Annotated in this window: 46 protein-coding genes (1 of these 46 only partly in view); 17 read left to right on the top strand and 29 right to left on the bottom strand. The window is 69.8% G+C overall.

Annotation, left to right across the window (positions count from 1 at the left end; translation table 11 throughout):
* Together FJ694_RS19500 and FJ694_RS19495 are read right to left on the bottom strand one after the other, a co-directional pair.
* Positions 1-1,830, bottom strand: partial view of a putative bifunctional diguanylate cyclase/phosphodiesterase gene (locus tag FJ694_RS19500; protein WP_157268993.1) — the 5' portion only. It extends 288 nt beyond the left edge of the window; only the first 1,830 of its 2,118 coding nucleotides appear in the window; its start codon is at positions 1,828-1,830; its stop codon lies off the left edge, out of view.
* Positions 1,827-2,648, bottom strand: coding sequence for an alpha/beta fold hydrolase (locus FJ694_RS19495; protein ID WP_157268992.1), 822 nt, complete (start codon positions 2,646-2,648; stop codon positions 1,827-1,829). The genes FJ694_RS19500 and FJ694_RS19495 overlap by 4 nt, the downstream gene beginning before the upstream one ends.
* Positions 2,649-2,831: 183 nt before the next feature.
* Between FJ694_RS19495 and FJ694_RS19490 the strand changes: the two genes are divergently transcribed.
* The gene (locus tag FJ694_RS19490; RefSeq protein WP_157268991.1) at positions 2,832-3,005 is read left to right on the top strand and encodes a hypothetical protein; all 174 of its coding nucleotides are present in this window, start codon (positions 2,832-2,834) and stop codon (positions 3,003-3,005) included.
* Positions 3,006-3,372: 367 nt separating this feature from the next.
* On the opposite strand, the gene FJ694_RS19485 is transcribed toward FJ694_RS19490, so the two are convergent.
* The 3 genes from FJ694_RS19485 to FJ694_RS19475 all read right to left on the bottom strand — a co-directional run bounded on the left by FJ694_RS19485 (position 3,373) and on the right by FJ694_RS19475 (position 6,548).
* Positions 3,373-4,629 (bottom strand): metal-dependent hydrolase family protein, encoded by a 1,257-nt coding sequence (locus FJ694_RS19485; RefSeq protein WP_157268990.1) that lies wholly within the window; start codon positions 4,627-4,629, stop codon positions 3,373-3,375.
* A gap of 123 nt (positions 4,630-4,752) precedes the next feature.
* Positions 4,753-5,547 (bottom strand): alpha/beta fold hydrolase, encoded by a 795-nt coding sequence (locus FJ694_RS19480; protein WP_157268989.1) that lies wholly within the window; start codon positions 5,545-5,547, stop codon positions 4,753-4,755.
* 131 nt (positions 5,548-5,678) lie between these two features.
* A complete protein-coding gene (locus FJ694_RS19475) occupies positions 5,679-6,548 on the bottom strand; it encodes a fumarylacetoacetate hydrolase family protein (RefSeq protein ID WP_157268988.1) in 870 nt (289 codons plus the stop codon).
* A gap of 217 nt (positions 6,549-6,765) precedes the next feature.
* On the opposite strand from FJ694_RS19475, the gene FJ694_RS19470 reads away from it, so the two are divergent.
* Positions 6,766-7,626, top strand: a complete 861-nt coding sequence (locus FJ694_RS19470; RefSeq protein WP_157268987.1) for an AraC family transcriptional regulator — start codon at positions 6,766-6,768, stop codon at positions 7,624-7,626.
* Between the two features lie 94 nt (positions 7,627-7,720).
* On the opposite strand, the gene FJ694_RS36745 is transcribed toward FJ694_RS19470, so the two are convergent.
* The 4 genes from FJ694_RS36745 to FJ694_RS37965 all read right to left on the bottom strand — a co-directional run bounded on the left by FJ694_RS36745 (position 7,721) and on the right by FJ694_RS37965 (position 11,548).
* Positions 7,721-8,050 carry a hypothetical protein gene (locus FJ694_RS36745; protein ID WP_198320907.1) on the bottom strand — a complete coding sequence of 110 codons (330 nt, stop codon included), beginning with the start codon at positions 8,048-8,050 and terminating at the stop codon, positions 7,721-7,723.
* Between the two features lie 96 nt (positions 8,051-8,146).
* Positions 8,147-10,576 (bottom strand): phosphoenolpyruvate synthase, encoded by a 2,430-nt coding sequence (ppsA, locus tag FJ694_RS19460; RefSeq protein WP_157268986.1) that lies wholly within the window; start codon positions 10,574-10,576, stop codon positions 8,147-8,149.
* Between the two features lie 163 nt (positions 10,577-10,739).
* Positions 10,740-11,219 carry a YybH family protein gene (locus FJ694_RS19455; RefSeq protein ID WP_157268985.1) on the bottom strand — a complete coding sequence of 160 codons (480 nt, stop codon included), beginning with the start codon at positions 11,217-11,219 and terminating at the stop codon, positions 10,740-10,742.
* Positions 11,216-11,548, bottom strand: a complete 333-nt coding sequence (locus tag FJ694_RS37965) for a protease inhibitor I42 family protein (RefSeq protein WP_375140236.1) — start codon at positions 11,546-11,548, stop codon at positions 11,216-11,218. The genes FJ694_RS19455 and FJ694_RS37965 overlap by 4 nt, the downstream gene beginning before the upstream one ends.
* A 632-nt stretch (positions 11,549-12,180) precedes the next feature.
* On the opposite strand from FJ694_RS37965, the gene FJ694_RS19445 reads away from it, so the two are divergent.
* Complete coding sequence (locus tag FJ694_RS19445) at positions 12,181-13,563, top strand: PxKF domain-containing protein (protein ID WP_198320906.1); 1,383 nt, start codon at positions 12,181-12,183, stop codon at positions 13,561-13,563.
* Positions 13,564-13,787: 224 nt separating this feature from the next.
* Here the strand turns inward: FJ694_RS19445 and FJ694_RS19440 are convergent, their stop codons facing one another.
* The 4 genes from FJ694_RS19440 to FJ694_RS19425 form a co-directional block, all read right to left on the bottom strand.
* Positions 13,788-14,168 (bottom strand): GtrA family protein, encoded by a 381-nt coding sequence (locus FJ694_RS19440; protein ID WP_157268982.1) that lies wholly within the window; start codon positions 14,166-14,168, stop codon positions 13,788-13,790.
* A gap of 56 nt (positions 14,169-14,224) precedes the next feature.
* The gene (locus FJ694_RS19435; protein WP_157268981.1) at positions 14,225-15,808 is read right to left on the bottom strand and encodes an ArnT family glycosyltransferase; all 1,584 of its coding nucleotides are present in this window, start codon (positions 15,806-15,808) and stop codon (positions 14,225-14,227) included.
* A 22-nt stretch (positions 15,809-15,830) separates the two neighbouring features.
* Complete coding sequence (locus FJ694_RS19430) at positions 15,831-16,832, bottom strand: glycosyltransferase family 2 protein (protein WP_157268980.1); 1,002 nt, start codon at positions 16,830-16,832, stop codon at positions 15,831-15,833.
* Positions 16,833-17,632: 800 nt separating this feature from the next.
* Positions 17,633-18,583: a LysR family transcriptional regulator gene (locus FJ694_RS19425; RefSeq protein ID WP_157268979.1), complete on the bottom strand. Its 951-nt coding sequence runs from the start codon at positions 18,581-18,583 to the stop codon at positions 17,633-17,635.
* 101 nt (positions 18,584-18,684) lie between these two features.
* Here FJ694_RS19425 and FJ694_RS19420 point away from each other — a divergent pair, with 101 nt between their 5' ends.
* Both FJ694_RS19420 and FJ694_RS19415 read left to right on the top strand, forming a co-directional pair.
* A complete protein-coding gene (locus tag FJ694_RS19420; protein WP_157268978.1) occupies positions 18,685-19,683 on the top strand; it encodes a tripartite tricarboxylate transporter substrate binding protein in 999 nt (332 codons plus the stop codon).
* A 13-nt stretch (positions 19,684-19,696) separates the two neighbouring features.
* Positions 19,697-20,785 (top strand): maleylacetate reductase, encoded by a 1,089-nt coding sequence (locus FJ694_RS19415; RefSeq protein ID WP_157268977.1) that lies wholly within the window; start codon positions 19,697-19,699, stop codon positions 20,783-20,785.
* A 167-nt stretch (positions 20,786-20,952) separates the two neighbouring features.
* Here the strand turns inward: FJ694_RS19415 and FJ694_RS19410 are convergent, their stop codons facing one another.
* Positions 20,953-21,768: an IclR family transcriptional regulator domain-containing protein gene (locus tag FJ694_RS19410; RefSeq protein ID WP_232540124.1), complete on the bottom strand. Its 816-nt coding sequence runs from the start codon at positions 21,766-21,768 to the stop codon at positions 20,953-20,955.
* Between the two features lie 176 nt (positions 21,769-21,944).
* Here FJ694_RS19410 and FJ694_RS19405 point away from each other — a divergent pair, with 176 nt between their 5' ends.
* Genes FJ694_RS19405 through FJ694_RS19390 form a run of 4 tightly spaced genes read left to right on the top strand, consistent with a single transcriptional unit; the run spans position 21,945 to position 25,324 of the window.
* The gene (locus tag FJ694_RS19405) at positions 21,945-22,646 is read left to right on the top strand and encodes a 3-oxoacid CoA-transferase subunit A (RefSeq protein WP_157268975.1); all 702 of its coding nucleotides are present in this window, start codon (positions 21,945-21,947) and stop codon (positions 22,644-22,646) included.
* Between the two features lie 16 nt (positions 22,647-22,662).
* Entirely contained in the window at positions 22,663-23,337 is a 675-nt protein-coding gene (locus tag FJ694_RS19400; RefSeq protein WP_157268974.1) for a 3-oxoacid CoA-transferase subunit B, read from the top strand.
* A 23-nt stretch (positions 23,338-23,360) separates the two neighbouring features.
* A complete protein-coding gene (gene pcaF / locus FJ694_RS19395; RefSeq protein WP_157268973.1) occupies positions 23,361-24,566 on the top strand; it encodes a 3-oxoadipyl-CoA thiolase in 1,206 nt (401 codons plus the stop codon).
* 14 nt (positions 24,567-24,580) lie between these two features.
* Complete coding sequence (locus FJ694_RS19390) at positions 24,581-25,324, top strand: pirin family protein (RefSeq protein ID WP_157268972.1); 744 nt, start codon at positions 24,581-24,583, stop codon at positions 25,322-25,324.
* Between the two features lie 102 nt (positions 25,325-25,426).
* Here FJ694_RS19390 and FJ694_RS19385 read toward each other — a convergent pair whose 3' ends face one another.
* The 4 genes from FJ694_RS19385 to FJ694_RS19370 form a co-directional block, all read right to left on the bottom strand.
* Positions 25,427-26,851: an efflux transporter outer membrane subunit gene (locus tag FJ694_RS19385; RefSeq protein ID WP_157268971.1), complete on the bottom strand. Its 1,425-nt coding sequence runs from the start codon at positions 26,849-26,851 to the stop codon at positions 25,427-25,429.
* A gap of 22 nt (positions 26,852-26,873) precedes the next feature.
* Positions 26,874-30,116 (bottom strand): efflux RND transporter permease subunit, encoded by a 3,243-nt coding sequence (locus tag FJ694_RS19380; RefSeq protein WP_157268970.1) that lies wholly within the window; start codon positions 30,114-30,116, stop codon positions 26,874-26,876.
* Positions 30,117-30,149: 33 nt separating this feature from the next.
* Positions 30,150-31,376, bottom strand: a complete 1,227-nt coding sequence (locus FJ694_RS19375; protein WP_157268969.1) for an efflux RND transporter periplasmic adaptor subunit — start codon at positions 31,374-31,376, stop codon at positions 30,150-30,152.
* Between the two features lie 87 nt (positions 31,377-31,463).
* Positions 31,464-32,336, bottom strand: coding sequence for an alpha/beta hydrolase (locus FJ694_RS19370; RefSeq protein ID WP_157268968.1), 873 nt, complete (start codon positions 32,334-32,336; stop codon positions 31,464-31,466).
* A 165-nt stretch (positions 32,337-32,501) separates the two neighbouring features.
* Here FJ694_RS19370 and FJ694_RS19365 point away from each other — a divergent pair, with 165 nt between their 5' ends.
* Positions 32,502-33,566 carry a LysR family transcriptional regulator gene (locus FJ694_RS19365; RefSeq protein WP_157268967.1) on the top strand — a complete coding sequence of 355 codons (1,065 nt, stop codon included), beginning with the start codon at positions 32,502-32,504 and terminating at the stop codon, positions 33,564-33,566.
* A gap of 27 nt (positions 33,567-33,593) precedes the next feature.
* Here FJ694_RS19365 and FJ694_RS19360 read toward each other — a convergent pair whose 3' ends face one another.
* The 5 genes from FJ694_RS19360 to FJ694_RS19340 all read right to left on the bottom strand — a co-directional run bounded on the left by FJ694_RS19360 (position 33,594) and on the right by FJ694_RS19340 (position 40,133).
* Positions 33,594-34,586 carry a Bug family tripartite tricarboxylate transporter substrate binding protein gene (locus FJ694_RS19360; RefSeq protein WP_157268966.1) on the bottom strand — a complete coding sequence of 331 codons (993 nt, stop codon included), beginning with the start codon at positions 34,584-34,586 and terminating at the stop codon, positions 33,594-33,596.
* 32 nt (positions 34,587-34,618) lie between these two features.
* Complete coding sequence (locus tag FJ694_RS19355; RefSeq protein WP_157268965.1) at positions 34,619-35,734, bottom strand: porin; 1,116 nt, start codon at positions 35,732-35,734, stop codon at positions 34,619-34,621.
* Positions 35,735-35,815: 81 nt separating this feature from the next.
* Positions 35,816-37,555 (bottom strand): SulP family inorganic anion transporter, encoded by a 1,740-nt coding sequence (locus FJ694_RS19350; protein ID WP_157269007.1) that lies wholly within the window; start codon positions 37,553-37,555, stop codon positions 35,816-35,818.
* Positions 37,556-37,580: 25 nt separating this feature from the next.
* The gene (locus FJ694_RS19345) at positions 37,581-38,549 is read right to left on the bottom strand and encodes a Bug family tripartite tricarboxylate transporter substrate binding protein (protein ID WP_232540122.1); all 969 of its coding nucleotides are present in this window, start codon (positions 38,547-38,549) and stop codon (positions 37,581-37,583) included.
* An 18-nt stretch (positions 38,550-38,567) separates the two neighbouring features.
* Positions 38,568-40,133 (bottom strand): sulfatase-like hydrolase/transferase, encoded by a 1,566-nt coding sequence (locus FJ694_RS19340; RefSeq protein WP_157268963.1) that lies wholly within the window; start codon positions 40,131-40,133, stop codon positions 38,568-38,570.
* Positions 40,134-40,177: 44 nt separating this feature from the next.
* Between FJ694_RS19340 and FJ694_RS19335 the strand changes: the two genes are divergently transcribed.
* The 5 genes from FJ694_RS19335 to FJ694_RS19315 all read left to right on the top strand — a co-directional run bounded on the left by FJ694_RS19335 (position 40,178) and on the right by FJ694_RS19315 (position 44,921).
* The gene (locus FJ694_RS19335) at positions 40,178-40,711 is read left to right on the top strand and encodes a MarR family winged helix-turn-helix transcriptional regulator (RefSeq protein ID WP_310735054.1); all 534 of its coding nucleotides are present in this window, start codon (positions 40,178-40,180) and stop codon (positions 40,709-40,711) included.
* Positions 40,712-40,902: 191 nt separating this feature from the next.
* Positions 40,903-42,237, top strand: coding sequence for an MFS transporter (locus FJ694_RS19330; RefSeq protein ID WP_157268962.1), 1,335 nt, complete (start codon positions 40,903-40,905; stop codon positions 42,235-42,237).
* 55 nt (positions 42,238-42,292) lie between these two features.
* On the top strand, positions 42,293-43,369 hold the full coding sequence (locus FJ694_RS19325) for an aromatic ring-hydroxylating dioxygenase subunit alpha (protein WP_157268961.1): 1,077 nt from the start codon (positions 42,293-42,295) through the stop codon (positions 43,367-43,369).
* Positions 43,366-44,340 carry a PDR/VanB family oxidoreductase gene (locus FJ694_RS19320; RefSeq protein ID WP_157268960.1) on the top strand — a complete coding sequence of 325 codons (975 nt, stop codon included), beginning with the start codon at positions 43,366-43,368 and terminating at the stop codon, positions 44,338-44,340. Before FJ694_RS19325 ends, FJ694_RS19320 begins: the two co-directional genes overlap by 4 nt.
* 77 nt (positions 44,341-44,417) lie before the next feature.
* Positions 44,418-44,921, top strand: coding sequence for a MarR family winged helix-turn-helix transcriptional regulator (locus FJ694_RS19315; protein ID WP_157268959.1), 504 nt, complete (start codon positions 44,418-44,420; stop codon positions 44,919-44,921).
* A gap of 255 nt (positions 44,922-45,176) precedes the next feature.
* Here FJ694_RS19315 and FJ694_RS19310 read toward each other — a convergent pair whose 3' ends face one another.
* From FJ694_RS19310 to FJ694_RS19285, 6 genes are all read right to left on the bottom strand, one after another.
* The gene (locus tag FJ694_RS19310; protein ID WP_157268958.1) at positions 45,177-48,707 is read right to left on the bottom strand and encodes an SNF2-related protein; all 3,531 of its coding nucleotides are present in this window, start codon (positions 48,705-48,707) and stop codon (positions 45,177-45,179) included.
* 130 nt (positions 48,708-48,837) lie between these two features.
* Positions 48,838-49,251, bottom strand: coding sequence for a type II toxin-antitoxin system HicB family antitoxin (locus tag FJ694_RS19305; protein ID WP_157268957.1), 414 nt, complete (start codon positions 49,249-49,251; stop codon positions 48,838-48,840).
* Complete coding sequence (locus FJ694_RS19300) at positions 49,248-49,493, bottom strand: type II toxin-antitoxin system HicA family toxin (RefSeq protein ID WP_157268956.1); 246 nt, start codon at positions 49,491-49,493, stop codon at positions 49,248-49,250. Before FJ694_RS19300 ends, FJ694_RS19305 begins: the two co-directional genes overlap by 4 nt.
* 471 nt (positions 49,494-49,964) lie before the next feature.
* On the bottom strand, positions 49,965-50,918 hold the full coding sequence (locus FJ694_RS19295; protein WP_157268955.1) for a hypothetical protein: 954 nt from the start codon (positions 50,916-50,918) through the stop codon (positions 49,965-49,967).
* 219 nt (positions 50,919-51,137) lie between these two features.
* Complete coding sequence (locus FJ694_RS19290; RefSeq protein WP_157268954.1) at positions 51,138-52,112, bottom strand: ParB/RepB/Spo0J family partition protein; 975 nt, start codon at positions 52,110-52,112, stop codon at positions 51,138-51,140.
* Positions 52,109-53,293, bottom strand: a complete 1,185-nt coding sequence (locus FJ694_RS19285; RefSeq protein WP_157268953.1) for an AAA family ATPase — start codon at positions 53,291-53,293, stop codon at positions 52,109-52,111. Before FJ694_RS19285 ends, FJ694_RS19290 begins: the two co-directional genes overlap by 4 nt.
* Positions 53,294-53,842: 549 nt before the next feature.
* Here FJ694_RS19285 and trfA point away from each other — a divergent pair.
* Entirely contained in the window at positions 53,843-54,718 is an 876-nt protein-coding gene (trfA, locus tag FJ694_RS19280; protein WP_157268952.1) for a plasmid replication initiator TrfA, read from the top strand.
* Between the two features lie 247 nt (positions 54,719-54,965).
* A complete protein-coding gene (gene tssF, locus FJ694_RS19275; RefSeq protein WP_157268951.1) occupies positions 54,966-56,783 on the top strand; it encodes a type VI secretion system baseplate subunit TssF in 1,818 nt (605 codons plus the stop codon).
* Positions 56,784-56,952 lie beyond the last annotated feature (169 nt).

Here is a 56,952-nt window from a genome sequence, read left to right as displayed (position 1 = left end):
CCCCGCGCCGAAGTCGTCCAGCGCGAAGCGCGCGCCCAGCGATCGCAGCCGCGAGATGAAGGCCTGGGCCGCTTCCAGGTTGCCGACGGCAGCGGTCTCGGTGAGCTCGAAGCACAGCCGCCTCGGGTCCACGCCGCTGCGCTGGATCTCGGCCACCACGTCGTCGAGGAATGCACCATCGCCCAGGGATTGGCCCGAGACGTTGATGGCGCAGCGCACGAGGGGTGTGCGCTGCATCCAGGCGATGGTCTTGCGCAGCACGAGGCGATCCAGCGCGCCCATGAGCTGGTAGCGCTCGGCCGCGGGAATGAACAGCGCCGGCGACACGAGCTGGCCATCGTCGCCGCGCAGGCGCAGCAGGATCTCCCCATAGGGCAGGCTGACGGGGTCCGCCGTGGTGCCGATGATGGGTTGGAAGAAGAGCTCGAAGCGGTCCTGCGCCAGTGCCCGCTGCAGCTTCGAGACCCAGTGCATCTCGCCGCGGCGTGCCTGCACCAGCGTGTCGGCCGGTGCGAAGAACTGCACCCGGTTGCGCCCGGCCTCCTTGGCGGCATGGCAGGCGATGTCGGCGTGAATCAGCGCCAGGTACGGTTGCTCGCCGGGATCGGGCAGCTGCGCCAGGCCCACGCTCGCGCTCACGGCATGGGGACTGTCCTCCCAATGAAAGCAGTGGGACTCGATGCGCTGGCGCAGCGCCTGCGCACGCCGCAGTGCCTCGTCCACCGTGCAGTCGCCGAAGAGCACGCCGAACTCGTCGCCGCCCAGCCGCGCGAGCAGGTCGTCGCGGCGCACGCCGCCGCGCAGAAGCTGCGCGATCTCGCGCAGCAGCACGTCGCCCGCGGCGTGCCCCAGGGTGTCGTTGATGACTTTGAACTGGTCGAGGTCGATGTAGCACAGCATCTGGCCGGACGGCTGTGCCGCCGCGGCGCGGCGAGCCAGCGCTTGCTCGAACTCCTGGCGGTTGACCAGCCCGGTGAGCATGTCGTGCTTGAGCGCATAGGCGGCGCGCTCGGCCAGGCGCTGCTGCTCGCGCAGGTCGCGGCCCACCCACACAGCGCCGGTGCACTTGCCCTGCGCGTTGCGGATGGGCGTCACGCTGTCGCTGATCGGGCAGAACGACCCGTCGTCCATGCGCAGCATGCGCTTGCGCGGCTCCTGCTGCGGTGCTTGCTGCGCCAGGCACATCGCGACCGGACAGGGGCAGGGCTGCCGGTCATCGGCCCACAGCAGCTTGACGACCTCGGCAAAGGGTCGGCCCACGGCCTGCGCCACGTCGAGCCCGAGCAGTGCCGCGGCAGCCGGGTTGAGCAGGTCGATGTGCCCGCTGGCGTCCACGGAGACCATGGCGTCGGCCATGGCGTCCAGCGTGATGCGCAGCCGCTCCTGTTGCGCCTGCAGCTCGGCGTTGCGGTCAGCCAGTTCGTCGGAGAAGGCCTCTGCCTCGCGCCGCGCAGTCAGCAGCGCGCGCTCGTGGCGTCGCGTGGCACTGGCATTGAAGACCGTGATGCTGGTGACGGGCTCCATGCCGTCCTGGGCCGGCTGCACCTGGGCGTTGAGCAGCACGGGCAGCGGCGGTGCCTCCGGCACGGCCAGGTCGAGCGAGATCTCGTGGGCAAAGCCCTGCAGCGCCAGCAGCGGCACGTAGGAGGTGTCGTGGTAGATGCGGCTGGCCGCCGTCAGCACCTCGCGCAGCCGCAGCGTGCCCTCGATGTCGCCAACGCTGCGGCCGCACCAGTTCGAGAAGAGCCGGTTGGCGCGCAGGATCAGGCCATCGTGCCGCACGAGCAGATGGCCGCAGGGCACGTGCTCGTGCAATTCGTCCTGGTTCAAAGGGCTGGCTCCAGCTGGTGCACGGGCGAGGCGAGGTAGTGGCGGATCAGCTCGATGGTTTCCTGCGGGGAGCTCAGGTGCGGGCAATGGCCGGTGGCCTGCATGACCGCCAGCTCGGCACGCGGCAGTCGCCCGCGCAGGTACTCGCCCACGTGCAGCGGCGCCAGGGCGTCGTCCGAGCACTGCAGCACCAGGCAGGGCGGGCGCACGTGCGGCAGCTCGTGGCGGCAGTCCGACTGGAAGGTGACGCGGGCGAAGTGGCGGGCCACGCGCGGGTCCATGGCGCAGAACCGGTTGGCCAGTTCCTCGGCCAGCTCCGGGCGCTCGGGCGCATTCATGATCACCGGCGCCATCATCCGCGCCCACGAGAAGAAGTTGCTGTCGAGCGTGTCGAGCAGCTGCTCGATGTCCTCGCGGGTGAACCCGCCATCGTAGTCGCCGTCCTTGAGATAGCAGGGATTGGGGGCCAGCAGTACCAGGCGGCTGAACAGGTCCGGTTCCATGCGCGCGGCGACAATGGCGATCATGGCGCTGATGGAGTGGCCCACCAGCACGGGTCGCTCCAGGCCGGCTGCGCGGCACACGTCGATGAGATCGCGCGCGTAGCCCTCCAGGCTGGCGTACTTGTGCCGGTCGAAGGCGCCGCCGTCGGATGCGGCCGAGCCCAGGAGGTCGAACAGCACGATGCGATGGTCCCGTGCGAAGGCAGGCGCCACGTGACGCCAGACCTGCTGGTCGCAGCCGTAGCCGTGCATGAAGACGATGGAAGCGGCCTGGTTGCCGATGACTTTGACGTTGTGCTGGCTAAGGATGGACATGGGCAACCCGGCGTGGGGCGTTGTACCGGGCGATTGGAACGGTGCGGTACCCATCCGTTGTGTCATGAGCGTCAATTCTGCCGGGTGCGACCCAGGCAGGCCTTGACCGGCAGCCCGGCCCGCCCATAGGGACCGGCCAGATGGAAGGCTCAGGGACAGCGGCTTCAGCCGTCGATGGTCTTCATGCAGAAGGTTGATGACGGCCAATCCAAGCAGCACGAGGCCAACAACGCGGCGCCATTGCGCCAGCTGGCGCGGCCTGACGAGGAAGCCATCTTCAGGTCTTCAAGGCCGAACGCGGTGGCGGTAGATGCGGCAATGCCTGCATCCGCGGCCACAGCACTTCTGCACGGCTGATGCCGGCACCCCATACACCGTCTCGGACGTGGATGGGCTCGCTTTGGTGTCGGCTTCGCCATGGCTTTGAGGCAGCCACTGGCCAGGCACGGACAACGAACAATGTGCCTGCGTGCCTACAGGGGCGCGCACTACCGTGACGACTCTTCTGGACTCAACCGGTTGGGTCTGCATTTGTCTTCCCTTGCTGCGTGAAGAAACACCACCGCGATCCGACCGCCTCGGCGACCGGCTCGTTCACCAGCGGCTGCCCTGCCTGTGCAGGAAAGGCCGCCCGAAGTCAGCCACGCCGCGGTCGTGCTGGGGAGTCGGGTGCCGCTTCGCTGACGCCAGCTGCGGGCGTCGGCGCGTCCGGCGGCGTGCAGTCTCAGACCACGTGCGGCGCCTTGTGGAACACACCGTCCTTCATGATGGCCAGCAGCCGCTGGGCATCCAGCAGCACGCTCAGGTCCTGCAGCGGGTCACCGTCCACCAGCAGCAGGTCGGCCAGGTAGCCCTCGCGAATCTGGCCCAGCTCGTTGGGGCGCATCATGATCTCGCCGCCACGCGCCGTGGCCGCCAGCAGCGACTCCATCGGCGTCATGCCCGCGTACTTCACCAGGTACTGCAGGTCGTTGGCATTGGTGCCGTGGGGCACCCAGGCAAAGCCATAGTCGCCGCCGGGCAGGATGCGGATGCCGCGCTTGTGCATCTCGTGCATCGTCTCGGTGGCGGCTTCGAGCTCGCGCATGTAGCCCATCTGCGCCGCCGCCTCGGTGGTGATGCCGTAGTCCTTGGCGTGGAAGCAGGTGTTGACCAGCCAGGCCAGGCCGGGGGCGACGAAGTGCTTGTCCTTGTTGGCTTCGAGCATGTCCAGCGCCTCCTCGTCGGCGAAGCTGGCGTGGTAGATCACCTCGATGCCATGGCGCACGCACTGCTTGACGGACTCGGCCGAGCGCGCATGCGCGGCCACCCGTTTGCCCAGGCGCCGCGCCTCGGCGGTGGCCATGGCGACCTCTTCATCGGAGAAGGGCGTGAGCTCGGCCGGCAGCCCGGTGATGAACTCGCCCGAGAGGTTGAGCTTGATCTGGTCCACGCCGTACTTGGCGAACATGCGCACGGCCTTGCGCATCTCCTCCGGCCCGCTGACCACGTGCGCGAAGCTCAGCTCCTCGAACGGCAGGTGCGGCAGCGACATGTCACCCAGGCCGCCCAGGTGCGCGATCTCCTGGCTGCCCGCGATGTAGCGCGGTCCCGGGAACTCGCCGTTGCCGATGGCGTTGCGGGTCACCACGTCCAGGCGGGGCTTGGCCGTGGCGGCGCCGACGCAGGAGGTCCAGCCCATGTCGAGGTAGCGCTTGGCCACGCGGATGCACCACAGCGCATGCTCCTCCGGCGGCATCATCTGGATGGAGGCCAGCGTCGGCTGGTCGTTCCAGGCGAAGTGCGTGTGCGCCTCCGTCATGCCCGGCATCAGGAACGCACCCGCGGCGTCGATGACCTGGGTGCCGGCGCTGCACACGGCCTCGCCCCTGCCGCGACGAACCTGCGTGATGCGGTTGCCCTGGACCAGCACCTCGCCGTCGAAGGGCTGCGCGCCGCTGGCGTCGAAGACGCGGGCGTTGGTGAAGAGGATGTCGCTCATGATGTTGTCTCCGTCAGTCGATGGGGATGGCGTCCTGTTCGCGTACGGGCGTGCAGGGGCCATCCGGGCCCTGCATGGGCCGGTTCTCTGGGGTGTGCAATGAAGGAAGGAGAGCCTGCCGGCTCAGGCGTGGCTCAGGAACGCCTGCAGCAGTTGCGAGCAGTCAGTTGCGCGCTCCATGGTCGTCCAGTGGCCGCAGCCCGGCAGCACGACGACCTTGGCCTTGGGCAGCCGCTGGCCCATGACCTCCACCGCCGCCGGCGGGGCTACGCCGTCCTCGTCGCCCGTGACCAGCAGCACCGGCACGGCGATGTCTTCCAGCGCGGCGGACTGCGCCTCGGCCAGCGCCTCGCAGCTGCGCGCATAGCCCTCGGGAGACTGGCGCATCAGGCTCTCGCGCACCAGCGCCAGCGTCACGGGCTGGTTGGCCTTGGTGTCCTTGGAAGTCGCACCCTGGACGATGGCGTCGGCGATCTCCTGCATCGCCGACGCGCCGCCCGAGGCCGCCTTCCCGGCACGGGCGCGGATGTTGGGCCGCGCCGCTTCGGGCGGGCAGGCCAGCGGCCCAAACAGTGCCAGGCGGCTCACCAGGCCAGGCTGCTGCTGCGCCAGGTGCTGGCAGACGATGGTGCCCATCGAGTGGCCGAGGAAGACGGCCTGCGTCACACCCAGCTCACGGCACACGCCCACGACGGCCTCGACCATCTGTGCGATGCCCAGCGAGCCGGCGCCGCCGCTGGCCGCTTCGGCCGAGCGGCCGCTGCCGGGCAGGTCGATGCGCACCACGCGGTGGCCCTGCAGCGCGCTCAGGACCGGCGTCCAGGTGTTGCTGCTGCCGCCCAGGCCGTGGACGCACACCACGGCGGGGCCGTCGCCTTCGACCTCGACGGCCAGTCCGTTGATCAGCTTCGTGCTCATGCCTTGTGTCCTGTGAATCAATGCGTTGTCAAAGGCGCAGCCCGGCCCACGGGCGCTCAGCGGCGTCCGGTCTGCGCAGTCGGCCCTCCAGGGCCGGGGTCGGGATCAGCGGCGCCCTGGGCCGCGGCGCTTCAAACGAAGCGGTTCTCGATGCGGCCCAGGCCGTCGATCTCGACACGCACCACGTCACCCGCCTTCAGGTAGCGCGGGGGCTTCATGCCCATGCCCACGCCGGCCGGGGTGCCGGTGGCGATGAGATCGCCCGGGAACAACGTGATGCCGCGCGAGCAGGTCTCGATGAGCGTGGGGATGTCGAAGATCATGTTCTCGGTGGGGCCGTCCTGGCGAAGCTCCTCGTTGACCCAGCAACGCACACGGGTGCGCGTGCCGTCGAGCTCGTCGGCGGTGACGATCCACGGGCCCATGGGGCAGAAGGTGTCGAAGGACTTGCCCAGGTCCCACTGCTGGTGGCGCATCTGCACGTCGCGCGCCGTCACGTCGTTGACCACCGTGTAGCCGAAGACATGCGACAGCGCCTCGGCACGCGAGATGTTGCGACCGCCCTTGCCGATCACCACGCAGAGCTCGGCCTCGTAGTCGATCTCGGTCGAGACCTCGGTGGGCACACGCACCTCGTCGAAGGGGCCGACCACGCACTCGGGCACCTTGGTGAAGACGATGGGCCAGGCTTCGGGGTTGGCGTCGTTGTCCTTGAACACCGAGGCCTGCAGTTCCCTGGCATGCGCGTGGTAGTTCCGCCCCACGCAGAAGACGTTGCGGCGCGGGTGCGGGATGGGCGCATCGAGCTGCACCGACGACAACGGGACGGCCGCGCCGGCCGCCTCGGGCAGCGACTGCCCCTGGGACAGCGCCTCGATCAGTGTCAGGACGCCGAGCTCGGCCTGCGCACGCGGCAGCGCCAGCGGGGTCACGGTCTGGCCGTCGGCGGACACGATGCCGACATGGCGTTGTCCGGCGGCGAAGTAGGTGGCAAGGCGCATGGGAAGTCTCCTTTGGTCACTGGGAGGGGTGAGGGAACAGAGCTCGTGCTCCGGTGACCAAACTGTAGGAATCGGCGCCCGTCGGCGCTTATCGCGCCGTTCGCTGATTTATCGCAGAGTACGGCGTGTTGCTCCGTGCTTTCCCTGAAAGCCGGCTTCAGGCCCTTCTTGACCGAAGTCATCACGCCGATAGTCGCGCCCCAAGGAGACAGGACAAATGGCAGACGTTTACGCGCTGCACGAGGGCGGCTTCGGCCGTGCCGTGGTGCTGGAGTTGCGCGACGACCTGGTGGCGCACGCGCATGCGGAGTCGCAGTTCGCATTCTGGCTGGGCGGCCCCCCGGTGGAGGCGCACCTGGGCGACACGGTGGTGCACTACAGCGAGGACGTGGCCCTGGGCACCAACGAGTACGAGTCGCACGACGCCCGGCTGCTGGACCGCTCAGGGCCGGCCATCTTCCTGGTGCTCTACATCTCGAAGGACTGGCTGGAGCGGGTGCGCGCGGAGAGCGGGCGCGCGTTCTTCTTTCCCTCGCCGCGCGTGCCGATCAGTGCGCCGCTGCGCCAGGCCTGCTGGCGCGTGCTCGACGCGGTCCTGTCGCAGCAGGAGAGCCGGCGCGACGAAATAGACAGCGAGGTGGAGCAGCTGATCCAGAGCGCCATCGACGCCACGCTCGCGCCTGTGCCGCCCGAAGGGCTTCAGAAGCGCACGGCCATGCTGGACCACCGGCTGCGCGCAGCCATCGCGTACATGCGAGAGCACGTGCACGAGCCGCTGTCGGTCGAGGAAATCGCCGGACGCGTGGGCTTGTCGCGCACGCAGTTCTTCACGTTGTTCCGGGATCAGCTGCAGACCACGCCGCAGGTGTTCTGGAGCGCGGTGCGCGTGGAGGAGGCCGTGCGGCGGATGCTGCAAAGCAAGAAGCCCCAGCCGCTGACCTCGCTGGCCCTGGACCTGGGCTTCTCCTCACCGGGCAACTTCTCGCGCTTCTTCCGGGAGCACATGGGGGTCTCGCCCTCGGGCTTCAGGCGCGCTGCGGGAACCACGGTGCAGCACACGCTCACGGGCATTCAGTGACGGGCCGCCTCACGGCCTCACGCGACGCCGACTGCTGCCGGCGAGAGGCTGCTTGCTGCGCGGGTTGATGGCGGAAACCGGGCTGATTCCAGTTTCAATCTGGAAGTGAACCAACGATCCAAGGCCACGCAGTGGTGGAGTGAACGCGTTGAGCATCGCGTTCACGTCCGGCCAGTGCGTTGGCCAGGTGCTCTTCGACGTCTTCCAGGGTGTCGAAGAAGCGGTTGTGGAAGTGCTTCTCGCGCAGCTCATCCCATGGATGCCCCACGGGGTTGAGCTCAGGCGAGTACGGCTCAATGGACACGCCCAGCAGCAGAGGCAGCACCACGGCCTGCGCTTGGCGCAACTCCTCTACCGTCTTGGCTTCGCGCGGCGCCTGTTGCGCCTGCTCCAGTACTTCACTACCGCTGGCTGTTCGAGGCATGGCCCAGTCTCCGTGATGGCAGACCCGGTCACTCTTTCACCGGCGAACACGCATTGGAATGGACGGTGCGCTGCATCGGCGCGGATACGAGGGTGCTCATGACGCAGCGCCCACCGTCCCGGAGCCTGGCGGGTCACGCCGCTGCTCGACGGCCAGGACCTCGCGCGTCACGGACAACAGCGTGTCGGGCGTGACGCTGATCGAGTCGATGCCGATCTCCACCAGGAAGCGCACCAGCTCGGGATGGTCCGAAGGCGCCTGCCCGCAGATGCCCACGTGCCGTCCGTTGCGCCGCGCGCCCTCCACCGCCATGCGGATCATGGCCATCACGCCCGCGTCGCGCTCGTCGAAGTCGAAGGCCACCAGCTCGGAGTCGCGGTCCACACCCAGCACCAGCTGCGTGAGGTCGTTGGAGCCGATGGAAAAGCCGTCGAAGAGCCGCGCGAAGGCGTCGATCTGGATCACGTTGTTGGGGATCTCGCACATGACGTAGACCTCCAGCCCGTCCTGGCCGCGCACCAGGCCGTGCGTGGCCAGCGCCTGCAGCACGCGCTCCGCTTCCTCCACGCGGCGGCAGAAAGGCACCATCAGCTTCACGTTGGTCAGCCCCATGTCATGGCGCACGCGCTTGAGCGCCGCGCACTCCAGCGCGAAGCCGTCGGCATAGGCCGGGTGCGCGTAGCGCGAGGCGCCGCGCAGGCCCAGCATCGGGTTCTCCTCGTGCGGCTCGAAGCCGCGGCCGCCCAGCAGCTGCGCGTACTCGTTGGTCTTGAAGTCCGACAGCCGCACGATCACCGGCCGCGGGTGGAAGGCCGCGGCGATGGTGCCGATGCCCTCCGAGAGCTGGCGCACGAAGTAGTCGGCCCCGCGCTCGAAGCCCTGCGTCAGCCGCGCGATCTGCGCCGCCTCGGCCACGTCGGGCACGCGCTCCGGATGCGCCAGGGCCATCGGGTGCACGCGGATGTGCTCCGCCACGATGAATTCCATGCGCGCCAGCCCCACGCCGGCGGCGGGCAGCAGCGCGGTCTGGAAGGCGGTGTCCGGGTTGCCGACGTTGACCATCAGCTGCGTGCGCGGGCGCGCCAGGGTGCCGAGGTCGATGCACCGGTGCGTGAAGGGCAGCACGCCCGCGTACACCCGGCCCACCGCGCCTTCCGCGCACGACACCGTGACCTCGTCCCCCGTGTGCAGCCGCGTGGTGGCGTCGTCGCAGCCCACCACGGCCGGGATGCCCAGTTCGCGTGCGACGATGGCCGCATGGCAGGTGCGCCCGCCGCGATTGGTCACCAGCGCGGCAGCCGTCTTCATGACCGTGCCCCAGTCGGGCATGGTGGTGTCGGCCACCAGCACTTCGCCGGGCTGGAATGCGCCCAGCTCCGACACGTCGCGCACCACGCGCACGGGGCCGGTGGCGATGCGGCTGCCCACGGCGCGCCCCGTGGCCAGCACGCTGCCCTGGGCCCCCAGCCGCACCTCGTCGAACTGGCCGACGGGCCGGCGCGAGGCCACGGTCTCGGGCCGCGCCTGCACGATGTAGAGCCGGCCGTCGAGGCCGTCCTTGGCCCATTCGATGTCCATGGGCACGGGCTGCCCGGCGCGGCGGCTGTAGTGGTCCTCGACCGCCAGCGCAGCGTCGGCCAGCGCCAGCACCTCGTCGTCGCAGATGCAGTAGCGCGCCTGCTCTTCCCTGGGCGTGGGCACGTTGCGCGTGGTCTCGCGCCCGGCGCCCCAGGAATAGACCATGCGCACTTCCTTGCCGCCGAGCTTGCGCCGCAGCACCGTGCGGTGGCCCTGGCGCAGCGTGGGCTTGAAGACGTGGAACTCGTCCGGGTCCACCGTGCCCTGCACCACGTTCTCACCCAGGCCGTAGGCGCCGGTGATGAAGACCACGTCCCGAAATCCCGACTCGGTGTCCAGCGTGAAGATCACGCCGCTGGCCGCGCGATCGGCGCGCACCATCTTCATCACGCCCACCGACTGGAAGACCTTGAAGTGGTCGAAGCCCTGGTCCATCCGGTAGCGGATGGCACGGTCCTTGAACAGGCTGGCGAAGCAGCGCCGCACCGCCTCCAGCAGCGGGCCCTCGCCGTTGACGTTGAGGTAGGTCTCGTGCTGTCCCGCGAAGCTGGCGCCCGGCAGGTCCTCGGCGGTGGCCGAGCTGCGCACGGCCACTTCGAGCTGCTCGCCGTACTCGCGGCGCAGCCGCGCGTAGGCCTCGACGATTTCGGCGGCCAGGTCCGGCGGCAGCGGCGCGGCCATGACGATCTCCCGCGCGCGCCGGGCGCGGCAGGCCAGGTCCTCGACGTCGAAGGGGTCCAGCGCCGACAGCGCCTCATGCAGGCGCGGCCACGCGTCGGCCTGGTCCAGCACGTGGCGGTAGGCCTCGGCGGTGACGGCGAAGCCGTCGGGCACGTTGACGCCCTGCGGCGCCAGCGCGCTGAACATCTCGCCCAGCGAGGCATTCTTGCCGCCGACGAGCGGCACGTCGTCGGCACCCAGTTCGGCGAACCAGCGGATGTACTTCATGGCGGTCCCTCCACGGGCTGCGGCCCTCAGCGGCTGCAGGGCTGGAAAGCATGAACCGCTGGGCGCCGGCAGCCTTGACCGGCATCAACTGCGGCGCTGCTCGTGCGCCGAAGCGGCCACTGCCGCGGGCACCGTGCCGCGCGGCAGGCGCGGGCGACCCGCTTCAGGGCTGCGGCCTGGCCGGCGCCGGCCCCGGGGCTGCCGGCGCGGCCGGCTCGACCGACTGGTGGTGGTGCACGATCAACCACCCCTGCGGCTCCCGCTTGTAGACGAAGCTGACCCTGGCCCGGGTCGAGACTTCCCGGCCGTCCAGCAGCTCCTGATCGATGCGAACCTCCGCCGACCGGACGACCACTTCTCCATAGGCCTGCACCTGCTGGTTCGACGGCGTGATGTTTCGCGACCGCGAGCTGGATAGGGCGCGCTGGTAGTAGGCACGGATCGCGTCGCGCCCGGTCAGGCGCGGAAGCGGCAACAGCGGAATGAATGTCGCGTCCGCAGAGAACAGCGCAGCGATCCGGTCCGCGTCGCCGTTGCGGTAGGCCTCGATGTAGAGCTGGGGAAGCTGGTCTGCCGAGGTCGCTTGCGCAAAGGCCGACGTGGCCAGGCAGCAAGCCGCAAGGAAGGTTGCCGAAAGCTTCATGTTCTCTCTCCGTTGGCCAAACTGATCGGGCAGACGACGGCTCCACTTTGTGGCCCCTGCTCAAGGCATGACGGACGACCTGCCACGACGCGTACCGTGAGCTCGAAGCTTTGCGCGACCGTACCCGGCTGCCAGTGCTGCTGCAGCTCCAATCGCAGCTGCACCTTGCCAGGCTCGCGCGATTGGAAACAGCACAGGTGCGGCCCTGCGGCACCCGGCTGCAATGCCTGAGCCGGCTCGAACGTTCCTCCTGCCAGTTCAACCACCGGGCTGCCCACGGATCGCAGCAGCCAGGCATGGCCTGTTGACGGGCTTCCTGGAAGTTGCAAAAGCAACTCTCGTCATGGATCCCGCGCCGACGACCTGATTCGCTTCGGGCAAAGCGGCTTTCGCACGAGCTTGGTACATGGATCTGTCCTGTCGTCATTGAACAAGGTGCCCATCGACGAAGCCGGATACTGCCCGGCGCAGGCGGCTCCACCAGATCAACCAGGACGCCTGCGCGCTCAAGGTGCTTAGGCGGGACATTGAGCCTTCGTCGCACCCGCATGGTTGTGGAAAAGTGCTGCCACGCGTTTGCGAATGCGCAAGTTTGCCGCCTCGGCACTTGCCCCTGGGACATCGGCATCCTGCGAATACCGGTCGGCCAGAAGATGATGCAAGGACCCTGCCTCCGCAGAGCGGCCGGCAACAGGGACTGAAAGCCTGCCGACGGCCGCATGGCAAGAAGGCCCATTCGCAGGGTCGCGGACAGCGACCTGATTTCCGTCAATCGCCGGTCGAGCCCGCGATGCACATTGATGCCCGGTGGGATGCCTTGCCAAGGACGTCCCGCTGTCGGCGCTGACGCCTCCTCGTTGAGTGAACCGTCGACAGCCTCCGGTGCACCTGCGGCAGGCCATCGGCCGCAGGTGCCCGCCGCTGATGCATGCGATGGCTCCCCCCACTGCAGGAGGTATCCATGAATGGAATGCCGATGTGCCAGGCCCGATCGGACAGGAAGCCCAGCCGACGCATCCCCTTTCATCCGCGGCACAGCGGCACTCGTGCCGCGGTGATGGCGGGTTTCCTGTCTTGCGGCACGGCGCTGGCCGCTCCTTTTGCCTACGTCCCCAACACGGAGGACCACACCGTCTCCATACTCGACACCGCCACCAACGAGTTCCTTGCCACCATCGGCACGGGATTCAGTCCCTTCGGTGTGGCGGCGTCGCAAGACAGCGCGCGAGCCTACGTCTCCGTCGCGAACAGCGGCCATGTCGCCGTCGTCTCCGCTGCCAGCAAGTCGGTCATTGCAACCATTCCCGTGGCCTTGCCCTCCGGGCTGGCATTGACGCCAAACGGTCGCCGGCTCTACGTGGGCAGCGTGTCCGGCGGCAATGTGGCCGTCATCTCGACCGTCACCCATCAAGTCGTTGCCACCATCCGCGCGGGCGCCTCGCCCAGCGGCGTGGCGGCATCGCCCGATGGCAGCCGCATCTACGTCGCGAACTGGGGCAGCAACAACGTCCTGGTCATTTCCACAGACACGAATGCCGTCATCGCCGACATCCCGGTAGGCGTGTCGCCCTACGGAGTCGCGGTTTCACCGGATGGCACCCATGTCTACGTGGCCAATCTCGGCAGGGGGGACCTCAGCACGGTTTCGGTGATCTCCGCGGCCTCCAACACCGTGGTTGCCGACATCCCGGCCCGTGCGCCCTTCGGCGTGGCCGTCACACCGGATGGCAAGCGCGTCTACGTCACGGAAATCGCCGGCTCCAGCGTCGCGGTCATCGACACCGCCACCAACGCCGTGATCGCCACGGTCCCGGTAGGGCTTGTCCCTTACGGGCTGTCCGTGACGCCGGACGGAAAGCGCGTGTACGTCGCCAACCGCAACAGCAACAGCCTCTCGGTGATTGCCACGGCAACCAACGAGGTTGTCGCGACGCTGCCGACAGGACGCGAACCCAACGCATTCGGCCAGTTCATCGGCCCTGCCCGGTTCCATTTCACAGGCTTCTTCGAGCCGGTGCTCAATCCGCCGGCCTTGAACGCCCGTCGCGCCGGGGCGGCCGTGCCGCTCAGGTTCCGGCTTCACACCGGCCTGGGGCTCAACGTCATCGCCGCGGGCTACCCGAACTCACGTCACATTGCGTGCCCTGGTCGTGAGGAAGGGGCCACCGCCAACAACAGCAGCGACACCGAACACCGCCATCGCAGCCCCTTGAACCTGGATCCCGACAGCGGCACCTACACCTATGTCTGGAAGACCGAGAAAGCGTGGGCGGGCACGTGCCGGCTGCTCACGCTGCGCTTGACGGACGGCTCCATCCACAAGGCCTTGTTCCAGTTCAGGTAGCGAAGCCATGACGGTTCATGGCAGGGAGGGGCTGCCAATCGGTCCATCGGCCAATTGGCATGGCCACGCACGGAGCGGCTCTTCATGCCACGGCCGAACCGTTGCGGCCGGCACAGCGCCCTGCCCGGCCGTGTGCATTCAAATTCGGCCACCGAGGCGGCCCGTGCCGCATCGGTGCGCCAGCCTGAGGGCTCCGTGACGAGCATTTGGCTGGCTTGCTGCCCTCACACCGAACCGGTCCTGAAGGTCCAGGCTCGATGCGCCCAATAGTTCCACATCAACACCATGGCCGTGCTGCCTGCCTGTGCGGCAAGGACTGGCAAGGCGAACAGCCTCAGGAGCAATGAAAGTGCAAGGCCATTGAGCAGCAATCCGCCCAGTGAAACCATCAAGAACCTGGGAAACACTGCCGCATGACGTTGACGACTGAGGAACGTCAGGCTTCTGTTCATCGCATAGTTTAGGAACAGGCTGGCCAAAAAGCCCACGCTCGAAGCCAACGTGGGCGGAAAATCCCAAATCATCATCAAGGCCAGCAGCACGGCATATTGCAGCCCTGTCGCAATTCCGCCAACCAGAACGAATATCAAGAATTGCTTGTGCACGGGCTGTCTCGGCCGAGGGATGGGAGCAGATCGCGGTACCGTGCGCGCCTGGCCGGCTACTTGACGGCGACTGCATTGCAGCGGCCCGTATGGGCAATCACCTCGAAGGCTTGGGATGGCGAAAGACTGAACCTGGCGTCACAAGTCGCCAGCACGTCGCCGGTTGACAACGATGCCGGCAAAGCATGCACGATCTGTACCGATGCACCTGTGCGCCACCCGATATACATCTGATAAAAGCGAAGCACGGGATTGTAGTGCGCATTCATGACTGGCCCTGCGTCAGCGCGACCGCCATCGACGACCGTGATGCGGTCGTGTCCTGCGTAGACCAAATCCTTCAAGAAGGGACCATAAGCACTTTCGTATCCATCCCGATAATTCACAAGCCGAACATGACGGTCGGCTACCGCCAGTCCAAAGACTCCTGCCAGGAGGAGAGCCAGCAATGCAGGCGCTGCGCGGCCCAGCGCCTGCCAGCGCCGATGGAGGTTGTGCTTCAGCCACTTGATGATCGACTCGATGGAAACTGCTGCCGCCACGGCCAGCCAGGGGTAGACCGGCGCGATGTACCAGTAATAGCGGGTGCGCGATGAACTGACCACCAGCAGGAACGTGAAAGACACCACCAGCGCATAGGAAAGGAGCAGCCTGCGCCGAGGCGTCGCGAGATACCACCCGATCGGCAGTACGAAGACAAGCAAGATTCCCAGCGCGAAATGGCGATGTACCGTCACCACCTGGAACAGATACATGAAGCCTTGACGTGTCGCTTCCGACTGTGGGTCAAGGTCAGCCACGTAGCGGCCAAACTCATTCCGCAGCACGGCCTCAAGATAGCCGGGGGAACTCAGCTCCCGAAATACATAAAAGGATGTCAACAGCACCGAGAATATCAGCGCAGCCTTCAGCGAAGACGGCCACACCCACAAGCGATGCCAACGCCGTGTCAGCATGGCATGAACCACCACGCCGGCCACCGGCATCAGTCCTCCGACGCCCTTGGTCATCACTGCCAGCGCCAGGCACAGCCCGGTTGCTTCGAAGACAAAAGCCCTGGACTTCGAACCGTGCAGCAACCGGAACAGCAGCCCGCAATATGCCGTTGCGAGCAATACCAGCAAGGCGTCATAGTCGCCGGTGCGTGCCACGTGCGTGCCATAAAATCCCCGGCTGCTCAGCAGCAGCAAGGCGGCCGCAGCGGCCGTGACGGGTGAGCGCGTGAAACGGTACGTGAAGTAGAAAATCAGGGCAACCGTTGCCAGGGCGGCCAATGCCGAGGGCAGCCGCAGCCCGACTTCCGGCTGTGAAGCGTGGCTGATGGACAAGGCCATGAGCCAGATTTGCAGAGGCGGCTTCGTGTTCCACAAGTCAGGCTCGAAACCAAAAGTGGTCACCAGGCTCGGACCATTCAAGGCCATTTCAAGCGCATTGACGGCCAGCCGGGACTCGTCCCACATGAGAACGGGAAAGCGGGACAGGTCAGAAAACAGGAATGCAAGAGCCGTCACCAGCACCAAGCCGGTCCAAGCCAGCAAACTGCGGAATTTTCCTGCCTTGGACCACCCCGTTTGCGTGATCTTCGGAAATTCGATGGAGCCCGGCTCCACCGGCATGTCCATTTCATGCGATTCCTTCATGGCCAATTTTCCCCAGTGCCGCTCAGGAAATCAGGGTTTCGACTGTCTCGTCCGCCATGTGGCGGGCAGCAGCTCTAGAGTCCAGGCAAGCCGTGGTTTTCTCTATCACGAATCGTGGTCGGCGCTTGGTTTCCATGTAGATTTTGCCGACGTATTCTCCAATCACGCCCAAGCTCAACAACTGCAATCCCCCCAAAAAATAGGAAGGCACTACCGTGGAAGCCCAGCCTGGCAGGGCTTGCGACGTGAACAGCCGGATGATCAATGCCCATAATCCAGCGAGCACGCTGATCGCGGAGATGAACATGCCGGCAATGGCCACCAGGCGGATAGGTTGGATCGACAGCGACGTGATGCCTTGCAGCGACAGCGACACCATTTTCGAGATCGGATATTTTGATGTGCCGGCAAATCGAGCCACGCGTTTATAAGGCACAGTCGCGGTCCTGAATCCCAGGAGCGGAATGATGCCTCGCAAGTACAGGTTGACTTCGCCAAACTGGCGCAACGCCTCCAGTACCGGCCGTGTCATCAGCCTGAAATCGGCATGGTGCGTCACGACCTCGACGCCCATCATCTTCAGCAGGCGGTAGTGCCCGCTCGCCGTTGCCCGCTTGAAAACAGTATCCGTGGACCGGTCGCTGCGAACGCCGAGCACCAGATCAAAACCTTCGGCACAGCGATCGACCATGGTTTCAATGACATTTTCATCGTCCTGCAGGTCAGCGTCTATGGACACCACCGCGTCCGCTGAAACACCGAGCAGGCCGGCCATCAATGCATTCTGGTGACCGCTGTTGCGCGCCAGCTTGATGCCGCGTATTTCTGCGTGCTGAGCAGCCAGCTGCTCAATGATTTTCCACGTTCGATCCGTACTGCCATCATCGACAAAACACACGAAACTGCTCATCGATATCTTGCAGCTGGCCTGCAAGCGATGGAGCAACCGGACAAGTCTGCGCGATGTCTCAGCAATGACCTCTTCCTCGTTGTAGCAAGGCACGACAATGCCAAGTGTCATCATGCTTCCTCCATGCAGTCATTTGCGCAAACGGGCACCCTGATTCAACGGTACCGAACCCAAACCTCTGCAATGCTCGGAGTTCAAAACGATCGCCACATATCCAGGCAGCCACCCCGGCACCAATACAAACCAAGACACTCCTGAATCAGCCTTGCGTTTCAAGAACCCGTGACGGCGGCAGGTGGCCGGTCGAAGCTCAATTCCCTGATGCGTGGAGACCCCATCATGCACCCGCGCCACAGGGTCGATGTTGCGACAATCGAATACTGCCGCCGGATTTCGTCAAGCCCTGGGAATGCAGTTGAAACCGAAGGTCGTTTCGGCTCGCCAGCTGCAACGGAAAATCCAGATTTTCTTGTGGGCCAACTGCGCTCGCAGCATCACTTTTGCGTTGAGAGCCACTTTTGCGAAAAATCAAATGCGAAGCGTGAATTTGAATCCAGGAGTTACTCGAGTTGCTCCGGCGACCCGCCCACCGCCCCGTTGACGTGTCGAATGTGCCGAGAATCAGCCGCGCGAGCGGCTGCGCGGCAGGTCTTCACCAGGTGGGCGCATGCCCGGCACGGCGGCGAGCTTGGCATGCGCCTGCGGCAAGGGTCGCAACACAGCGGCCGGGTCTGGTCATCAGCACGCACACACTTGGTCTATGGCTGCTGACGGTGCTGTCGCCATAGCCCAGACCCGAGTGGCGCCGGCGCGGGCTGTACCAGCCCTCGATGCAGCTGAAAGGCGCCGTGCGTGCCTCGGACCTGCTCTGGAAGCTGCCCCGCGCGCTGGCTGTGCCTGCGGCGCGCGCTTGGTCAGGCCGCCGCGGCCCGCAGGCCGGTGCCTGGCGTTGCCGCCGCGGCCTGCCGCTCCCCGGCGGCGTAGCAGTCGAGCAGGTGCTGCGTGAACGCGCGCAGTTTCGCGCTCGCCTCGCGTGCCGGGCGCATCAGCCACACCGGTACCGTCTTCAACGGCGGGGCGCCTTCGAGCTGGAGCTCGACGAGGCGGCCGCTTGCCAGGTCCTCGGTGATCGCCCAGTCGGGCACGAGGCCGATGCCCAGGCCCTGGCCGACGCACAGCCGCCGGGCGTCGCAGTCGTCGCTCTGGAACACGACGTGTGGCGGGTGCGGCCACTCGGGGCTCGCGATTTCGCGCCAGCCGCGCGCGCTGGTGCTGTGTTGACGGTCGACGAGCCGATGGCTGGCAAGCTCGTCGAAGCGCGTCGGCGTGCCGTGGCGCGCCAGGTAGGCCGGCGATGCACACACGACGTAGCGCTGGCTGCCGATGCGCTGGCCGACGAGCCGGCTGTCGGGCTGCGCGCCGATGCGGATCACCGCGTCGACGCGATCGAGCACCGGATCGACAGGCCGCTCGGTCAGCTCCAGCTCGACGCGCAGCGCCGGGTGCCGCGCGACCAGCGTCGCGAGGTGCGGCACGACGTGGCGGCGGCCGAAGGCCGGCGCACAGCTCACGCGCAGCAGGCCCTCGACGCCGCGGTCGAGCGAGATGACCTCGCTGCGCGCGTCGGCCACGTCGTCGAGGATCTTCACCGCGCGCTCCAGCAGCAGGCGGCCGGCGTCGGTCAGCTTCAGCGCGCGCGTCGAGCGTACGAAGAGCGTGACCTGCAGGTCGGTCTCCAGCATGTCGATCTGCCGCGCGACCGACGACGCCGCCAGGCCGCGCCGCCGCGCGACCGCCGAGAAGCTCTCTTCGCGCGCAACGTCCACAAACACGGCCAATGCTTCTGCGAACCGGATCGACTCCATCTGTGCACTCCCCGCAAAGCCGTTTCGCGCCCGCGCTGGCTGATCCCGCAGCCTGCACTGCCTAGCATCCGGCCATCAACAGCAGACGACCGGAGACCGCGATGATTCTGCCCCGCACCGCCTTCCACAAGCTGGACCGACGCCGCTTCGGCACCGCCGGGCTCGCGCTCGCCGTGTTGATCGGCACTGCCGCGCCCGCCGCCCGCGCCGAGACCTGGCCATCGCGCCCGTTGCAGATCGTCGTGCCGTTTGCAGCCGGCGGCACCGTCGACAACGTCGCCCGCGTGCTGCAGGAGCCGCTGCGCGCGCGGCTCGGGCAGCCGGTGATCGTCAACAACCGGCCCGGCGGCGGCGGCACGATCGGCACCAGCGCGGTCGCGAAGGCGGCGGCCGACGGCTACACCGTCGGGCTGGTGTTCGACTCGTTCGCGACCGAGCAGCACATCTACCGCAAGCTGCCCTACGCGGCACGCGACCTCACGGGCATCGCCACGCTGGTGCGCGCGCCGATGGTGCTGGTGGTGCCGGCCTCGTCGCCGTACACGACGCTGGACGCCTTCATCGTGGCGGCCAGGCAGGCCGGCAAGGTGACGTTCGCGTCGGTCGGCGCCGGCAGCTCGAACCACCTCGCGGGCGAGCTGTTCTTCGATGCCGTCGGCGGCAGTGGCGTGCACGTGCCCTTCAAGGGCGGCGGCCCGGCGATCACGGACCTCGTCGGCGGCCACGTCGATTCGATGATCGCGAGCCTGCCGCTCGTGCGGCAGTACCTGGACGGCGGCCAGCTGCGCGCGCTGGCGATCACTTCGCCGCAGCGCCATCCGGCACTGCCCAACGTGCCGGCGGTGGCCGAGCGGGCGAAGGGCTTCGAGATCCACTCCTGGGTCGGCATGGTGGCGCCGGCGGCGATGCCGCCCGCGCTGATCGAGCGCCTGGGCGCCGACGTGGCCGCCGCGCTGCGCCAGCCGGCCGTGCAGAAGCAGCTGGAGGCCGCCGGTTTTGAAGTGACCGCCGGCCCGCGCAGCGCGATGGACGCGCTGGTGCGCGGGGAGAGCGAACGCTGGGGAAGGCTGATCCGCGCCCGCAACATCGCGGCCGAGTGACCGGGAGCACACGATGGACAAGCATTACCAGAACCGCCCTTTCACCGTTGACACGCCCGCGCAGCGCGTGGTGTTCGGCGACGGCGCGCTCGCGCGCGTCGGCGACGAGCTCGACGCGCTCGGCCTGCACCGCGTGCTCGTGCTCTGCACGCCGCCGCAACGCACGCTGGCGCAGGCCGTGGCGGACGCCCTCGGCGCGCGCTCGGCCGGCGTGCACGACGGCGCCGTGATGCACGTGCCGGTCGAGACCGCGCGCGCCGGCCACGCCCGCGCGCTGGCCACCGGCGCCGACGGGCTGGTCGCGGTCGGCGGCGGCTCGACCGTCGGCCTCGCCAAGGCGATCGCGCTCGACAGCGGGCTGCCGATCATTGCGATACCGACAACCTACGCCGGCTCGGAAATGACGCCGATCTGGGGCCTGACCGAAGGCGGCATCAAGCGCACCGGGCGCGACGTGCGCGTGCTGCCGCGCAGCGTCATCTACGACCCGGTACTGACGCGCGAGCTGCCGCTCGCGATGGCGATGGCCAGCGGCCTCAACGCGATCGCGCACGCCGCCGAGGCCCTGTACGCGGGCGACGCGAATCCGATGACCGACTGGATGGCGACCGAGGGCCTCGCATCCATCGGCAGCGCGCTGCCGGCGCTGCGCCGCGCGCCGCACGATGCCGAGGCGCGCCGGCAGGCGCTTTACGGCGCGTGGCTCTGCGGCCGCGTGCTCGGCAGCGTCGAGATGGGCCTGCACCACAAGCTGTGCCACACGCTGGGCGGCAGCTTCGACCTGCCGCATGCCGAGGTCCACGCCGTCGTGCTCCCGCACGCGCTGGCCTACAACGCCGCGGCCGCGCCACGCGCGATGGCGCGCATCGCGACGGCTCTGCGCGGCGTGCCGGCCGACGACGCGCCGCAGGCTGTCTACCAGCTCGCGCGCGACGCCGGCGTCCCGGCCTCGCTGGCGTCGCTCGGGCTGCCCGAGGCCGCGCTGGACACCGCCTGCATGCAAGCGCTGCAGCGGCGCTACCCGAACCCGCGGCCGCTCGAAGCCGAGCCGCTGCGCGCGCTGCTGCAGGCAGCCTGGGCAGGCGACGCACCGGGCGCGTGACGGACGAGTGACCGCCAGAACCGATCCTTGAGGAGACGCCGATCTTCGTGGCGCCGGGCCGGCTGGTGTACGCGACGCACCGCGACCGGGTCATGGTGATCGACGCCGACCGCACAAGGCGCGCTGTGGACGGCACCGGCACCGAAGTGGCCGGCAGTACCGTGGTTTCACCCCGGCAGCATCGCGCTGATGCGCTCGGCCACCGCCTGCAGCGCGGGCAGGCAGGTCTTCTGCAGCTCCGTGGCGGACTGGCGCTGTGCCGGGCTGCTGACGTTGATGGCCGCCACCACGCGATCGCTGCGGTCCCGCACCGGCACCGCCAGCGACATCAGCCCCAGCTCCAGCTCTTCGTTGACCAGGGCGAACCCCTGGCGCCGCACCTGTGACAGCTTGCGCAGCAGCGCCTCGGCGTCGGTGGTGGTCCGGGGCGTCAGCGGCTCCAGCGTCATCGCCGCCACGCGTGCCTCGCGCTGCTCCTCCCGCAAGCCCGCCAGCAGCACGCGGCCCATCGAGGTGCAGTGCGCCGGCAGCCGTGAGCCCACGCCGAGGTTGATCGACATGATCTTCTGCATCGGCACGCGCAGCACGTAAACGACCTCCGCGCCATCGAGCACCGCGGCCGAGGTGGAAAGCTTGAGCTGCTGCGTCAGCTCCTCCATCAGCGGCTGCGCCAGGTGCCACCACGGCTGCGCGCTCAGGTACGCGAAGCCCAGCTCCATCACCTTGGGCGTGAGGCGGAACTGCCGCCCTTCCTGCTCCACGTAACCCAGCGTCTGCAGCGTCAGCAGGATGCGCCGTGCGCCCGCGCGCGTCAGGCCCACGCGCTCGGCAGTCTCGGACAAGGTCTGCGCCGGCGCGCCGGCGCCGAAGCTGCGCAGCACCTCCAGCCCGCGTGCGAAGGACTGCACGTAGCTGTCGCTGGGCTTGAGCTCCTCGTCGTCGCGTTCCGGGGACGGGGCCGGTTCGGCACGCTTGGTCGGCATCGGGTTGCTCCTTGAAAGCCACGCAGGACGCGCCGGCATGCCTTGACAGGCTCGCCCGGCATCCATAGTCTGCGCTCTCGTTGTTCGTAATAAGAACCTTTGTTCGCTATTAGAACATATTGGCGATGGGCACTCAAGTCGTCCGCGCCGCCTCGGCACTTATCTGGAGCCCTTTCATGATTGACAAGATCGTGTCCTCACCGCTGGAAGCGCTGGCGGACCTCCGTGACGGCGCCACCGTCATGATCGGCGGCTTCGGCACGGCCGGGCAGCCCCACGAGCTCATCGATGCGCTGATCGACACCGGCGCGCGCGATCTGGTGATCGTCAACAACAACGCCGGCAACGGCGACACGGGGCTGGCGAAGCTGCTGGCGCTCAAGCGGGTGCGCAAGATCATCTGCTCGTTCCCGCGCCAGGCCGACAGCCACCACTTCGATGCGCTCTACCGCGCCGGCGAGATCGAGCTGGAACTGGTGCCGCAAGGCAACCTGGCCGAGCGCATCCGCGCTGCGGGCGCGGGCATCGGCGGCTTCTTCACCCCCACCGGCTACGGCACGGCGCTGGCCGAAGGCAAGGAAACGCGCGAGATCAACGGGCGCCACTACGTATTGGAGTCGCCCCTCCATGCCGACTACGCGCTCATCAAGGCCGAACGGGGCGACCGCTGGGGCAACCTGACATACCGCATGACGGCGCGCAACTTCGGCCCCGTCATGGCCATGGCCGCCCGCACCACCATCGCCACCGTGCACGAAGTCGTCGAGCTGGGCCAGCTGGACCCGGAAGCCGTCGTCACGCCGGGGCTGTTCGTGCAGCGCATCGTGCTGATCGACCGCGTCGCCACCGCCGCCGGCGGTTTCAAGCAAGCCGCCTGACCCGAGGAAACCCACCATGAGCGCACAAGCCGCCCCCACGAAAGCCACCGTCGCGCGCTGGACGCGTGAGCAGATGGCCCAGCGCGTCGCCCGGGACATCCCCGACGGCGCTGTCGTCAACCTGGGCATCGGGCTGCCCACCGCGGTGGCCAACCACCTCGCGGCCGACCAGGAAGTGGTGCTGCATTCCGAGAACGGCGTCATCGGCATGGGCTCCGCGCCGGCCGCGGGCGAGGAGGACTTCGATCTGATCAACGCCGGCAAGCAGCCCGTGACGCTGCTGCCGGGCGGCTGCTTCTTCCACCACGCCGACAGCTTCGCCATGATGCGCGGCGGCCACCTGGACATCTGCGTGCTGGGCGCCTTCCAGGTCTCGGCGCGCGGGGACCTGGCCAACTGGCACACCGGCGCGCCGGACGCCATTCCGGCCGTGGGTGGCGCGATGGACCTGGCCATCGGCGCGAAGAAGACCTTCGTGATGATGGAGTACCTGACCAGGGATGGGCAGGCCAAGCTCGTGCCCGAATGCAGCTACCCCGTGACGGGCCTGGGCTGCGTCACCCGCCTCTACACCGACCTGGCCGTGATTGAGCTGGCGCATGGGCAGGCACGCGTCATCGACCTGGCACCCGGCCTCGGCCTGCACGAATTGCAGGCGCTCACGCCCGGCGTCACCCTCGCGCAGGGTTGAGCCCACCCCTTCAAGGAGAACCCATGAGCACCCACGCCTACATCTGTGACGCGCTGCGCACGCCCTTCGGCCGCTACGGCGGCAGCCTCTCCTCCGTGCGCGCCGACGACCTGGGCGCCGTGCCGCTCAGGGCACTGGCCGAGCGCCATCCCAACCTCGACTGGGAAGCCTTCAGCGACGTGATCTACGGCTGCGCCAACCAGGCCGGCGAGGACAACCGCAACGTCGCGCGCATGTCGCTGCTGCTGGCCGGCCTGCCGGTGAGCCTGCCCGGCAGCACCGTCAACCGCCTGTGCGGCTCGGGCATGGACGCCATCGGCACGGCAGCGCGCGCCATCAGGTGCGGCGAAGCCGGGTTGATGATCGCCGGCGGCGTGGAGAGCATGAGCCGCGCGCCCTTTGTCATGCCCAAGGCCACGAGTGCCTTCAGCCGCGACAACGCGGTGTACGACACCACCATCGGCTGGCGCTTCGTCAACCGGCTCATGAGGGAGCGCTACGGCGTGGACTCCATGCCCGAGACGGCAGAGAACGTGGCGCAGCAGTTCGGCATCGGCCGCGAGGACCAGGACCGCATGGCGCTGGCTTCCCAGCTGAAGGCCGTCGCGGCACAGGAGTCGGGATTCCTTGACGCCGAGATCGTGCCCGTCACCGTGCCCCAGAAGAAGGGCGAGGCGCTGGTCGTCGCGAAGGACGAGCATCCGCGCCAAACCAGCCTGGAGGCGCTGGCCAGGCTCAAGGGCGTGGTGCGGCCGGACGGCAGCGTCACCGCCGGCAATGCCTCGGGCGTCAATGACGGTGCTTGTGCACTCATCCTCGCCAGCGAAAGCGCAGCGGCCCGCCACGGGCTGACACCGCGCGCGCGCGTCGTGGGCATGGCCACCGCCGGCGTGGAGCCGCGCATCATGGGCATCGGCCCGGCGCCGGCCACGCGCAAGGTGCTTGCGCTCACCGGCCTGGACCTGGAGCAGATGGACGTGATCGAGCTCAACGAGGCGTTCGCGGCGCAGGGCCTGGCTGTCCTGCGCCAGCTGGGCCTGCGCGACGACGACCCGCGCGTGAACCCCAACGGTGGCGCCATCGCGCTGGGCCATCCGCTGGGCGCCAGCGGCGCGCGGCTGGTGACCACGGCCGTCAACCAGCTGCAGCGCACGGGCGGACGCTATGCGCTGTGCACCATGTGCATCGGTGTGGGCCAGGGCATCGCGCTGATCGTCGAGCGTGTGTGAGCACGGGGGCTTGCATGGACAGCCTGACCCACGGCGCTTCGCGTGACGTCTTCCATGACCGGCACGCGAGAGGCCGAACCAAAACCGGTTGGCTCGACGCGCACCACACCTTCTCGTTTGGCAGCTTCAATGACCCGACCCGCATGGGCTTCCGTGCGCTGAGGGTCATCAACGAGGACGTGATCGCCAGCGGTTCCGGATTTCCGGAGCATGCGCATGACCACTTCGACATCCTGACGTTCATGCTGGCCGGCACGCTGGAACATTCCGACTCTGCAGGCCACCGGGGACTGCTTCATGCCGGCGACGTGCAGCTCATCAGCGCCGGCTCCGGCATCCGTCACGCCGAGCGCAATCCGGCGCTGGACGTGCCGACCCACCTCTTCCAGATCTGGTTGCATGCCGACGCCGACGATGCGCCACCGCGCTACCAGTTGCTGCGAGGCGCCCTGCAGCCCGGATCGCTTCAGCCCCGTCTGGTGGCGGGGCCTGGCGAACACGAGGACGCCCTGCGCCTTCGGGCGCCAGTGCGCATCTGGGCAAGTCGCGCCGAGGCGGGGAGCCCGTGTGCGCACACGCTGGTGCCGGGCCGATTCGGCTGGCTGCAGTTGCTCGAAGGTGTCGTGGAGGTCGACGCGGGGCCGGAGGGCGGGGCGCTGGAGCTGCGTGGCGGCGATGCATTGCAACTGGCCACGGTCCGCCAGCTCACGATCAAGCCCACGACAGCGGCCGCGTGGCTGTGGTTCGACCTGCCCTGAGGCGCTCGCCGTCCCTCGGGCAAGCCGGCGGACGACAAGCCTGCGCCGTGCGTAGGCAACAGGATGCCGGCATGGCCTCCGGTTGGTCTGCCTGGAGCGGTTTCAACCGTCCTCCCAGCCACCGCCCAGGGCCCTGATCAGGCCAACGGTGGCCTGCGCCTGGGCGCCGCGCAGCTGCACCGCCTGGCGCCGGTTGCGCAACTCGCTGCGCTGGGCGTCGAGCAGCTCCAGCTGCCCGATCATGCCGTTGCGGTAGCGTGCACCGGACAGCACGGTGGCACGCGTGGCGGCCGCCACGGCACGCTCCTGCGCCGCGGCCTGGCTGCGCAGCAGCTGCAGCGACGCCAGCTCGTCCTCCACCTCGCGCACTGCCACGAGCACCTGCTCGCGGTAGCCGGCCGCGGCCGTGTCGAAGTCGGCCCGTGCCTGGGCCACGCCGGCCTCGCGCCGGCCGCCGTCGAAGACAGGCAGCGACAGCAGCGCCCCCAGCCCCCAGGCGCGCGCGGACCAGCGCAGCAGGTCGCCCAGCTCGGGCGAAGCCGTGCCGGCCGAGGTGGTGAGCGCGAGGCTGGGGAACCACGCCGCCTGCGCCACCCCCACGCGGGCCTGCGCCGACAACAGCCGGCGCTGGGCCGCCGCCACGTCGGGCCGGCGCGCCAGCACCGTGGCCGGCACGCCGGCGGGAATGCCCGGAAGGCTCAGGGCATCGAAGCCCGCGCCCGGCGCCAGCTCGAAGGCCGAGGCCGGCTCGCCCAGCAGCTGCGCCAGCGCGTGCTCCAGCAGGCGGCGCTGCCGCTCCAGGGCCAGTGCGTCGGACTCGGTGGCCGCCAGCTCGCTGCGCACGCGCTCCAGGTCCAGCTCGGCCACGTCGCCGGCGGCCAGGCGCCGTTCGGTCAGGTGCAGCGTGCCGCGGTGCGCCTCGACGGTGTCGGCCACGATGGCGCGCTCGGCATCCAGCGCCCGCAGCGCCAGGTACGCCTGTGCCACGGCTGCCTGCACGGCCAGCCGCGTGCTCTGCAGCAGGGCGGCCTGGGCTTCGGCGTCCAGCGCCGCGGCGCCAGCGGCCTGCGCCAGGCGTCCCGAGAGGTCCACCTCCCAGCTCAGCCGGGCCGCCAGGCTGCCTTGCGTGGCAGGCTGGTTGTCCAGCAGCGGCTGCGTCTGGCGCGCGGCGCCGGCGGCCACGTCGATCACGGGGCGGCGCTCGGCCTGCGCCTGCTGCTGCAACGCGCGCGCCTGGGCCAGCCGCGCCGCGGCCGCCTGCAGCGAGGTGTTGCGCTCGGCGGCGCGCTGCAGCAGCCCGTCCAGCACCGGGTCACTGAACACCGCCCACCAGCGCCCGCGCGGCAGGGCGTCGGCCGGCGGGGCCACCGTCCAGCCGTCGGGCGAGGCTTCCTTGAAGGCCGCGGGCACGGGCTGGAGAGCAGCCGTGTCCACGGCCGGCGGCGGCGTGGCGCAGCCAGCCAGCACGAGCACGGCGGCCAGCGCGGCCAGGGCGTGGCGAATGGGGGTCCTGGGTTGAGAGCTCATGTCGGTCTTCCTTGGGACTTCGTCATTCGTGGCGTGACAACGGCATGGCCGGCTGCGTGCTGCCCAGAGCGCCGCCGGCGGCGTGTGTCGCGGCCGGGGCGGCGGACTGCGGGACCTCGCCGTGGTGCTTCAGTGGGCGGTTGCCGGCCACGCGCCGCAGCAGCACGTAGAACAGCGGCGTGAGGAAGAGGCCGAAGACCGTGACGCCGATCATCCCGGTGAAGACGGCCACGCCCATGGCGCGGCGCATCTCGGCCCCGGCGCCGCTGGACAGCACCAGCGGCAGCACGCCCATGACGAAGGCCAGCGAGGTCATGAGGATCGGACGCAGGCGCAGCCGCGCCGCCTCGACCGCCGCCTGCAGCGGCGTGCGGCCGGCGAACTCCAGCTCGCGCGCGAACTCCACGATCAGGATCGCGTTCTTGGCCGACAGCCCCACCAGCACCACCAGGCCGATCTGGGTGAAGACGTTGTTGTCGCCGCCGCTGAAGTGCACGCCCGCCATGGCGGCCAGCAGGCCCAGCGGCACGATCAGCACGATCGCCACCGGCAGCGTCAGGCTCTCGTACTGCGCCGCCAGCACCAGGAACACCAGCAGTATCGCCAGCGGGAACACCCACACGGCGGAGTTGCCGGCCAGGATCTCCTGGTAGGTCAGCTCGGTCCACTCGAACTCGATGCCCGGGGGCAGCGTCTCGCGGGCGATGCGCTCGACGGCCTCTCGCGCCTGGCCGGAGGACCAGCCCGGCGCCGGCGCGCCGTTGACGTCCGCCGACAGGAAGCCGTTGTAGCGCATGGCGCGCTCGGGCCCGAAGCTGGGCTGCAGCTTCAGCAGCGCGGAGAGCGGCACCATCTCGCCCGAGGCCGCGCGCACCTTGAGCTGGCCCACGTCCTCGGCCCGGGCACGGAAGGCCGCATCCGCCTGCACCCGCACGGAGTAGGTGCGCCCGAAACGGTTGAAGTCGTTGACGTACAGGCTGCCCAGGTAGGTCTGCAGCGTGTCGAAGATGTCCGTCACCGGGATGCCAAGCTGGCGCGCCTTGGTGCGGTCAATGTCGGCATGGAGCTGCGGCACGTTGACCTGCCAGCTGGTGAACAGGCCGGCCAGCTCCGGCGCCTGGCCCGCGCGCGCCATGAAGGCCTTGACGGCCGCGTCCATCGCTTCGTAGCCCAGCGAGCCGCGGTCCTCCAGCTGCAGCTTGAAGCCGCCCGTGGTGCCCAGCCCGCTGACCGGCGGCGGCGGGAACATCACGATGAAGGCGTCCTCGATCTGCGAGAAGGCCTGGTTGAGCGCGGCCGCGATGGCCGCTGCGCTCTGTGCGGGGTCCTTGCGCTCGTCGAAGGGCTTGAGCATGGCGAAGGCGATGCCCGAGTTGGAGCTGTTGGTGAAGCCGTTGATCGACAGTCCGGGGAAGGACAGCGAGCCCTCGATGCCCGGCGTGGTCTTCATGATCTCGCCCATGCGGCGGATCACGGCCTCGGTGCGGTCCAGCGTGGCACCGTCGGGCAGCTGCGCGAAGCCGATGAGGTACTGCTTGTCCTGGGTCGGCACGAAGCCCGAGGGCACGGTCTTGAACAGGCCGACCGTGGCGCCCACCAGCGCCAGGTAGATGCCCAGCGCCAGCGCCTTGCGCGAGAGCACGCGCCGCACGCCGCCGCCGTAGGCCTGCGCGCCGCGGCCGAAGGCGCGGTTGAAGGCACGGAACAGCCCGCCCAGCACCCGGTCCATGCCCCGCGTGAGCGCGTCGCGCGGCGCGTCGTGGCTGCGCAGCAGCAGCGCCGCCAGCGCCGGTGACAGCGTGAGCGAGTTGATGGCCGAGATCACCGTCGAGATGGCGATCGTCACGGCGAACTGCTTGTAGAACTGGCCCGTGAGCCCGCTGATGAAGGCCAGCGGCACGAACACCGCCACCAGCACCAGCGCGATGGCGATGATGGGCCCCGACACCTCGCGCATGGCGCGGTAGGTCGCCTCGCGCGGCGCCAGCCCGGCCTCGATGTTGCGCTCGACGTTCTCCACCACCACGATGGCGTCGTCCACCACGATGCCGATGGCCAGCACCAGGCCGAACAGGCTCAGCGCGTTGATCGACAGGCCCAGCGCGTGCAGCACCGCGAAGGTGCCGACGATGGACACCGGCACCGCCAGCAGCGGAATGACCGAGGCGCGCCAGGTCTGCAGGAACAGCACCACCACCAGCACCACCAGCAGCACGGCCTCGGCCAGCGTGTGCACCACCGACTCGATGGAGGCGCGCACGAACTGCGTCGGATCGTAGGCGATGCGGTACTCGACGCCCTCGGGCATCTGCTGGCGCAGCTCCTCCATGGTGCGGCGCACCGCGGCGGAGATCTCCAGCGCGTTGGAGCCCGGCGCCTGGAAGATGCCGGTGCCCACCGCCGGCGCGTTGTCCAGCAGCGAACGCAGCGAGTAGTCGGCCGCGCCCAGCTCGATGCGCGCGATGTCGCGCAGCCTGGTGACGCTGCCGCCGGGGCCGCTGCGCACGATGATGTCGCCGAACTCCTCCTCGCTCTGCAGCCGGCCGCGGGCGCTGATGGACAGCTGCAGCTCCACGCCCTGCAGCCCCGGCGAGGCGCCGACCACGCCCGCAGCGGCCTGCACGTTCTGCTCGCGGATGGCGCGCACCACGTCGTTGGCCGACAGGCCGTGCTCGGCCGCCTTCTGCGGGTCCAGCCACACGCGCATGGCGTACTCGCCGCCGCCCCAGCTCTGCACCTGGCCCACGCCCGGGATGCGCGCAAGACGGTCACGCACGTTGAGCAGCACGTAGTTGCGCAGGTAGTCGGCGTCGTAGCGCCCGTTGGGCGAGACCAGGTGCACCACCATGGTCAGGTCCGGCGAGCTCTTGACCGTGGACAGGCCCAGCCGCCGCACCTCCTCCGGCAGCCGCGGCTCGGCCTGCGCCACGCGGTTCTGCACCAGCTGCTGCGCCTTGTCGGGGTCGGTGCCCAGGCGGAAGGTGACGGTGAGCGTGAGCAGGCCGTCGGTGGTGGCCTGGCTGCCCATGTAGAGCATGCCTTCGACGCCGTTGATGGCCTCCTCCAGCGGCGTGGCGACGGTCTCGGCAATCACCTTGGGGTTGGCGCCGGGATAGCGGGCGTTGACCACGACCTGCGGCGGCACCACCTCGGGGTACTCCGAGATGGGCAGCGTCCGCAGCGAGATCAGGCCGCCGAGGAAGATCAGCAGCGACAGCACGCCGGCGAAGATGGGCCGGTCGATGAAGAATCTGGACAGGTTCATGGTGGGAGTTCCCGGCTTGGACGGTGGCGGGCCTCAGGAGCGGCCCGGGGCGGCGTCGCCGCTGGCCTGGCGCAGCGGCTGGGGTTCCATGGCCACCGGCTGGGGCGCCACCAGCGTGCCCGGGCGCACCCGGTGCAGCCCGTTGACCACCACGCGCTCGCCGCCGCGCAGCCCCTGGGTGACGATGCGCAGGCCGTCCACCGCCGCGCCAAGCTGCACCTCGCGCCAGGCGGCCTTGTTGTCGGGGCCGACGACGATGACGAAGCGCTTGTCCTGGTCGGTGCCCACCGCGCGCTCGCTGACCAGCACGGCACTGGCGCTGCGCGGCTGGCCCAGTTGCAGCCGCGCGAACTGCCCCGGCATCAGCGCACCGTCGCGGTTGTCGAACACCGCGCGCAGCCGCACCGTGCCGCTGCGCGCATCGACCTGGTTGTCCACCAGCTGCAGCCGGCCCTCGGCCCGGGCCGGCCCTTCCATGCGCACGGGCACGCGCTCCAGCTGCGCCGGCGCCAGCCCGCTGCCGGCATCCGCCAGCACGCGGGCCACCACCTGCTCGTCGGCGTCGAAGCTGGCGTAGATGGGGTTCACCGACACCAGCGTTGCCAGCACCGGCGCGCCCGGCCCTGCGGCCACGAGGTTGCCCGGGGTGACCTCCATGCGGCCGATGCGCCCGGCCACCGGGGCGCGCACCTGCGTGTACGTCAGCGACAGCTGCGCCGACTGCAGCGCCGCCTGCGCCGCGCGCAGGTTGGCCTCGGCCTCGCGCAGTCCGTGGCTGCGCTCGTCGAGCTCGCGCTGCGCGATGGCACGCTCCTCCCACAGCCGCTCGGCGCGCTGCTGCTCGCTGCGGGCCTGCGCCAGCCGGGCCTGCGCTGCCGCAAGCTGGGCCTGCGCCCGCTCGACCTCGGCGGCATAGGGGGCGGGGTCCAGCGTGAACAGCAGCTCGCCGGCCTTCACCAGGGCGCCTTCGCGGAAGTGAGCGGCCTGGACGGCGCCGGCCACGCGCGGGCGCACTTCCACCCGCTGCACGGCTTCGAGCCGGCCGGAGAAGGCTTCCCAGGTGGTGACCTCGCGCTGCGACACCTCGGCCACCGACACTGGCACAGCCGCCGGCGCCGCGGCAGCAGCCGCAGGCGCTTCGGCCTGGCTGGCGCCCAGGCCGGACAGGGCCGGGCCGAGGGTGCCCAGGGCAATGGCGGCGGCCACGATCGACAGGCCGGCCACGGCGGGACGGCGGCGCAGGGAATGGAACAGCTTCATGGTGGATGGTCCTGGACTTGTTTTTGGCAAAGGCCGGCCTGCCCGGCTGCGCGAACGCGGCCGGGAGCGGTCAGAGAAAATGTCAGTTCAGCCCCGGGCGGCAGCCCGGTCCGGTACGCCACCGTGCGGCGGCCAGCGCTCACCGCAACACGACTGCAGGAAGGCGCGCACGTGAGGCCTCAGCGCATCGGCCCAGGGAGCGGGGGCGGGGTCGCGGTAGCTCACGGGCCAGCCGGTGGGGCCGTCGAGCCGCGCCTCGCTCACCGCCACGCCGGCCTGGCGCAGGCGGGCGGCGTAGGCGCGGGTCTCGTCGCGCAGCGGATCGTCGGCGGCACTGACCAGCAGCGCGGGCGGCAGCCCGGCCAGGCGCAGGGCACGGCCCGGCGCCGCGTAGGGGTGCAGCACATCGCTGGCGCAGGACAGGTACTGCCGCCAGCCCTCGGCCCAGGGGCAGTGGGCCGCGCTGGCCTGGGCGTCGCGCTGCGAGGCCGTGCCGGTGCAGACGTCCAGCATGGGCGACAGCAGGATCTGGCCGTGCAGCGGCGGCGCGCCGCGGTCGTGCGCGGCCAGGGCAGCGGCGGCGGCCAGGTTGCCGCCCGCCTCCTCGCCGGCCAGCAGCAGCGGCAGCCCGGTGGCCTGGAGCCGCTTGCGTTGCCGATGCAACCACGTCAGCGCCGCGTGCACGGCCTCCAGCGCCGCGGGGAAAGGCCGCTGCGGCGCCAGCGGGTATCCGAGCGAGGCCACCAGCGCGCCCTCGGCCGCCAGCACGGCCGCCACGCGCGCGCCCTCTCCCGCCGTGCCGGCGACGAAGGCACCGGCATGCAGGTGCAGCACCAGCGCGGCCGGCGCCGCCGCCGGCAGGGTCCAGCGCAGCGTCAGCGCGGTGTCCACGCCAGGCAGGGACAGCCGCTCCTCACGCACCGAAGGCACGGTTGTGGCGTTGGGGTTGGGCAGGCTCATGGCAGGCAGTTCGGCTGGAAAGCGGATGCCCTGCACGATAGTCAGTGCCGCTGCGCGGATAAACCGGCGCTGCGCTCATGCTTCGTTGCAGCCACGCTAACAATCGGGCGCCGGATTCGCGGTTCAAATACGGATCGCGGTGAAATTTCGGCCAGGGGGTGCCTGATGGACAAGCTGCTTGCGATGCAGGCTTTCGTGCGCGTGGTGGAGGCCGGCACCTTCAGCCGGGCGGCAGACACGCTGTCCCTGCCCAAACCCACCGTGACGCGACTGGTGCAACAGCTCGAAGCACAACTGCAGACCAAGCTGCTCAACCGCACCACGCGCCGCGTGACGCTGACCACCGATGGTGCGGCGTACCACGACCGCGCGCTGCGCCTGCTGTCCGAGCTCGACGAGCTGGAGTCCAGCATGACGCGAGCCAAGGCCAACCCGCGCGGGCGGCTGCGCGTCGACGCGGGGACCGCCGTGGCGCAGCTGCTGCTCATTCCCGCGCTGCCGGACTTCCATGCGCGCTACCCCGACATCCAGCTCGACCTGGGCGTGACCGACCGGCCGGTGGACCTGCTCAGCGAGAACGTGGACTGCGTGCTGCGCGGCGGCGAGATCACCGACCAGTCGCTGGTGGCACGGCGCATCGGCAACTTCCACACGCTGGTGTGCGCGACGCCGGGCTACCTGGAGCGCCACGGCACGCCCGTGCATCCGCGCGACATCGAGCAGGGCGAGCACGTGGTGGTCAACCACTTCTCGTCCCGCACCGGCCGCATCTACCCCTTCGTCTTCGAGCGTGGCGAGGAGCGCCACGAGGTGCAGGGCCACCACCGTGTATCGGTCAACGATTCCAGCGCAGCGCTGACCGCCGCGCTGGCCGGGCTGGGCATCGTCAACACCGCCACCTTCATGGCCCAGCCCTACATCGCAGCCGGCCTGTTGCGCCCGGTGCTGGTGGACTGGTGCTCGGAGTCGGTACCCATCCACGTCGTCTATCCGCCCAACCGGCACCTGAGCGCCAAGCTGCGCGTGTTCGTGGACTGGGTAGCCGACCTGTTCGCGCGCAGCGACCAGATCCAGCGCCAGTGCAGCCTGCCGGGCTGCATGGCCGCCGCCATTGCCGCCAACCGAACGGGCAGCTCCACCGTGCCTGCGTCGGCGGATCTTCCAGCGGCGATGGCAGCGCCTCCCCAGGTCCTCGCGCAGGAGGCCGAGCGCACCTTGGCGGCCGGCTGAACGGCCTCAGCACGTTGCACGCAGGGTTCAGTCCTGCCGCAGCCCGATGCGTCGGGCCACGGTGCCCCAGGTCTTGCTGTCTGCTGCCAGGCGTTGCGCCGTCTGTTCCGCGCTCGCGGCCACGACCTCCTGGTCCGTCAGGCGCAGCTTCTCCACCACGTCGGGGCTGTCGAGCCCCTGGCTCAACGCGGCGTGCATGGCATTGACGATGGACTGCGGCGTGCCGCGCGGCGCGAAAAGCACCAGCGAGAAGGTGGCATCGAAGCCGGGGTAGCCCGACTCGGCCACGGTGGGCACATCCGGCAGCAGGGGCGAGCGCTTCGTGCCGGACACCGCCAGGGCCGCCAGGCGCCCGGAGCGCACGTGCGGCAACACCGTGGGCGCGGCCAGGAAGCCGCAGTCCACCTGGCCGCCGATGATGTCCTGCATCGCCGGCGCCGGGCCCTTGTAAGGCACGTGCGACAGCGTCACGCCCGCCGCGGCGTTGAAGAGCTCGGTCGCCAGGTGACCCGGCGAGCCCGCGCCGCCGGAGCCGTAGCTCATGGGCTTCTCCCTGGCACGGCGCACTAGGTCCGACACGCCGCGCAGGCCCAGGCCCGGATGGCACACCAGGGTCTGGCTGAAGCTGCTGGCCCGCATCACCGGCTGCAGATCAGCGGGCTTGAAGCCCAGACGCGAGTAGACGTGCGGATTGACGGTGAGCAGCGTGTCGGTAGTCCAGAGCCAGGTGTAGCCGTCGGGCGCCGCGCGCGCCGCCTCCGAGGCGCCCAGGTTGCCGGCCGCGCCGGGCTTGTTGTCGATGATCACCGGCTGCCTGAGCAGCGGCTGCATCTTCTCGCTGGCCGAACGCAGCACGATGTCGCTGGGCCCGCCCGGGGGCAGCGGCACGATGATGCGGATCGGCTTCGCGGGCCAGGCAGCCTGCGCCTGGACGGCCAGCGGCAGCGCCGCAGCCAGGGAAAGCGTCATCGCGCACAAGGCAGCACAGGGTGCGGCGCGGGTCGGGGCTTGGGTGGGCATCGTCGTCTCCTGGTGTGCGCAGGCTGGGGAGTTCAAAAGCTGTGGCGCAGGCCCACGCCGAGGGTGCGGGCCGAGCCGCCGACAGGCAGGGCGTTGTTGGCGCCGAAGGCGCCGAGCAGGGCGGCGTTGGCCCGGCCGTTGTAGCCCGCGTCGCGGTCCTCCACGCGCGCGTAGCGCAGGTACAGCTCGGTGCGCCTGGACAGCGTGTAGTTCGCGCCCACGTTGACGTGGGTTGTGCGTCCCTCGGCCTTGGCCGCCCCGGTAGCGTAGGCACGGCCGTTGTCACGCACCTGGCCCACCTGGGCAACGACGCTGAGCGCACCCGCCACGGGAGCACGCACGCCCACCGCAAAGCCGCGCGAGCGCGCCGTGGCCGCGGTGGGCAGCTCGTTGCGGTGCTCCCAGAAGTTGCCGCCGAGCTGCGCGCCGCCCAGGCGCCAGGTGGCACCCAGGTTGAAGGCCCGCTGCTCGGCATCGCCGGCCGGCAGCGCCTGGCCGCCCTGGTGGAAGCCGGCGCTGGCGTCGAGGGCGCCGCCCTGGTAGCGCAGCAGCGCGCCCAGGCTGCGCCGGGCGGTGCCGGCCGCGGGAATCCAGCCGGTGGTGGGGCCGGGCGCGACGGCGGCCCCTTCGCCGGCGGCCACCGACACCGCACCGGAGAAGCCGCCGAGCTTCGGGCTCCACCAGCTCAGCTGGTTGTCCTGCCGGCTTTGCTCGCCGTTGGACAGGTACATGGCGAACACCGGCGAAAAGGCGGAGAAGGCATCGATGTCGCTGGACTGCATCGAGTAGTGCAGGGGCGCGTACTGGCGGCCCAGGCGAATCTCGCCGGCAGTGGCCGAGGCCAGACCGACCCAGGCCTGGCGGCCGAACAGCCGTCCGCCCTGCAGTGCCGTGCCGGTATCCGGCGCGAAGCCGTTCTCGATCACGAAGCTGGCGGCCAGCCCGCCGCCCAGGTCTTCGCTACCGCGCAGGCCCCAGCGCGAGGCGGCGCTGCCGCCGCTGGAAACGCGGTTCACGGTGGGCTGGCCGGAGATCCGGGCCGATTCCACATAGGCATCGACGAGGCCGAAGACGCTGACGCCGGCTTGCGCCGACGCGGTGCCGGCACAGGCCGCCAATGCGGCTGCGGCAAGGACAGGTTTGCTCATGGAGGGATCTCCTGGTGGTTGTGATTCGTCCTGGCAGGCCGGGGATGCCGGCCGGGTGTTGGCGCCGCCGCGCGCGCCGCCTCAGAGCGCGCGGGGCGCGGTGCACTCCTCGAACACGCGCGCCGTGCAGCGGGCGCAGGCGTCGCGGTCCAGGCGCCGGGCGATGGCGGCAATGGCGCGTTGCTTGTCCGGGAACACGTGGTCGGCGCCCAGCTCGTCGAGGAAGCCGTCGCGCCGCCACTGCGCCAGCACCGGCGGGCGCGGGCGGTGGAAGTAGAGGTCGCCGCCCATGGCGCGGCGCGCGCGCAGCTCCTGGCGCCACAGCTCCGCGCCGGCCACGTCGATGAAGTTCATGCTCTTGGCCATGACCAGCAGGTGGCGCTGCGGCGCGGGCGCGTCACGCAGCGCCTGCAGCCGGTCGGCCACGTGGGCCGTGGCGCCGAAGTAGACCGAGCCCTCCATGCGCAGCATCTTCAATTGCGGGCATTCCGGCAGCGCGCCGGGCGTGTGCGAGACCACCACGAAGGGCCGGTGCGCGTCGCCACGGTCGCGGTCGAAGCCCATGGTGCGCATGGCCGGGCGCGAGGTGCGGTGCAGGTACAGGCCCAGCGACAGCGCGCTGCCGACGAGCACCGCGATCTCCAGGCGCAGCGTCAGCGTCGCGCCCAGGGTGACGAGCGCCACCGTGAGCTCGGAGCGGCTGGCGCGCGCCAGGCGGCGCCAGCGCGGGATGTCCAGCAGCGTCCAGCCCACCAGCACCAGCAGCCCCGCGATGGCGGCAAAGGGAATCTGCGCCAGCACCGGCGCGCTCAGCGCCACCAGCGGCACCACCAGCAATGCGGAGAACACGGCGGCCAGCGGCGAGCGCGCGCCGGCCTCGAGGTTGGGCAGGGAGCGGTTCAGGGAGCCGCAGGACACGTAGCTGGAGCACAGGCCGCCGAGCAGGTTCGAGAGGCCCTGGCCCAGGAACTCGCGGTTGGCGTCGATGCGCTGGCCGCTGCGTGCGGCTACCGCCTTGGCGATGGCGATGGACTGCGCCAGCGCCACCACCGTCAGCGCCGCCGCGATGCCGAACAGCTGCGGCAGCTGCTCCAGCGCCACGCCGGGCACGTGCAGCGGCGGCAGCGCCGAGGGCAGCGGCCCCAGCAGCCGCACCTGCCACGCCGGCGGCGCAAAGCGCGCCAGCAGCGCGGCCAGCAGCGTGCCCGCGGCCAGCCCGAGCAGCATGAAGGGCGAGCCGCGATGCCGGCGCCGCAGTACGGCCGCCGTCGCCAGGGTGACGCCGGCCACCAGCAGCGCCCCGGGCTGCGGTGCTTGCGTGAAAGCGGCGCGCAGCACCTCGCCGGCACCGGCGCCCGGCGGCAGCACCAGGCCCAGGGCGTCCTGCAGCGCGTGCACGACGATCAGCAAGGCCGCACCCGCCGTGAACCCCAGCAGCGCCGTGGGCGAGATGAAATTGGCGACCGAGCCCAGCCGCAGCGCACCGATGGCGAATTGCAGCAGCCCCACCAGCACCGTCACGGCCAGCGCCAGCTCGACGTAGGCGGGCGAGCCCACGGCCGCCAGCGGCGCCAGCATCGCGAACAGCGCCAGCGAGTTGGCGTTGGTGGGCCCGGATACCACGTGGCGGCTGGAGCCGGCCAGCGCCGCGACGATGCAGGGCACCACCGCCGAATACAGCCCGTACTGCGGCGGCAGCCCCGCCAGCGTGGCGAAGGCGATGCCCTGCGGCAGCACCAGCACCGCGCCCAGCAGGCCGGCCAGGGCATCGGCGCGCAGGCTCTGCGGCACGGGAAGGCGCCAGGCGCGATGGAGCGGCATGAGCGAAAGGGGCACGGAACGCCGCTCAGTCCTGTTGCAGGCCGATCTTCCGGGCCACGGCGCCCCACTTCGTCGAGACCTGCTCCAGCGTGAGGCGGGCCTGTGCCGGGGTGCTGGACACCACCTCCTGGTCGGTGAGCTTGAGCTTCTCGACCACGGCGGGGTCCTTCAGCGCGCGGGCCAGGGAGTCGCGAAAGCGCTGCTGCACCTCGTCGGGCGTGCCGCGCGGGGCGGACAGCCCGGTGAAGAAGGTGGCGTCGAAGCCGGCCACGCCGGCCTCGGCCACGGTGGGCACTTCAGGCAGCACCGGCGAGCGCCGGGCGCCCGAGACGGCCAATGCCAGCAGCCGGCCGCTGCGCACGTGCGGCAGCACCGTGGGGCCGGCCAGGAAGCCGCAGGGCAGCACGCCGCCGATGACGTCCTGCACCGCCAGCGCCGGGCCCTTGTAGGGCACGTGATCCATGTCCACGCCGGTGCTGGCCAGCAGCAGCTCCATCGCCAGGTGCCCGGGCACGCCGTTGCCGCCCGAGGCGTAGCTCAGCCGCGTGGCGCGCGCCTTCTTCAGCAGTTCAGGCAAGGTGCGCACGCCTGCCGCGGGGTTGCACACCAGCGTCTGGCTGAAAGCGCTGGCCAGCGTCACCGGCACCAGGTCCTGCGGCTTGAAGCCCAGGCGGGGATAGACGTGCGGGTTGACGCTGAACACCGTGTCGGTGCTCCACAGCCAGGTGTGGCCGTCGGCCGCCGCGCGCGCCACCTCGGCCGCGGCCAGGTTGCCGCCGGCACCGGGCTTGTTCTCGATGACGATGGGCTGCCGGAAGTCGGCCTGCATCTTCTCGGCCGCCACGCGCATGACGATGTCGGTGGGGCCGCCGGGCGGAAAGCTCAGCACCACGCGGATCGGCTTCGAGGGCCACCCGGGCTGGGCCAGGGCCGCCGGTGCGATGGCGCCCAGCGCCGCGGCCGCGAGGGCGGACCAAAGGAATTGCCTGCGCATGTTCATCTCCTTCGTCGTTTACCACTGGCCGAAAAACACGCCGGCCTGCTTGTGGCGGTTGGTGCGCGACTCGACGAAGGCGTCGGTCACGGTGGTGCGGTGCTTGCGCCGGGCAAGGAAGTCCAGCAGTTGCGCGCGCAGCGTCTCGCGCACGCCGGCGTGGCTGGCGCTGCGGCCCAGGTCCTGGAACTCCTGCGGGTCGGCCTGCAGGTCGTAGAGCTGCCCGGGTGCACCCAGCCAGTACACGTAGCGCCAGCGCGCGGTGCGGATCGAGAAGGCGCGCGCCTCCTGCGGCCCCGCGCCCACGAGCAGCCGCGCCTGCTTGAAGCTGTAGTCCAGCTCGGAGTAGACGAAGTCGCGCCAATCCGGGGTTTCCTCGCCATGCAGCAGCGGGCACAGGCTTCGGCCCTCGACGCGGTGCGTGGGCTGCGCCAGGCCCAGCGCGTCCAGGACGGTGGGCACCACGTCCACGGCCTCGACGAAGCGCTCCTCCACGCGGCCGCGCGTGGCGTCGGCCTCGCGGCGCGGATCGACCACGATGAAGGGCACCTTCTGCACCGTGTCGTGGAACAGCTCCTTCTCGCCCAGCCAGTGGTCGCCCAGGTAGTCGCCATGGTCGGCGGTGAAGACGATGAGCGTGTCCTGCATCAGGCCGCGCGCCTCCATGTGTTCGAACAGCCGGCCCAGGTGGGCGTCGAGCTGCGAGACCAACCCCTGGTAGGCCGGGCGCACGGTGCGGATGCAGTCCTCGCGCTGGAAGCTCAGGCTCTCCTCGCTTTGCCGGTAGGCCGCCACCACCGGGTGCTCGTCCTCGCGCTCGGCGGCGCTGCGCACCACCGGCAGGCACTGGTCCGGCGTGTACATCGCGTGGTAGGGCGCCGGGGCCATGTAAGGCCAGTGCGGCTTCACGTAGCTCAGGTGCAGCACCCAGGGCTGATCGCCCATGCGGTCCATGAAGGCCATGGCCTGGTCGGTCATGAAGGCGGTCTCGGAGTGTTCCTCGCGCACCCGCGCGGGCAGGTGCACGTTGCGCATGTGCCAGCCGCTGACCACGCGCCCTTCCCCGTCCACGCCGGAGATGACGTAGTCGCTCCAGGGGTCGGCGCTGTCGTAACCGTGCGCCCGCAGGAACGCCGGGTAGCCGCTTTCTTCGCCCGGCGTGTGGTGGCCGTCGTAGCGGTCGATCTCGACGAAGCCGCCGCGCTCCAGGAAGGTGCCCAGTTCGGACTGCCCGTCCAGCGCCAGCCGTGCCAGCCCTTCGTGGTCGGGCATGACGTGGGTCTTGCCGGCCAGCGCCAGCGTGCGCCCGGCGCCCTTGAGGTACTCGCCCAGCGTCACCTCGCCCACGGGCAGCGGCACGCGGTTCCAGGTGGCGCCGTGGCTGATGGGGTAGCGGCCGGTGTAGTAGCTCATGCGGCTCGGGCCGCACACGCCGCTGTTGACGAAGGCATTGGCGAAGCGCACGCCGCGCGCGGCCAGCGCATCGAGGTTGGGCGTGCGCAGGTACGGATGGCCGCTGCAGCCGAGATGGTCCCAGCGCAGCTGGTCGGCCATGACGAAGAGGACGTTGCGTGTCTTTGACATGGCGCAACTCTAGGAACGGGACAATGAATTGTTGAAATCAACCGATGTCCGCAATGACCCTGAGCCGCCAGGCCGTGCGCCTCGACGAATTGCTGAACTACCGCCTGATGCGGCTCATCGCGCTCAGCGGCGCACCCGTGATCCGGCTTTGCGAGGGGCGCCACGGCATCGCGCGGCGGGAATGGCGGCTGCTGGCCCACCTGGCGGCCCACGGGCCGCTGTCGCCCTCGGCCCTGGCCGAGCAGATCGCGCTGGACCGGGCGCGCACCTCGCGCGCCATCGGCAGCCTGTCGGCCAAGGGCCTGGTGGAGCGCGTGGCGCTGCCCGGTGACCGGCGCCGCGCGTTGGTCGCCTTGAGCGACAAGGGCCGGGCCCTGCATGCCGAGTTGTTCCCACAGGTGGCAGAGCTCAACCGCCGCTTGTTGGCGGCGCTGGACGATGGCCTCCTGGCCAGTCTGGACACCGCCCTGCAGCGGCTCGACGCCCAGGCACAGCAGATCAACCGCAGCTTCGCCACTGAAGTGCGGGCGGATCGCAGCCGCGGGGCAGGACGGCGCGCTGAAACGACCTCGAAGTAGGAAATTCCACTGGCGCTGCCCTAGGGAAGTCCCTGATGTCTTGATCCTTCTCAAACAATTCGACGATCCGTACACTGAATGTCATTCCGTGTACTGATTGACGCCGTTCCACGTGGGACGGTGACGGTAGACGGCCATCCCGGGCGCGCTGCTCCTTGGCCATGCGCCCTCCCCGTGAGGAGACAAGTTCCATGTTGGACATCCACAAGGCGCTGGAAGAAGGCGCCATGAGCCGGTTTCAATGGCTGGCGGTCGCCATCTGCGTGATGCTGGTCATGCTCGACGGCTTTGACGTGCTGGTCATGGCCTTCACCGCGTCCAGCGTCGCTGCCGAATGGAAGCTCAGCGGTGCCGAGCTCGGCATGCTGTTCAGCGCCGGACTCGTCGGCATGGCCGTGGGCTCGCTGTTCGTGGCGCCGCTGGCCGACCGCATCGGGCGCCAGCGGGTGATCCTGCTGTGCCTGGCCGGCATCGCAGCGGGCATGCTGCTGTCGGCGCTGGCGCAAGGCGCCGTGCAGCTGGCGCTGCTGCGCGCGTTCACCGGCGTGGGCATCGGCGGCATGCTCGCCAGCGTCAGCGTCATCACGGCCGAGTTTTCCTCGCTCAAGTGGCGCAGCACCTGCGTGGGCCTGCAGGCGACGGGCTATCCGATCGGCGCCACCATCGGCGGGCTCATCGCCGCGTGGCTGCTGGAGCAGTACGGCTGGCGCTCGGTCTTCGTCTTCGGCGGCCTGAGCACCGCGGCCATGATCCCGGTGGTGCTGTGGCGTCTGCCGGAGTCGGTGGACTTCCTCGTCGCCCGCCGCCCGCAGCGCGCGCTGGAAAAGCTCAACCGGCTGCTGCGCCAGATGGGCCGCGCGGAGCTGTCGCAGCTGCCCGGGCGCGCGGCGGGCGAGGCCAGCACGGGCCATGCCGTGGCCGGCCTGTTCAGCAACGGCCTGGCCCGGCCGACGCTGCTGATCTGGGGTGCCTTCTTCCTGCTGATGTTCAGCTTCTACTTCGCGCTGAGCTGGACGCCCAAGCTGCTCGTGGCCGCGGGCCTGTCGGCCAAGCAGGGCATCACCGGCGGCGTGCTGCTGAACCTGGGCGGCATCGTCGGCGGCAGCCTGTTCGGCGCGCTGGCGGTGCGCATGAAGCTGGCCCGCCTCACGGCGATGAGCCTGCTGCTGACGGCCGTGTGCATGGCCGCCTTCGGCCTGGTGTCGGGCTCCCTGGGCCTGGCCTTCGCCGCGGCTTTCGGCATCGGACTGTTCATCTTTGCTTCGATGGCGGGCCTCTACGCCTTCGCGCCGGCCACCTACCCGGCGGCGGTGCGCACCACCGGCATGGGCTGGGCCATCGGCATCGGCCGCCTGGGCGCGATCCTGGCGCCGCTGAGCGCCGGCGTGCTGCTCGACGGCGGCTGGCAGCCTCCTGCGCTCTATTACGCCTACGCGCTGCCGTTGCTGGCAGCCCTGTGCGCGGTGCTGGCCACCGGCCGGCGGGCAGCGCCAGCGGCCACCGCGCGCCTGTCTTCCGCGCACTGACGCTGCAACCCTGCAGCCACGCTCCGCGTCTCACACCTCCCTTCAAGGATTGAGCATGTTCCTGAAAAATAGCTGGTACGTGGCCGCCCGGCCCGAGGAAATCGACGGCAAGCCGCTGGGCCGCAAGATCTGCAACGAGGCCATCGTCTTCTACCGCCAGGCCGACGGCTCGCCCGCGGCGGTGGAGGACTTCTGCCCGCACCGCGGCGCGCCCCTGTCGCTGGGCTACGTGTCCGACGGCAAGCTGGTGTGCGGCTACCACGGGCTGGAGATGGGCTGCGAGGGCAAGGCCATCGCCATGCCGGGCCAGCGCGTGCGCGGCTTCCCCTGCATCAAGAGCTATGCGGTGGTCGAGCGCCACGGCTTCATCTGGGTCTGGCCGGGCGAGAAGGACAAGGCCGATGCGGCGCTGATTCCCGAGTTGCACTGGGCCGACAGTCCCGAGTGGGCCTACGGCGGCGGCTACTACCACGTCAAGGCCGACTACCGGCTCATGATCGACAACCTGATGGACCTCACGCACGAGACCTACGTGCACTCGACTTCCATCGGCCAGAAGGAGATCGACGAGACGCCGTGCACGACCAAGGTGGAGGGCGACCACGTCACCACCAGCCGCTTCATGGACAAGGTGCCGGAGGCACCGCCCTTCTGGAAGCTGGCCCTGCGCGGCCACGGCCTGCCCGACAACCAGCCGGTGGACCGCTGGCAGATCTGCCACTTCACGCCGCCGACGCACGTGATGATCGAGGTCGGCGTGGCGCTGGCCGGCCACGGCGGCTACCACGCACCGGCGGACAAGAAGGTCTATGCCATCGTGGTGGACTTCATCACGCCCGAGACCGAGACCTCGCACCACTACTTCTGGGGCATGGCGCGCAACTTCAAGGCGCAGGACCCGGCACTGACCGTGGCCATCCGCGAAGGCCAGGGCAAGGTGTTCGCCGAGGACATGGAGATGCTGCAGCGCCAGCAGGCCAACCTGAGTGCCTGGCCCGAGCGCAAGCTGCTGATGCTCAACATCGACGCCGGCGGCATGCAGTCGCGCCGCGTCATCGACCGACTGTTGGCCGCGGAGAAGGCACCGCAGCCGTTGCCGGCGCAGGGCGCCGTGGCGGAGATGGCGCCATGAGCACCGCTGCCGCCACCCTGCGCGTGCTGGTGGCACGCAAGACCGCCGAGGCCGAGGACATCTGCAGCCTGGAGCTGGTCAGCACGGACGGCTCGGCGCTGCCGGGCTTTTCCGCGGGCTCGCACGTGGACGTGCACCTGCCCGGCGGCGTGGTGCGCCAGTACTCGCTGTGCAACGACCCCGCCGAGTCGCATCGCTACCTCGTGGCCGTGCTGCGCGACCCGGCCTCGCGCGGCGGCTCTGCGGCCGTGCACGACGCGGTGCAGGTCGGTGACACGCTCACCATCAGCGCACCGAAGAACCATTTCGCGCTGGCGCACGAGGCGAAGAAGAGCCTGCTGCTGGCCGGCGGCATCGGCGTCACGCCGATCCTGTGCATGGCCGAGCGCCTGGCGGTGACGGGCGCCGACTTCGAGATGCACTACGCCGCACGCTCGCGCGAGCGCATGGCCTTCGTTGACCGCATCCAGGGTTCGGGCTTCGCCGACAAGGTGCGGTTCCATTTCGACGACGGCACTGCGGCGCAGAAGCTCGACCTGAATGCGGTGCTGGCGCAGCCGGAGCCCGGCACGCACCTCTACGTCTGTGGCCCCAAGGGCTTCATGGATGCGGTGCTGGCCACGGCCCGCTCGCAAGGCTGGGGCGAGGAGCAGTTGCACTGGGAGTTCTTTGCCGGCGTGGAGGCCGCGCCGCGCGCGGACGACGGCAGCTTCGAGGTACAGCTCGCCAGCTCGGGCCGCGTCATCAGCATCGCCCCGGACAAGACCGTGACGCAGGCCCTGTCGGAAGCGGGGGTGGAGATCATGGTCTCGTGCGAGCAGGGGGTGTGCGGCACCTGCCTCACGCGCGTGCTGCAAGGCGAGGTGGATCACCGCGACGCATACCTCACGCCCGAGGAGCAGGCAGCCAACGACCAGTTCACGCCCTGCTGTTCGCGCTCGAAGTCGCCGCGGCTGGTGCTGGACCTGTGACTGCCGCACGACCATGAACCGGCACGGCCTGGGGCAGTTGTCCCGCGCCACGCGATGGTTGTCGATTTGCCGTTGCCATGCCTGACCTCGATACCTCCAGCGACGCCTTGTCCATCGACCTCTACGACCAGCCGGGACACCTGATACGACGTGCTCAGCAGATCGCGGTATCGGTATTCCACGAGAAGGTCGGGCACGACATCACGCCGGTCCAGTACGCGGTGCTGCGCATGCTGCAGACCGCGCCGGGCATCGACCAGAAGACGCTGGCGCAAGAGGTGGGTCTGGATACCTCGACCGCCGCCGACATCGCAGCGCGGCTGGAGGCCAAGGGGTGGATCGTGCGCCATCTCCTGCCCCGCCGCCAGCGGCAGCTGTTGCTCACGCCGGAAGGCCAGGCGATGCTGGAGCGCACCGTGCCGGGCGTGGCTGCCATGCAAGAGGTGCTGCTGGCCTCCCTGAATGTCACGGAACGACAGGATCTCTTGCGCTTGATGCGCAAGTTCGTGAACCTCGGCAACGAGCAAAGCCGCGCGCCGGTACGTTCCTGCCAGGAGAGAGCGATCGCGAGCCGCGATTGAGCTTTGCGTCCAGTTCGTCGGGCTCTTGTGCCGCGGGTCTGCGATTGCTTCACGGAGCGCCACAGCCATCACGTCGCCAACCCTGCCCATTTCGACCATACCCACCGCGCCCGTGGTGGCTCCGCCGCAGGACGTTTTCAAGCCACCAGCGGCACGGCTTGCGGAAGCTGTACGCGACGCACCAGCAGTTGATCCGCATTTGACAACGCCCATTCCCGACACCATGGCGAGCCGGGTCGCACTGCTGCAGTGCCCCTACCGCAGCTTGAACAGTGCCTTCACCTCTGCCGTAGGTAGCTGGCCGATCCAGGCTTCGCCCGTGCCGACGGTCATCTCGGCCAGCTCGCGCTTGGCGCGGATCATGTCGTTGATGCGCTCCTCGAAGGTGCCGCGCGTGATGAGGCGGTGCACCTGCACCTTGCGAAGCTGGCCGATGCGATAGGCGCGGTCGGTGGCCTGCGCCTCCACGGCCGGGTTCCACCACAGGTCGAAATGCACCACGTGGCTGGCCGCCGTGAGGTTCAGCCCCGTGCCGCCGGCCTTGAGCGAGAGCAGGAACACGCGCTGTCCGGGCTCGTCCTGGAAGCGCTCGACCATGCGGTCGCGCGCAGCGCGGCTGACGCCGCCGTGCAGGAACAGCGGCTCGCGGCCGTGGCGCTGCTGCAGCATGCGCGAGAGCAGCTCGCCCATCTCGCGAAACTGCGTGAACACCAGCGCCTTCTCCTGCCCCGCGGCGACCTCGTCGAGCAGCTCCAGCAGCCGCTCGGCCTTGCCCGAGGCCGCCGGGTCGGCCGCGCCCTGCTTGAGGTAGTGCGCCGGGTGGTTGCACACCTGCTTGAGCGCCAGGATCAGCTGCAGCACCAGGCCCTGGCGCTGGAAGGTGTCGGACTCCCCGTCGATGGCCGCCATCGCCTCGCGCACCACGCTCTCGTACAGCGCGGCCTGCGCCTTGGACAGTGCGCAGAACTGGTCCTGCTCCACCTTGTCGGGCAGGTCGCTGATGATGGTCCGGTCGGACTTGAGCCGGCGCAGCAGGAACGGCGCCATCACCCGGCGCAGCCGCTCGGCGGCCGCGGCGTCGCGGTGGGTCTGGATGGGCGTGGCGAACTCGCGCGTGAAATGCGTGGGCCCGCCCAGGTAGCCGTGCTGGGCGAAGTCCATGATCGACCAGTACTCCAGCAGCCGGTTCTCCACCGGCGTGCCGCTCATGGCGATGCGGTGCTGCGCGGGAATGGCCTTCACGGCCTTGGCCTGCGCGGCGCCGGGATTCTTGATGTTCTGCGCCTCGTCGATGACGACGACGCGCCAGGACAGCGCCTTGAGCGCCGCCAGCTCGCTGCGCGCCACGCCGTAGGTGGTCAGCAGCACGTCGGGTCGCTCCCGTGCCAGCTCGCGCCTGGCGCCGTGGAAAACCGCCACGCTCAGCGCCGGCGCAAATCGCGCCGCTTCCTTTTGCCAGTTGGTCAGCAGGCTGGTGGGCACGACCACGAGCGCGCGGCCGTCCTGCAGCGCCCCGTCCTGCTTGAGCCGCAGCAGCAGCGCCAGCACCTGCAGCGTCTTTCCTAACCCCATATCGTCGGCGATCACGCTGCCCAGCCCCATGCGCGCGTTGCGCCAGAGCCAGGCGTAGCCGCGCGCCTGATAGGGCCGCAGCGAGGCCTGCAGCCCGGCGGGCAGCGCTACTTCGTCCTCGCGCCGCAGCTGCTCGATGAGCCGCTGCGCGCCCGGGTCCAGGCCGACCGGTGCGCCGTCGATCTCGCCGGCCAGCGCGGCGCGCAAGAGCATGGCACCGTCGCTCCGGGGCGGGCGGGCCAGGCGCGCCTGCAGCGCCTCCACCTCGGCCGCATCGAGCATCACGTACTGGCCGCGGAACTTCACGACGCCGCGGGCCTGGCCGAGCAGGCGCGTGAACTCGGCGGCGCTGACCAACTCGTCGCCCAGGGCCACCTTCCAGTCGAAGGACAAGATCGAATCCGTGCCGAGCAGGCCCGCGCCGGCGCTGCCACCGGCACTGGCCTTGATCTGCATTGACAGCCGGGGCCGCAACAGCCGCTCCAGCGCCCGCGGCAACTGGATGCGGATGCCCATGAGACGCAGCGCCGGCAGCGTCAGCGACAGCAGCGCGGGCAGTTCCTCGGGCGCCACCGGCAGGGCCTGCCGCGCGCCCTGGCGCACGTGGTCGTGCAGCGGCGGGTGGAAGTCGGCGAGCATCGCCACCGTCCTGAGCACCTCCATGCGGTGCGGCAGGTCGGGCTGCGCGATGACCTCGGCCAGCGGCACCGGGGATTCGAGCGTCGCTTGCTCGTCGGCCACGGCCAGCGACAGCGTGAAGCCGTCGGTGTGTTCGGCCTCATCCAGGCGCAGCATCGGCATCCAGCGCTGGCGCGCCAGGTGCAGCCGCGCCAGCCAGGCGTGGATGCTGCCGGCCAGTGCGCCCTCGCCCGGACCATCGAAGCACACCTGGCCCGCGCCGAAGAACAGGTTCCAGGACTTGCCGCCACCGGACATCGCAGCCGAGGCGGTGTCCGCAGCCATCAGCCGCAGGTACAGATCGATCACGGCAGACAGGAGCACGCGCGCCTGCATGCGCGGCGCCAGCGGCACCCAGGCGCCGTCCGCGCGGCGCTGCACCAGCCCGGGCGGGAGCCCGGCCGCGGCCTGCAGCACCAGGCCGCGCACGCTGGCGTCCATCTCCGCTGCGCACCAGCGCAAGACCAATGTCCTGGCGTCCAGGCTGAAGACCTGGGGCACCACGGCACCCCGGGCGATGAGGTGCAGCGCCAGCAGGTGCAGGCCGTGCACAGCGGCGAGGTCCGTGCCCAGGTCGGGCAGCTGCTCGGCCCGTACGCCGGCCACCGCCGCCAGCAGCCCCGGCAGCGTGTCCAGCGCCCGGCCACCCAGCGTTGCGCCTGCAACGTCCAGAGAGGCGCGGCCGTCTGTCTGCAGGCGCAGGCGACCTTCGGGCAGTGGCGGCACCTGGCGGGCGGCGTCCGCGGCGGGCGCAGCCGCATCAAGCTGGCGCTGCGCCTCGCGCGCGATGCGGGCCACTGTCTTGTGCGCGAGCTCGCGGAAGTCGCCGCCGCGGTGGAACACCGGCTGCGCCGGCAGCAGCCGCCACAGCGGCTCGCACAGCTCGGGCACGGCCGTGAAGTCGATGAGTTGCAGCGCGCCCGGATCGTGGGCCAGCTCGGGCGCCGCCGCGGCCGCGTCGTCCTCGAACAGCGCCAGCGCGCTGGCGGGCAACGTGCGCTGCACCTCGGCCTCGACGGCCACGCCTTGCCGGCCCAGCAGCGCCAGCAGGTCGATGCCACGCAGCTTGAACACCAGGTAGGGATCGGCGTCGATCTCGCGGCTCAGCAGGTAGACCACCGCCGCCAGGTGCTTGCACGGCACGGCCCAGTCCGGACACGAGCACTGCATTTGCAGCTCGCTCCAGCGCCGCGGAAAGACGTGGAGCCCCAGCGCGTCGGCTTCCTGGAGCACCAGCGGGTCCAGCTCACGGTTGAGCAGCCGCGCGATCAGGCCCGGATTGGCCGCCAGCCGCTGCGCCAGCCGGGATGCATCGTTGTTGCCCAGGGACGGCACATGGATGTCCACCACGTAGGGCCGCGGGCGCGAGCCCTGCACGTGGGCCCGGACGTGGCCGTCGTCCACGTGCAGATCACGCACCGCGCCGCGGTTGGCGTAGGTGCGCCCACGCGGCAGCCGGTTGTCGTGATCGATCTGCGCCAGCGCCTGCAGCCACTGCGCGCCCCACCAGGTGGTGCCGTACGAGGTGCGGCTCACCGTTGCTGCGCCATCAGGCGGTTGTACGGGCCGTCAGGGCTGCTGGTTGGCTGCGTGGCGGCCGCCGTGGCGGGCAGCGCAGGTCTGTTGCGCATGCGCTCCCCACGCAGCCCGAGCGGCGGCAGCCGGGTCACGCCCGCCCGCTGCGTCGGCCCAGGCCTTCGGCCAGCAGCGCCAGCACCAGCGAGTTCAGCGACACGCCCTCGGCACGCGCGCGACGTGCAAGTTGGGCGTGGACGCTCTTGGGCACGCGCGTGACGAACTTGCCCGACAGATCAGGGGCTGCGACGTCGTCGGGCTTGAAGGTGGGTGCCGGAATGTCGCGGCCCATGTCCGCCAGTGCCGCAACGGCCGACTCGAAGGCGTCGCGCGCGTTGCGCAAGGCGTCCTCGACGCTGTCGCCATCGGCCATGACGCCCGGCAGGTCCGGGAACGTGACGAGGTAGCCGCCGCCGTCCTCCTCGCTGAGGTGGCTGACGAGCCGCGCGTAGTCCTCGAAGGGATACGGCGGGCGAGCGGGCTCGATGGACTTGACGTCGCTCATGGCTCAATTCCTTGGGTGCGATCGATGAGGGCCACGAACTGCTTGACGTAGATGGCCTTGATCGGTCGGTGAGCGGGCACGGTCACGATGTCAGGGACCGCTGGGTGCGAGAAGACGTGATGGCTGCCGCCGCTGTTGCGGCATTCGAGACCATGACGCCGCGCCACCGCGAGCAGCTGCTCCATCGACCAGTCGCGCGGGTTCTGGCGCATGGCCTGCAGCAGCTTGGTCGCGGTGTTCATCCGGCAATAGTATCAACTTCGATACTATCTCTTCATGTCCGATCTCTACGTTGTTCATTGATAATCCTTATTATCAATAACGACACTTAAGGCAAACAAGGTGCCCCGTTCGTGACTCGGAGGGTTCCGGTTGCTGACCCGACAAGCACTTGGCAGCAGGCGTGCGGCACGCTGGTCCCGCGGTTGCGGGTACACGGCAACGCTGCTCGGCCCAGCTCAGCTCAGTTCAGCTCGGCAGCATCCCGGCCCCGGGCTCGTCAGGCGGTTCGAAGAATCGTTCTTCTCGCCGTCTCCGTCTTCAACAAGGCAGGCCCAGGTCATTTCGGCAGCGCCTGAACGAGGACAGCCTCGATGGGCCGCTTCAGGTTTCGCCAAGCCGTTGATTCTCAAGGGGTGACCTACCAGGTCACGCCCATTGGCCGCGCCTGCTCCACGGCAGGGAGGCATGGCGGGCACTGGCCAGGATGGTCGTCATCTCGTGACGGTCAACACCTCGATGTCCTGCCCGGCCACGCACGCCAGCGCCCGCTCGATGGCGGCGCTGATCCACGCCGGATCGTTCCCGAAGGCGCCGCCACCCAGCCGCGTGAGCAGCACGCGACGCGAGGCGCCACGGCGGGCATTGAGCACGCCGGCCAGCAGCGTGGCCTCGTAGGCGGCCTCCAGCACCAGCCGCGCCAGCGGTTCCCAAGCCTTGCTTGGTGGATCGCCGTAGGCCACGGGCATGGCCGAGCAGTAAGCCTGCGTCACCAACGGCCCCGGAGATTGCATCGCATCGGTGACCTCGACGTCCCCGTGCAGCCCGATGCGCAACAGCCCGCGCAGCCGGTCGAGTTCCGCAGCATCGGCCGCGGCCAGCTGCCTGGAGACCCGCGAGAGCCCGTCGGTGCTGCACAGCGCATAGCCATTGCGCCAGGTCCACAGCGGCTGCGCGTCGTGGCCGAGGGCCGTGCCCAGGTCGGCGAGGGTGTCGATCTGGCGCCCGGCGCGCTGCCCCCGGTCGCCGCCCAGCGGCACCAGGTAATTGCGGTAGATGGTGCCGGCGCCGGCGGCCATCGCGCAGGCAGGGCCTTGAGTGGGGTCGCCGGCATAACGGCTCACGCCGTGTTCCGGGCTGATGCCGGGCCCCACCATCTCCAGCAGGTTGAATTGCGAGGCAACCTGGATCAGGGCACCGCGCTGCTCCCGTGCTTGGTGCAGCGCACGGATGTCACCGCGCAGCACGCCGGGCACCGGCGGCCGGCCCTCGGGCCGCACTGCGGCGCGCCTGCGCAGATCGTCCAGCGACACGACTTCGAGCCGCCCCATCGCGAAGCGTCGGCCCGTGGCAACGTTCACCAGGCAATCGTCCTCAACGCGCAGCCGTTGTTGGGTGTGCCCGTAGCCCTCTTCCCGAAAGCCGGTGATGCGTTCGAACCAGTCCACGCCGCCCTCCCTGCGTCCGTGATGTCACCCATCTTCCACCATTGCGCAGGGCACACCACGGGGCCCGCTGCACTGCTTCCCGGCCCAGCGGCTGGAGTCACAAAACGATCGGCGCCGATCCGGACCAAGCCGGATCGGCACCCCGTCAGTCGAAAAAAAAGCGGTCCCCAAGGACCGCTTCGATTTCACGCAAGTTGTTGATTCATATGGGATGACCTACTAGGTCACGGCGGCTGCGGCCTTCCTGGCCAGCTCCTGCAGCACGGCCTCGATGCGCTTCGCGGCTTCAGCGGCGTCAAGCTCGCTGGCCAGGTCCACGCGCAGCGTACTGCCCACCACGCGCAGCTCGGCGAACTTGAAGCGGCCAGCCTTGATCTGCAGCGGCGCCGCAGCCGGCCGCGGTGCGCGCGGCACGGAGCGCACGCGGCGCACGGCCTGCTGCTGCGGGATCCTGCCTTCCACGACCAGGCGCACCGCCTCGGTCACCTGCGCGGCAGTCTCAGGTGTGCACACCTTGGCCAGCTCGTCGGCGCAGTTGGCGCCGATCCGCTCCGGATGGCGCTCGATCTCGGCCAGGGCCTCGGCCGGCAGCCTGGCAAACGAGAACAGCTTGTTGATCGTGGTGCGCGGCACGCCGGCCAGGCGTGCCATCTCGGCGATGGAAGCGCCCGTGGCCTTCTGCTCGCGTTCGAAGCCCCTGAACTTCTCGTAGTCGGGCAGGTCGTGGGCGATGAGGTTGGCGTAGAACGCGGCGCGCTCGGCCAGTTGCTCGCCGACGTCCAGCACCGAAACCCGGATCGTCGCCTTGCCCAGCTCGCGGTAGACCGCCAGGCGGTTCTCGCCGCTGACCACCTCGAAGCGGCCGCCGGGCTTCGGCCGAACCGTGATCGGGTGCACCAGCGGGTTGACACGCAGGTTCTCCAGCAGCTCGGCGTACTGCTCGGCGCTGAGCTTGCGCCGGCGGCCGGGCACGCTGTCGAGCTGGTCCAGCGCCACCTCGACCGGCGGGCGCTTGTCGAGCTCGGCCTGCAGCTCGGCCACGCGGGCCTCGGCCTGCTCGATGCGGTTGACGCCCTCGGTGCGCAGCGTGCGCGTGGGCGCGGCGCCGCCGACGTACTCGGGCGGCGGAATCTCCACCGGCTTGCCGGCCGCCAGCGTGGCCGCGCCGCGGGCGCGCAGTTCCTTGAAGCTCATTGGGCGCCCTTCCAGGTGGTCGCGATGGTGAGGTTGTCGATGGCCAGGGCCACGGCGTCGCTGGCGTCGCGCAGCTTGGCGTAGGTGCGCGCACTGCCCTCGTAGCGGGTGGCGGTGGTGTCGTAGAGCGTGCCGAATTGCAGCCCGCTGGTGCTGGTGACGGGGCTGCGCGGGATGTCGGTGGGCAGCACGCAGCCGCCGTAGGTCTGCAGGATGAGGTCGCGCACGATGCCGCTGGCCACGTTGTTGGCGTCCACCTTGGTGAGCAGCACGCGCACCCAGTCGAACTCCTTGGCCACGCCGTAGAGGTCGCGCAGCGTCACGAGCAGGTCACGCTGCATGCCCCAGTACGCCACGGAGCTGGCGTAGTCGAGCATCTCCGGCGGCAGCGGCATCAGCAAACCGTCGGCGGCGATGCCGGCATTCACGGCCATGTAGCTGAGGCTGGGGGCCGTGTCGATGATGATGTAGTCGTAGCGCGAGCGCAGCGGCTGCAGCGCCCTGTCCAGCAGCGACCACCAGCCGGCCACGCCCTGCGTCGAGGCACGGTAGAGAAAGGCATCGGCCGAGTACAGGTCGGGCATCGCCGGCACGATGTCCATGCCGTCCCAGTAGCTGGCGCGCACCGCGTAGCCGAGATCCTGCACCCGGCTTTCCGGGTCGAACACGCGCAGCGCGGTGTCGTTCTCGGTCACGTCCGTGCCCGGCAGCCAGCCGGCCATGGCCGTGGCGCTGCCTTGCGGATCCAGGTCCACGACCAGCACGTCGCGGCCCAGCAGCGTCAGCGCCTGGGCCAGCTGCACGGCCGTGGTGGTCTTGGCGACCCCGCCCTTGAAGTTGACAACGGACAGCGTGGCCGCCTGCGCGCCTTCGGGCCGGCGCGGCCGCTTCGTCAGCGACTTCACCCAGGCGCGCACCTCGGCCAGCGTATAGGAACGCCTGCCGCCAGGCATAGGCACGCCCGGCGGCAGGCCACGCTCGGCACGCGAGCGCAGGTAGATCTGCTGCTTGGTGTCGATCCCGCACAGGTCCGCCACCAGGCCGCTGTGGAAAGTGGGTGCGACCTTGTGCGGCTTGGGTTCGAGCATGCGGGTGCGCAGGTCACCCAGGTAATGGCGCCCGGTCACGTTGAGCGCATGCAGCGCATCCAGCCCAACGGGCGATGGAACAGCCTCCGGCATCTTGTTTCCCTCGATTAGCATTTGCGGCGCGATTTTGCCTTGCCGGTGCTAATCGGCACAAACGATGCGTTGCACGCTCGCTGCAGCGTTCGCCGTTTGACCAGAGGCACAGGGTTGAGCGGCATGCCGATTTGCCGTGGCTTGCTGTTGACGGCCTTGGCGTTCGCCGTTTGACCAGAGGACCGAAGCCGAGCGGTGAACCGGCTTTCTTCTGGACAGCCCTGGGCGTTGGCGTGCCGATCGTTCGCCGTATGACCAGCGGTGCAGGCTTGGAGGTTAAAAGACAGGTTAAGCGCTGTGGAAAAGTGCCCCAACGCTTTGACAGGCAATGACTTTTCGGAATGCCCCGTAGGTCAAACGGCGAACGGCCTCTGGTCAAACGGCGAAGGCTGTGGACAAGGTGCTGGTCAAACGGCGAATCAGCCCTCTGGTCAAACGGCGAATGCGGCAGTTGGCGGCGTGCTTGCGCGGTTGGTCAAACGGCGAACATTGCTGGTCAAACGGCGAATGGCCCGTGATAGCGTGCCGGCAGCTCCCCGTTGCCCGCTCATGAGCATTCCCAAGGACTCCGTCATCACGCCTGCCCGGCAGGCCCGCATCGAGGCTGCCCGCCGCAGTGCCCGCGCCGTCGAGCCCGAGCCGGAGCAACTGCAACTCGACATCTGGCCCGAGCGAGTGCGGGCGCTGCCCAACGCCATGGCGCGCTGTGCCCTGTTCACGGCCGCCGGCAAGCGCGAACCCCGTGCCGCCTTGCAGCGCACGCGGCTGGTGAGCCTGGCCGACATCGAGGTGATGTACACCGGCGAGGAGTTGCGCCAGGACGACCAGGACGTCTGGCTGCAGGTGGTGCACATGGCACGTACCGCGGCGCTGGGTGACACCGTCGAGCTCACCGGGCACGCGCTGCTGCAGGCCCTGGGCTGGGGCCGCGGCGCGGATCGGTACGAGCGGGTGCGGGCGAGCATCCAGCGCATGACCGAAGCCACGGTCTGGATCACCAGCCCCGGACAGGTTCATGGCTGGAGCGGGCGGCTCATCGGCGAGTTTGCCTGGCGCGACGAGGACGGGCAGGGCAGCGCGACGTGGCGCGTGAAGCTCGATACGAAAGTGGTGGCCCTGTTCGCGCCGGTGGACGTTTCCTGGATCGAATGGGAGCAGCGGCTCAAGCTCAGGCCGCTGGCGAAGTGGCTGCACAGTTTCTACGCCAGCCACCGGGAGCCTCACCCGTACCGGGTCGCCACGCTGCACCAGCTCTGCGGCTCACGGTCCAACCGGCTGGCGAACTTCCGCAACGACGTGAAGAAATCGCTGGATGAACTGGTGAACGAGGGATTCCTCGCCAGCTGGGCGCACGACCCGCGCGGCGACACCATCAGCGTGACGAGACGGCCGCGCGTGCGGGGCGTCCTGGAACTGGCCGTCTGAAGCCGTTCGCGGACTGACGGGTCGGCGTTGCCGAGCCGGCATGCGCCTGGCCGGCAAGCCAGCCATCGCTGCCGGCACGGCGCGGCACTCCCTCATTCAAGGGCCCCCCAGCGGGCCCGATACGGGCTGCTCTCCCTGGAGCGCCGAGCCCGTGCAACGCCGTTCATGGTTTTTCCGTGCTTGTCCGCTGACTTTCCGGATCGCCCAATGTTTGTAACCAATTCATACAAACGGGGAGGGCGGTGGCATGGAGGAGTTGCTGGCGCTTTACGAGGCGGAGATGCGCCGCCTGTGCTCGGAGGCCGCTGCCTTCGCGCAGGACCACGAGGCCCTGGCGCGGGTGCTGGAGATCACCGGCGAGGGCCACAGCGAGGACCCGCAGGTGCAGCGCCTGATGCAGGGCGCGGCGCTGCTGAGCGCACGCGCCGTGCAGCGCATCGAGGACCGCTACGCCGGCTTCACGTTCCCGCTGCTGCATGAACTGTTCCCGCAGGCGCTGCGGCCGTTCCCGGCCTGCGCCATCGCCGCCTGCGGGCCCGATCCCCAGGCGCCGCCGCCGGCGCAGGCACTGGCGCTGCCGCGCGGCACGCGGCTGAAGGCGCCCGCCGTGCGCGGCGTGCGTTGCGAGTTCCGCAGCGCCTTCGACGTGACGCTGTGGCCGCTGCGCGTGGCGGGCATGAGCTTTCACGCCGGCAGCGGCGCGGCCGCGGGCGCGCCGCTGCCCCAGGGCACGGCGGCGCTGCTGTCGTTGCGCCTTCAACTGACCGCCGGGGAGGCCACCTGGCCCTCACCGGTGCAGCCACCGCTGCGGCTGTTCCTGGGCGGCGAGGCGGCGCAAGCCGCGGTGCTGCGCGAGGCGCTGTGCGGCGCGGTGCTGGGCGTGCTGGTGCAGGCCGACGCCGGGCCCTGGCGCGCCGCGGCCGGCAGCCTGCCGCGCGCGGTGGGCTTCGCGCCAGCAGAGGCGCTGCCGGACGGCGGCGCGTTCCTGCATCCCGCGCAGCGGCTGCTGGCGGAGTTCTTCGCCTTCCCGAGCAAGTTCGACTTCATCGACCTGCCCTGGCCGGCCGAGCTGCAGGGCATGGCCGCGCGCGAGGTGACGCTGCACTTCGCGCTGGATGCCTCGGCCGCCTCCGGCGCGCCGGCCCGGGTGCTCGAAGGCGTGCGCGGGCACGACCTGGTGCCAGGCTGCACGCCGGTGGTCAACCTGTTCGAGCGGCGCGTCCAGCCCGTGCCCGTGGCGCGGGAGGTGGCGCAGTACACGGTGGCGGCCGATGCGGATGGCCCCTGGGCGGCAGAGCTCTACGCCATCGAGCGGCTGCACTGGGCGCCGCCGCAGTCCCGGCCGTTGCGGGAAGTGCTGCCGCTGTACTCGCTGCGCTACGGCGGGCGGCCGGCCCAGGACGTGCTGGCCTGGAAGCCGGCGAAGGACGGTCTTGACGACGGCGGCGGCACCGCGGCGGCGCTGCGGATCGCGGTCATCGACGACGCCATGCAGCCCGTGGCGCTGGACGGCGGCGCGCTCTCGGCTGAGATCCTGGCCACCAATGGCGCACTGCCTGAAGCACTCGATGCCGGCGCGCTGCTGGAACCGGAGGGCGCCGGCGCGACCTGCCACGCGCGGCTGCTGCAGCGGCCCACGCCAAGCCGGCGCTTCGACCTGCGCGGCGAGGCGCCGTGGCGGTTGATCTCGCACCTGTCGCCGAACCCGCTGTGGCTCGACGGCCAGGGCGTCGAAGCGCTGCGCGAGCTGCTGTGCCTTTATGACCTCTCGGGCTGCGGCGCCGGCGCGCGCCTGGCGCAGGGGCTGCTCGCCATCGAGTCCCGGGCCGTGTCGGCCTGGCTGTACCTGCCCGAAGCCTACATGGCGCGAGGCACGGAAGTGAGGCTGACGGTGGACGCGGCCTGCTTCGCGCCGCCCGGGCTGCAGCTCTTCGCGCAGGTGCTGGAGCACTGGCTCACCCAGCACGTCCACCGGGACAGTTTCATTCGTCTCAAGCTGCTGTGCGCCCATGGCGCCGTGCTGTTCGGCGGCGAGGTACGCCAGGGCGTAAAGCCGCTGCTGTAGCCCGACCCCGCCGACCGGAGCCTTCGAACTATGAACCTTCGCGACCTTGGCGGCGATGCGCTGTCCCTGTGGCTGGACCAGGACCGCCGCCCGATCCGGCTGCGCTTCGCGCGACGCGTGGGTGAGCACCTGGACGACGTGCTGCTGCCGCAGCGGCTGCACGTCAGCG

It is taken from the genome of Azohydromonas aeria (assembly GCF_009760915.1).
Taxonomy (GTDB): domain Bacteria; phylum Pseudomonadota; class Gammaproteobacteria; order Burkholderiales; family Burkholderiaceae_C; genus Azohydromonas; species Azohydromonas aeria.
This window is presented reverse-complemented; position numbering and strand designations above follow the sequence as displayed.

Bases quoted from the DNA above. Each gene is read 5' to 3' on its own strand.
- FJ694_RS19325 (WP_157268961.1), top strand. From the start codon at position 42,293: ATGTTCCTGAAAAATAGCTGGTACGTGGCCGCCCGGCCCGAGGAAATC.
- FJ694_RS19315 (WP_157268959.1), top strand. From the start codon at position 44,418: ATGCCTGACCTCGATACCTCCAGCGACGCCTTGTCCATCGACCTCTAC.
- FJ694_RS19375 (WP_157268969.1), bottom strand. From the start codon at position 31,376: ATGAAGCTGTTCCATTCCCTGCGCCGCCGTCCCGCCGTGGCCGGCCTG.
- FJ694_RS19300 (WP_157268956.1), bottom strand. From the start codon at position 49,493: ATGAACACCGCGACCAAGCTGCTGCAGGCCATGCGCCAGAACCCGCGC.
- FJ694_RS19355 (WP_157268965.1), bottom strand. From the start codon at position 35,734: ATGAGCAAACCTGTCCTTGCCGCAGCCGCATTGGCGGCCTGTGCCGGC.
- FJ694_RS19360 (WP_157268966.1), bottom strand. From the start codon at position 34,586: ATGCCCACCCAAGCCCCGACCCGCGCCGCACCCTGTGCTGCCTTGTGC.
- FJ694_RS19425 (WP_157268979.1), bottom strand. From the start codon at position 18,583: ATGGAGTCGATCCGGTTCGCAGAAGCATTGGCCGTGTTTGTGGACGTT.
- FJ694_RS19370 (WP_157268968.1), bottom strand. From the start codon at position 32,336: ATGAGCCTGCCCAACCCCAACGCCACAACCGTGCCTTCGGTGCGTGAG.
- pcaF (WP_157268973.1), top strand. From the start codon at position 23,361: ATGAGCACCCACGCCTACATCTGTGACGCGCTGCGCACGCCCTTCGGC.
- FJ694_RS19350 (WP_157269007.1), bottom strand. From the start codon at position 37,555: ATGCCGCTCCATCGCGCCTGGCGCCTTCCCGTGCCGCAGAGCCTGCGC.
- FJ694_RS19485 (WP_157268990.1), bottom strand. From the start codon at position 4,629: ATGAGCGACATCCTCTTCACCAACGCCCGCGTCTTCGACGCCAGCGGC.
- FJ694_RS36745 (WP_198320907.1), bottom strand. From the start codon at position 8,050: ATGCCTCGAACAGCCAGCGGTAGTGAAGTACTGGAGCAGGCGCAACAG.
- FJ694_RS19365 (WP_157268967.1), top strand. From the start codon at position 32,502: ATGGACAAGCTGCTTGCGATGCAGGCTTTCGTGCGCGTGGTGGAGGCC.
- FJ694_RS19405 (WP_157268975.1), top strand. From the start codon at position 21,945: ATGATTGACAAGATCGTGTCCTCACCGCTGGAAGCGCTGGCGGACCTC.
- FJ694_RS19420 (WP_157268978.1), top strand. From the start codon at position 18,685: ATGATTCTGCCCCGCACCGCCTTCCACAAGCTGGACCGACGCCGCTTC.
- tssF (WP_157268951.1), top strand. From the start codon at position 54,966: ATGGAGGAGTTGCTGGCGCTTTACGAGGCGGAGATGCGCCGCCTGTGC.
- FJ694_RS19435 (WP_157268981.1), bottom strand. From the start codon at position 15,808: ATGAAGGAATCGCATGAAATGGACATGCCGGTGGAGCCGGGCTCCATC.
- FJ694_RS19380 (WP_157268970.1), bottom strand. From the start codon at position 30,116: ATGAACCTGTCCAGATTCTTCATCGACCGGCCCATCTTCGCCGGCGTG.
- FJ694_RS19470 (WP_157268987.1), top strand. From the start codon at position 6,766: ATGGCAGACGTTTACGCGCTGCACGAGGGCGGCTTCGGCCGTGCCGTG.
- FJ694_RS19320 (WP_157268960.1), top strand. From the start codon at position 43,366: ATGAGCACCGCTGCCGCCACCCTGCGCGTGCTGGTGGCACGCAAGACC.
- ppsA (WP_157268986.1), bottom strand. From the start codon at position 10,576: ATGAAGTACATCCGCTGGTTCGCCGAACTGGGTGCCGACGACGTGCCG.
- FJ694_RS19455 (WP_157268985.1), bottom strand. From the start codon at position 11,219: ATGAAGCTTTCGGCAACCTTCCTTGCGGCTTGCTGCCTGGCCACGTCG.
- FJ694_RS19345 (WP_232540122.1), bottom strand. From the start codon at position 38,549: ATGCGCAGGCAATTCCTTTGGTCCGCCCTCGCGGCCGCGGCGCTGGGC.
- FJ694_RS19305 (WP_157268957.1), bottom strand. From the start codon at position 49,251: ATGAGCGACGTCAAGTCCATCGAGCCCGCTCGCCCGCCGTATCCCTTC.
- trfA (WP_157268952.1), top strand. From the start codon at position 53,843: ATGAGCATTCCCAAGGACTCCGTCATCACGCCTGCCCGGCAGGCCCGC.
- FJ694_RS19400 (WP_157268974.1), top strand. From the start codon at position 22,663: ATGAGCGCACAAGCCGCCCCCACGAAAGCCACCGTCGCGCGCTGGACG.
- FJ694_RS19335 (WP_310735054.1), top strand. From the start codon at position 40,178: ATGTCCGCAATGACCCTGAGCCGCCAGGCCGTGCGCCTCGACGAATTG.
- FJ694_RS19410 (WP_232540124.1), bottom strand. From the start codon at position 21,768: ATGCCGACCAAGCGTGCCGAACCGGCCCCGTCCCCGGAACGCGACGAC.
- FJ694_RS19495 (WP_157268992.1), bottom strand. From the start codon at position 2,648: ATGTCCATCCTTAGCCAGCACAACGTCAAAGTCATCGGCAACCAGGCC.
- FJ694_RS19290 (WP_157268954.1), bottom strand. From the start codon at position 52,112: ATGAGCTTCAAGGAACTGCGCGCCCGCGGCGCGGCCACGCTGGCGGCC.
- FJ694_RS19285 (WP_157268953.1), bottom strand. From the start codon at position 53,293: ATGCCGGAGGCTGTTCCATCGCCCGTTGGGCTGGATGCGCTGCATGCG.
- FJ694_RS19445 (WP_198320906.1), top strand. From the start codon at position 12,181: ATGAATGGAATGCCGATGTGCCAGGCCCGATCGGACAGGAAGCCCAGC.
- FJ694_RS19340 (WP_157268963.1), bottom strand. From the start codon at position 40,133: ATGTCAAAGACACGCAACGTCCTCTTCGTCATGGCCGACCAGCTGCGC.
- FJ694_RS19415 (WP_157268977.1), top strand. From the start codon at position 19,697: ATGGACAAGCATTACCAGAACCGCCCTTTCACCGTTGACACGCCCGCG.
- FJ694_RS19385 (WP_157268971.1), bottom strand. From the start codon at position 26,851: ATGAGCTCTCAACCCAGGACCCCCATTCGCCACGCCCTGGCCGCGCTG.
- FJ694_RS19480 (WP_157268989.1), bottom strand. From the start codon at position 5,547: ATGAGCACGAAGCTGATCAACGGACTGGCCGTCGAGGTCGAAGGCGAC.
- FJ694_RS19490 (WP_157268991.1), top strand. From the start codon at position 2,832: ATGCAGAAGGTTGATGACGGCCAATCCAAGCAGCACGAGGCCAACAAC.
- FJ694_RS19330 (WP_157268962.1), top strand. From the start codon at position 40,903: ATGTTGGACATCCACAAGGCGCTGGAAGAAGGCGCCATGAGCCGGTTT.
- FJ694_RS19390 (WP_157268972.1), top strand. From the start codon at position 24,581: ATGGACAGCCTGACCCACGGCGCTTCGCGTGACGTCTTCCATGACCGG.
- FJ694_RS19475 (WP_157268988.1), bottom strand. From the start codon at position 6,548: ATGCGCCTTGCCACCTACTTCGCCGCCGGACAACGCCATGTCGGCATC.
- FJ694_RS19430 (WP_157268980.1), bottom strand. From the start codon at position 16,832: ATGATGACACTTGGCATTGTCGTGCCTTGCTACAACGAGGAAGAGGTC.